Here is a 57,671-nt window from a genome sequence, read left to right as displayed (position 1 = left end):
TTGCATTCTTCATTGTCCGTTCACGAAAACGTGCGCAGGAAGAAGAAGAACTAAGTATCCTAGATGAACAAGAAGAACTAATGATTGAAGATATAAATGAAGAAATTGAAACGGAAGCTACAATGCGTCGTAAGCAGCTTGAAAAAATGGCCAAAGATAAGCCAGACGATTTTGCGAAGTTACTGCGTAGTTGGATTGCGGAAGACTAACTAGGAGGTTCGGCTGTGTCCAAGAAAGAAAAGGAATTAACAGGAAAACAAAAGGCCGCTCTCTTGTTAATTTCATTAGGGCCTGAGGTTTCAGCTTCTGTCTATAAACATTTAACAGAAGAAGAAATTGAACGTTTAACATTAGAGATTTCAAGCGTTAAAAAAGTAGAAGCAAATGTGAAAGAGGAAATTATTGAGGAATTTCACAATATTGCACTTGCACAAGATTATATTACACAGGGCGGTATTGGTTACGCGAAGACAGTATTGGAAAAAGCTCTTGGTGTAGAACAGGCGCAAACAATTATTAATCGCCTTACATCTTCTTTACAAGTACGTCCTTTTGACTTTGCGCGTAGAGCTGATCCAGCACAAATTTTTAACTTTATTCAAAATGAACATCCACAAACAATTGCCCTTATTCTCTCTTATTTAGAGGCAGGGCAAGCGGGTGTGATTTTATCTTCATTGCCACAGGAAGTACAGGCTGATATTGCTAAGCGTATTGCTGTAATGGATTCAACTTCCCCAGAAGTTATTAGTGAAATTGAATCCGTTTTAGAGCGTAAGTTATCATCGACTGTGACACAAGATTACACTGAAACGGGTGGCATTGATGCAGTTGTTGAAGTGTTAAATGGTGTAGACCGACAAACGGAAAAAACGATTCTCGATGCACTCGAAATTCAAGATCCAGAGCTTGCAGAAGAAATCAAAAAACGTATGTTTGTATTCGAAGATATTGTTACGCTCGACAATCGTTCGATACAACGTGTTATTCGCGATTGTGAAAATGAAGACTTACTGCTTTCAATGAAAGTTTCAAGTGAAGAAGTAAAAGACATTATTTTCCGCAATATGTCACAACGTATGGCTGAGACATTTAAGGAAGAAATGGAAATTATGGGTCCTGTTCGTCTGCGTGACGTAGAGGAAGCGCAATCTCGAATTGTAGCGGTCATTCGTCGCTTAGAGGATGCTGGTGAGATTATTATTGCACGTGGTGGAGGAGATGACGTCATTGTCTAGAATCATCCGTTCTGTACATACACAGTCCAATGGCGATCATGTCAAAAAGATTCAAATCCGTGAAATGTTTGAGTTGCATGAGATAGAAAATGGAGAAATTCAACCTCAAAAACAGATTACTATGGAAGAAGTGCTAGAAGAACGCGAGCGCTTGCTTGCGGAAGCTAGAGCTACTATACAGGCTGAACGCGAGGCTTTTGAACAAGAAAAGCAAATATTCTCCCAGGAAATTGAACATTTAAAGCAAGACTGGGAAGAAGAACGACCTAATCGAGTGCAAGAAGCTTATGATGAAGGATTTGGTCAAGGTTATGAGGATGGGACAAACAAAGCGAATGAAGCGATGGCGCAATCTCTCCAAACGGCCAATGAAATAATTATTCAAGCGGGGGAGAATGCTCGGAAATATATTGAAGATCAAGAATCGGTTATTTTAGAGCTAGGTTTAACCGCCGCAGAGCGAATTATTGATACATCTTTAGAGCGAGACAACGAATTATTTGTGTCAATCGTTCGTAGAGGACTTAAAGAAGCAAGAGAAATGAAAGAAATAAAAATCTATGTTTCACCTACTTACTATGCATTAATAACTGGTAATCGTGATGAACTAGCTGAAATGTTCCCAACTGACGTACCATTTATGATTTTTGTAAATGAAGATTTAGAAAATGAAACAGATTGTTATATTGAAACAAATCATGGTCGTATTGTTGTAAGTATTGATGAGCAATTAAACGAACTAAGATTGAAATTACATGAAATATTAGAAAGTAAGGAATGATCTAGATGAAAACGGCTCAATTAATCGAACAAATTCCTCAAATACCAACCTTTAAAAAGTTTGGTAGAGTTACTAGAGTTGTCGGCTTGATGATTGAGTCGCAAGGTCCAGATAGTTCCATTGGTGACGTTTGTAAAATTTATGTGGAAACTTCTAAAAACGGTCATCAAATTATCTTGGCAGAGGTTGTAGGCTTCAAAGATGAAATTGTCGTCTTAATGCCTTTTACCTCCCTAAGAGAAATATCAATTGGCTGTCTAGTTGAAGGTACAGGGGCACCACTTGAAGTAAAAGTTGGCCCCGAGCTAATTGGTAAAGTACTTGATTCTATGGGGAATCCGATTGATGGAACTTTATTGCCGAAAGGATTAATGTCAGTTCCGACAGAGCAGGATCCACCAAATCCGCTAACACGCCCACCTATTAATGAAAGACTCGAAGTAGGCGTTAAAGCAATTGATGGCATGCTTACAGTGGGTAATGGACAACGTGTTGGTATTTTCGCAGGATCTGGGGTCGGGAAAAGTACACTGCTCGGTATGATTGCGCGAAATACACAAGCGGATTTAAACGTAATCGCACTAATTGGAGAGCGTGGTCGAGAAGTTCGTGAGTTTATAGAGCGAGACTTAGGGCCAGAGGGTTTAAGTCGTTCTATAGTTGTTGCTGCCACTTCCGATCAGCCTGCACTGATGCGTATTAAAGGTGCCTTTACCGCAACGGCGATTGCCGAGTATTTTAGAAATCGTGGCTTAAATGTCATGTTGATGATGGACTCTGTGACTCGTGTTGCTATGGCACAGCGTGAGATTGGTCTAGCGACAGGTGAACCTCCAGCTCAAAAAGGGTACACACCATCTGTTTTTGCGATTTTACCTAAATTATTAGAGCGCACAGGCACTAATGAGAAAGGCTCTATTACTGCATTTTATACAGTATTAGTAGATGGTGATGATATGAATGAGCCGATTGCAGATACTGTGCGAGGGATTTTAGACGGTCATATAGTCCTTGATCGAAACCTTGCCAATAAAGGTCAATATCCTGCTATTAATGTATTAAAAAGCGTCAGCCGTTTGATGAATCATGTGGCAGAACCAGAGCACAAAAAGGCTGCGGAACGATTAAGAGAGCTTTATTATACATATGACAAGTCGGAGGATCTAATTAATATCGGTGCATATAAGAAAGGAACATCAAAAGAAATTGATGAAGCTATTTACTATGAACCGCTCATTACCGCTTATTTAAAGCAAGGTTATTTAGATAAAGTGACCCTTGTGGAAAGTATGAATGAGTTAATTTCATTATCGAACGGTGGTGGACATTAGAGTGGTAAGTTATATTTATCGTTTTGAAAAAGTGTTAACCATTCGAGAGCAGGAAAAAAATGAAACTGAAATTGCCTATAAAGAATCTGTACGTTCTTTTGAAGAAGTAGCGACAAAGTTATATGAGTTGTTAAAAAAGAAAGAAGATTTAATCGAGTTTCAACAGGAGCGTTTAGCTGTCGGTTCATCAATAGAGGAAGTTCATCATTATGCACGTTTTATTGATAGCCTCGAAAAAACAATTGCTGATGTACAGCAGAAAGTTGTTCAAGCTCGTGCGAAAATGAACTGGCACGAAGAAAAATTATTAGAAAAAAACTTGGAAGTACGTAAATTTGAAAAAATGCGAGAAAAAGATTTCAAAGTGTTCCAGCAAGAGCAGGATCGTATCGAAGGCATTTTTTTAGATGAGATTTCATCGCTTACGTATAACAAGAGAGAAATCAGGTGATTTCATGACGAAAAAAGACAATCGACTTAAGATGGAATTAGAAGAACAACCGCCTAAACGTAAATCAGGAGGCATTCGAAAGTTTTTTACATGGTTTGTAATACCAGTTATGTTTGTAGCGGCAATTCTACTTGTTGTTGCAACCCTAATGAATACGAATGTCTTTGATTTAGGGAAGAAGGCATTTGAAAATTTACCATTCGTACCTTCAGAAGAACAACAAGCAAAAGATGCCGTAGTCAATAATGATTCGAAGGTTGTAAATTTACAGGCTGAAATACAAGAAAAAGAAGCAGAAATTGTACAGCTACAAAAAAAGATTGATACATCAACTTCTGAAAAAGAAAAGTTAACGACAGAAAATGAACAGCTGAAATTTGAAGTTGAAAAATTAAATAGGGAGCAAAATGACGTAAAGCGTGACTTTACTGATATTTTAAAAACATTCGATAAGATGTCCCCTAAAGCAGCAGCGCCAGTTCTAATTAAAATGAGTGATACAGAAGCACTTCGTATTTTAACAAATTTAAAGCCAGATAAATTAGCGGCGGTTCTAGAAAAAATGGAACCACAAGATGCAGCTAAATATACAGAAATGATGGCTAAACAATAAGAACATCTGAAAGGAGGTGAAATGATGGATGTAGCAATGATGCAAATGATGTCTAAGACTATACCAACTAAAAACGCGGCTACAAAGTCTTCAACAACAGGCGATTCCAATATGAAAGCAAATGGACCGTCGAACAAAGAAAAGTTAGAAACGTTTGGATCAGTGTTTGGAAAGGTTATTTCTTCTTCAAATAACATACAGCAGCAAACACAGTCAACAGATACAAAAGATACCTCTGACTTAGCAGCAGTTTTAAATGCTGAGTCTATAGAAGAAGTACTAGATGTACTAGGTATCCCACATGACGATGGCTTGTTAATGCTTCAAATTGGTGAAGAAGGTAAAGCTGTTGCAATAGATGAAATGCTAAATCTTGATCACTTAATGGATGCATTGGGGATTGATACTGAGCAACTCCAACAATTAGTACAACAGTTGCTAGGGGAAGATCAAGAAGCAAGAGATATATGGGAGCTTTTAGCACTAGTAGACGCTCAGGCACCAATGCTCCAAACACAAATCGTAGCAGCTATACAAGGTGAAGGACAAGTGACACCGAAAGAAATAGCGCCATTGCTTCAAGTGTTAAAGTTAGCACAGCTAGTTGGACAAAAAACAGACTTAACAGCTTCACAAGAAAACGTACTAACTAACGTTAAGAGTCTCTTGACAACGATGCAAACACAAGTTGAGACACTTCAAATGGCACAGCAAGTAACGACGAAAACAACAGTAACACTTCCGTTACAAGGCTTTCAGAAAGTAGTTCAACAAGTTCAAGTTACAAAACAGACGGACACAAGTGCGAATGAAATGGTGACTACCAATACAGTCCAAACAAAAGCAGATACGTTCCAAGTGACACTGCCTGCTGCAAAACCGGCGCAGTCAGAGGCATTATTAAAAGAGATGCAAGCAATTATCAATAGAGCACAAATCTCGAATGCACAAGGTATTACACGCTTAACATTGAAATTGTATCCAGAAAATTTAGGAACAATTCGTATCGAGCTTGTGCAAAATGACGGTGTCCTTACAGCACGTTTGCTCGCTTCAACAGCACAAGGTCGTGAATTACTAGATAGTCAATCGCATCAATTAAAGCAAGCCTTCGTACAGCAAAATATCCAAGTGGATCGCCTTGATATTGCCCAATCATTACAAGATGCAGATCGTCAACAACGCGACCAAAGCTTCTTCAATAATTTCTTTAAGCAACAACAGCAAGATGAGGAGGAGCAAAAAAGCGACGATGATGATGAAGGTAAATCGTTTAGTGACTATTTAATAAGTGAGGAGGTGTAAGGATGGCAGATGCAACGACTAATACAAAACCAGTAAATACAAATGTAACAGATGACCTTTATTATTCCAATTATAAGAAGCCAACGAAGCAAACGGGTAATAGTGATCTTGGAAAGGATGCTTTCTTACAGTTATTAATTACTCAATTACAACACCAAGATCCAACAAATCCAATGGACGACCGAGAATTCATTTCTCAAATGGCACAATTCTCTTCTTTAGAACAAATGCAAAATATGACAAAAGCGATGGAATCATTACTTGTCTCACAGCAGCAAACACAGCTTATGAATTATACATCATTTGTTGGTAAGGAAGTAAAATGGCACGAGCTAACAGATAAGCTAGATGAAAAAGGGAAACCTGTTATTAATGAAGGAACAGGCACAATTAAATCGGTGAAGTTTGTGGATGGTGAAGCGGTGTTTGTACTAGCCGATGGTAAGGAATTAACTCCTAGTAATATTTCAGCTATTTTAGACGGTTCGAGTGATAATGTAGTAACAGAATCTGAATCTCCACTTGTACAAGCAAGCAAACTAATTGGTAAAAATGTTACGTATATGGATGGCGAGAAAGAACTACAAGGACGTATCGTTTCTGTGACAACTAAAGATGGCGTAACTCATTATGTCTTAGATAATGATAAAAAATTAACAGATAAAGATTTTACCGTAGTAAGCGAATAGAGGTGGAGAAAAATGATGGATAAGTTTTCAATACATCGTGTACCATTGCATCCATCTATTCGCCAGACACAACCTACGCCAATAAAATCACAGCAATCGTTTAAAGCTCATTTACAAGAGGCTACCAATCAACAAGAGTTAAAAGTGAGTAAGCATGCCCATGAACGTATTATGGAGCGTAAGATAGCGATTTCTGAACAAGAATGGCAGGTTGTATCGGACAAGGTATTTGAAGCACACTCAAAAGGTGTCAAACAACCATTAGTCTTGATGGATCAAGCAGCTCTAATTGTCAGCGCTAAAAACGCAACTGTCATTACAGCAATGGACCGCACGGAAGCGAAACAACAAATATTTACAAATATTGATGGCACAATAGTGCTATAAGGGCTGGACCTTTGAAAGGAAGCCTATGTGTGCTGATTGATAGAGGCACACAATATAAATGAAGGGAGAACGACATTATGTTACGTTCTATGTATTCAGGTATTTCAGGTCTTAAAAACTTCCAAACAAAACTAGACGTTATTGGTAATAATATTGCTAACGTTAATACAGTTGGTTTTAAAAAGGGGCGTGTTAATTTTAAAGACTTAATGTCTCAAACACAGGCAGGCGCATCAGGGTCTACTGCGACGCGTGGAGGCGTAAACCCACAACAAGTAGGTTTAGGTTCACAATTAGCTGCTATCGATACTATCCACGGTGGCGGATCCTTACAGAGTACAGGGCGTGGCCTAGATTTAGCTATTGAAGGCGATGGATTCTTTATGGTGGGTGACGCGAATGGCGCTCCAGATGAAACTACTGGATTTATTGGTGAAGATGGATTCAATAACACGTTATTTACACGTAATGGTATTTTCTATATGGACAACAATGGCTACTTAGTTAATGCCGATGGAAAATATTTAGTTGGTGTAACGGCTGGCGATGAGATTGTTATTGAGAAGGATGATACAGGTATCGCACTGGATGATGCACCAAATGCATCTGGAGATGAAGGTGAAAACTTATTTGATGATGCTGGGGAGTTAACACCTGCTGAGGGTGATTTAGGACCAATTCGTATCCCGACAACAGCTAAAGAGGTAAATATTGGGCCTGATGGTAAGGTAACTTATGTAGATTTAAATGGTGATCAACAGTGGGCTGGACAATTGGTGATGGCTAAATTCCCGAACGCTGGCGGTCTTGCTAAAGTAGGAGGCAATTACTATCAACAAACTACAAACTCGGGTGCAGCGTATGCACAAGTAGCAACTGTAGCAGGTATGGGTAAAGTTGTTCCGGGAGCGGTAGAAATGTCCAACGTAGACCTTTCAGAAGAATTTACGGAAATGATTGTGGCGCAACGTGGTTTCCAATCAAATACACGTATTATCACAACTTCTGATGAAATTCTTCAAGAGCTTGTGAATTTAAAACGCTAAGTAATTTGTAAGTAAAGAAATACCGGTTAAGATTACAAAGTGGTCAAAACTAAAAACATAATTTCATATGAGGGAGGGTCGGGCCGGCTCTCGTGCTAGACCCGGCCCTATTTCAATGATTGAACTAACACGTTTAAATGGCAAAGTATTTACATTGAATGCTTTATACATAGAAACGGTCGAATCTTTTCCAGATACGACCATTACATTAACGACTGGAACTAAAATCATTGTTTTACAGAGTGAAGATGAGGTGCGACAAAAGGTAACAGCCTTTTATAAAAATATACAAATACTATCAAACCCGCATCTACGAGGTGAAGAAGATGAAGAATAACAAAGTGTTAACGATGATTATCATCGTACTAGTAGCAATCATACTTATCGGGGGGATTGGGTTTGTGTTATATACCCAATTTAATAAGCCAGCAGGATCTCTTGAGCCAACCATTGATGAAATCGTAGAAGCTTCTGTAGAAATTCCGGAAATTACGACAAATCTAGCTGATAACAAAATTGTACGCATATCGTTAAAAATTCAAACAACAAATAAAGATGCTGGTACTGAGTTAACGAAGCGTGATTTCCAAGTGAAAAACATTGTTATTCAAGAGCTTTCTGAAATGGAGCAAAAGGATTTAGAAGGTAAGAAAGGTAAACAAATTTTCCAACAATCATTAAAAACACGATTAAATGAATTGATGCAAGAGGGAGAAGTTCAGGAAATTTATATTACCTCCTTCATCACACAATAATAAAGAAACTGCTTGAAATGGAGGTGGGCAAATGGCAGGAGATGTATTATCTCAATCAGAGATAGATGCGCTGCTTTCCGCAATATCAACGGGGGAAATGTCAGCTGATGATATAAAAAAAGAGGACGAGGTGCGTAAGGTTAAAGTGTATGACTTTAAACGTGCACTACGTTTCTCAAAAGATCAAATCCGAAGTTTGACCCGAATACATGAAAATTTTGCACGATTACTGACAACCTTCTTTTCTGCACAGCTGAGAAGCTATGTGCAGATTACTGTTGCATCAGTGGACCAAATACCATTTGAAGAGTTTGTACGTTCGATTCCGAATATGACACTCATTAATGTGTTTGAAGTGCCGCCATTAGATGGTAATATCTTAATGGAAATAAACCCAAACATTGCCTACTCTATGTTAGATCGTTTAATGGGCGGTAGTGGGGCGAGTCATAGTAATGTGGATAACTTAACAGAAATTGAAACTAAAATTATGACAAACCTTTTTGAACGCTCATTCGACAATTTACGCGAGGCATGGGAAAATGTTGCGGAAATTGATCCGATTTTAGTAGAGCTTGAGGTCAACCCTCAATTTTTACAAATGATTTCGCCAAATGAAACGGTTGTCGTTATTTCCTTAAATACGATAATCGGTGAGACAAGCGGTATGATCAATATTTGTATTCCGCATGTTGTATTGGAGCCTATTGTTCCAAATCTTTCTGTTCGCTACTGGATGCAGGCAAATACAAAAGAGATGTCTCCAGAGCAAACAAAAATGCTTGAAACAAGCGTGAAACAAGCACAACTACCGGTTTCTGTTGAACTAGGTATTACCGACATTACCATTGAGGATTTCCTCACAATGCAAATTGGGGATGTCATTCAATTAGAACAAAAAATTGAAGATCCACTACTATTAAAGGTAGGAACATTACCGAAATTTACGGTTCAACCAGGAAAACAAGGTAAAAAATTAGCAATCCAGATTATCGACCCTTTGAAAGGAGGAGACGAAGATGAGTGATGAAATGCTCTCCCAAGAAGAAATTGAAGCGTTATTAAGGGGCGAAACGTTGGAAGATAAAAACAGCGGCACTGAAGCTTCTACAAATGAGGATATGAATGATTTAAGAGTAGAGGATTACCTCGATTCGTTTGCCCAAGATGCGTTAGGTGAAGTAGGAAATATATCTTTTGGAAGCTCTGCCACAGCGCTTTCAGCGTTACTAGGGCAAAAGGTAGATATTACTACCCCAAGTATTTCAATGATTAACCGAAATAAATTAGAAGAGGAATTTCCTCATCCTTATGTAGCCGTACAGGTTGAATATACAATCGGATTAACAGGTATGAATTTACTCGTTATTAAGCAATCCGATGCAGCGATTATTGCTGATTTAATGTTAGGTGGAGATGGCTTAAATCCGAAACCAGATTTAAGTGAGATTCAGCTAAGTGCCGTGCAAGAAGCTATGAATCAAATGATGGGTTCTGCGGCTACTTCAATGTCGACAGTATTTAATAAAAAAGTGGATATTTCTCCACCTACTATCGACTTAATGAATATTTCTCAAAATGAAGGACGAGAAAATATTCCTGAAGATGATTTACTCGTAAAAGTATCGTTCAGATTGAGAATTGGTAATTTAATTGATTCGAATATCATGCAATTATTACCGCTGAAATTTAGTCAAAATATTGTTAAATCTCTATTAGGAGAAACAGAATCAATCGAAGAACCTGTGGCTGCAACACTAGCACCTGAAGCGCCAGTGGCACCGTCGCCTGTCCAACCACAGGCGCCTATGCAACCACAAGCACCTGTAACACCACCGCCTGCGCAGCCAGTATATCAACAGCAGCCAGTGCCGGTGCAGCAACCAATGTATCAAGAGCAACAGCCGATTCCGCAAGCAACAAGACCTGTTCAACCGGTCAATGTTCAACAAGCACGGTTTGCTAGTTTTGATCCGAATGTTATCTCGCAATCTGAAGCTAGAAATTTAAATATGCTACTTGATATTCCATTGCAAGTTACTGTAGAGTTAGGACGTACAAAGCGTTCTGTAAAAGAGATATTAGAACTATCTAGTGGTTCGATTATTGAACTAGATAAATTAGCTGGTGAACCAGTTGATATTTTAGTTAATAGCCGTTTAATAGCTAAAGGTGAAGTCGTTGTTATTGATGAAAACTTCGGTGTCCGTATTACAGATGTTTTAAGTCAAGCAGAGCGTTTGAATAATTTAAGATAGTTTCAATTGGAGGAGTTAACCATGTCTAAAAGAATTTTGATTGTAGACGATGCTGCATTCATGCGCATGATGATCAAGGATATTTTATCGAAAAATGGATTTGAAGTTGTTGGGGAGGCAGCTGATGGTTTACAGGCTGTTGAAAAGTACAACGAATTAAAGCCAGATTTAGTAACAATGGATATTACAATGCCAGAGATGGACGGTATTGCAGCTCTTAAAGCAATTAAGGGCTCACATCCAAATGCAACTGTTATTATGTGTTCAGCAATGGGACAACAAGCAATGGTAATCGATGCAATTCAAGCAGGTGCGAAAGACTTTATTGTGAAACCTTTCCAAGCTGATCGTGTAATTGAAGCGATTCAAAAAGCTCTAGGATGATTGAATGCAAATGTTAAAATCATTTCGTCTAACGATGATTTTCGCATTTCTTGTATCCTTCCTGTTTTTGTACCCTACAACGACTTCTGTATATGCAGAATCTGACACGAATTTTGTGAGCGACTGCATTAAAGGAGATTGTAAAGAAGCTAGTACTCCAGCTGCTAAGAAAGATTCAGATTTACCAGCGGCTGGAGGCTTATCTGCGTGGGAATACATAAAAATGGTTTTGGCGCTTATTTTTGTTGTAGCTTTATTTTATGGATTAATGAAGTTTTTAAATAAAAGAAATTTAAACTTTCAACGTAATCAATTAGTACAAAATTTAGGCGGTTTATCACTAGGTGCCCAAAAGTCGGTACAACTATTACAAGTAGGTAAAACACTCTATTTAGTTGGGATTGGTGAGGATGTCCAGCTATTACGTGAAATTACTGATCCCGATGAAGTTGCAACACTTTTAGCACTATATAATGAACGACAAGAACTTGCAGCAACATCACCGTATATTGCAGAAGTATTATCTAAGTTTAAGAGAAAAAATAATGAAAGTTCATCCGTACAGCAAAAACAAACCTCTTTTGGTGAGCTGTTCGAAAAAAAGATTTCCGAAATTAAACAGGAGCGCAATGAAGAACTGGAGAAATGGAAGCAAAAGGAGAATGATGAGAAATGAATGATGTAATCAGTATTTTTTCCAACAGCGATCCGACAAATGTCTCCAGCTCTGTGAAGCTTCTATTGCTGTTAACAGTTCTTTCACTGGCACCGAGTATTTTAATTTTGATGACATCGTTTACACGAATTGTTATTGTGTTATCGTTTACGCGTACTGCATTGGCGACACAGCAAATGCCGCCAAACCAGGTCATTGTAGGTCTTGCTTTATTTTTAACTTTCTTTATCATGGCCCCAACTTTTCAAGAGGTCAACAAAGAGGCATTACAGCCATTGTTTTCTGAGGAAATTGGCCTTGAAGAAGCGTATGATCGTGCCAGTGAGCCTTTTAAAGAGTTTATGAGTAAGCATACAAGGCAAAAGGATCTTGATTTATTTTTAAAGTATAATAAGGCAGAAAAGCCAGCATCTGTAGAAGAAATTCCTCTTACAATGCTAGTACCTGCTTTTGCATTAAGTGAGATTAAAACAGCGTTTCAAATCGGCTTTATGATTTTTATTCCATTCCTAGTAATCGACATGATTGTCGCAAGTACGCTAATGTCGATGGGGATGATGATGTTACCACCGGTAATGATTTCATTGCCGTTTAAGATTTTATTATTTGTACTCGTGGATGGTTGGTATCTTGTGATGAAATCATTACTACAAAGTTTTTAGGGGATGATACAGTATGACAGGTGAATTGGTTATTTCAATTGCAGAGCGTGCCATTATGATTATCCTTCTAACAAGCGGTCCGCTACTATTAGTTGCTTTAATCACTGGTTTAGCGGTAAGTATTTTTCAGGCAACAACATCGATTCAAGAGCAAACTTTAGCATTCGTTCCAAAAATCATCGCTGTATTAGTAGCCATCGTATTTTTCGGTCCTTGGATGTTATCACAAGTGACTAGCTATGCGAGAGACATTTTTGAGAATTTAACGCGTTATATAGGGTGAGTAGATGAATGAATTAATCCCGCATTTTACGGTTTTTTTATTAGTACTTGTGCGCGTATCGGCATTTTTTGTCACGGTGCCTTTTTTCTCGTACAGAACGATTCCGCCACAAGTTAAAATTACTCTCGCATTAGTTTTAGCTTGGATGATGTATTACACAATTGACGTCGAACCATTTGTATTTAATGGTGATTACATACTTTTAGTGATGAAAGAAGCACTCATTGGACTGTTACTCGGTTTAGTGGGCTATATCATCATGTCGGCAATTCAAATTGCCGGAAGCTTTATAGATTTTCAAATGGGTTTTGCCATTGCCAATATTATTGACCCGCAAACAGGTGCGCAAAGTCCATTGATCGGACAATTTTTTAATACGCTAGCATTACTTTTCTTACTAGCTATCAATGGACATCATATGATTCTCGATGGAATTTATTATAGTTATCAATTTTTACCGATGGATCAAGGATTTCCTAATTTCGCAAATGACGGTTATATAGAGTTTATCATCACAACATTTACGGCTGTTTTTGCGATTGCCTTTCAAATGGCGGCTCCTGTTGTAGCAACTTTATTTTTAGTCGACTTGGCGCTAGGGATCACAGCGAAAACTGTACCACAATTAAATATTTTTGTTGTCGGTTTTCCTATTAAAATAGGCGTTAGTTTTCTAGTGTTATTTACAATGATGGCTGTAATGATTCAAGTTATTCAAAAGCTTATTACCATTATGATTTATGCTATGAGTGATGTAATGGCTATTTTAGGTGGTGGGTAAAATGTTGCTACTTCTGGATTTAGATTTACAGTATTTTGCGGGAGAAAAAACGGAAAAGGCGACGCCTAAAAAACGACAAGATGCTCGAAAAAAAGGTCAGGTTGTCAAAAGTCAGGATATTTCCAGTGCAATTGTCATGCTCATGGTATTTATCTTTTTATTCTTCTTTGCAGGTTCACTGCGAGACGATCTTTTAGCTTTTTTCAGGCAAACTTTTATTCATAACATACGCGTAGAAACACTAACAATTGATAGCGTGATGAGTCTATTTACAGAAACATTAGTGCAAATGGCTTTTATTATTGTCCCAATAATGGGAATTGCATTTGTTGGAGCATTAGCAGGTAACTTCCTACAGTTTGGTTTCCTGTTTACATTAGAGCCGATGAAGTTTGATTTAAAAAAAATGGACCCGATCAAAGGGTTGAAAAAAATATTTTCTGTTAAAGCCATTATAGAGCTTCTCAAGTCAGTATTAAAGATTAGCTTCATAGGTGGCGTTACGACAATTATCGTTTGGACAAATTTGCCGGAAGTTTTGGCGTTATCCTTTAAAAGCCCATGGATGACTCTTATTACAGTGGGTAAGCTTGTTGGTATCATGGGGATTGCTGCTTCTCTCGTCTTACTATGTGTATCCCTTTTAGACTGGATGTATCAAAAACATGATTACGAAAAAAATCTTAAAATGTCTAAGCAAGACATTAAAGATGAATATAAAAATAGTGAGGGCGATCCGCTGATAAAATCGAAAATCAAACAACGCCAACGCGAAATGGCGATGCGTCGAATGATGTCAGAGGTTCCAAACGCCGATGTTGTCATAACAAACCCAACTCACTATGCGATTGCCATCAAATATGATGATGAAAGTATGGATGCCCCACGCATCGTTGCAAAGGGTACGGACTTTATCGCTCAAAAAATTAAACTGATTGCGAAAGAACATGATGTGGTTATGGTTGAAAATAGACCATTAGCACGAGCGATGTACGATCAAGTAGAAATTGGCGATCAAGTACCAGAAGAGTTTTTCAAAGCAATAGCAGAAGTACTTGCTTATGTTTATCGAATTAAGCGGAAAATTTAAAGCTTTTAGTAGGAGGGACACAAATGAAAGTTCGCGATATAGGAGTATTAGGTGCGGTTATTTTAATCGTTGCGATGCTCATCATCCCTCTTCCTCCGTGGATGTTAAGTTTCTTAATCGTCATTAATATTACATTAGGATTAATAGTATTGTTAACAGCAATGAGTATGAAGGAAGCGCTAGACTTTTCTATTTTTCCTTCAGTTATTTTATTGTTAACTTTGTTCCGACTCGGACTGAGTGTTTCTACAACACGTGCCATTTTAGCAAAAGGTGATGCTGGTTCTGTTGTAGAAACGTTTGGGGACTTTGTAGTCGGCGGGAATGTACTAGTTGGTTTAGTTGTATTCTTAATTCTTGTGTTAATTCAGTTTATCGTTATTACAAAAGGAGCGGAGCGTGTAGCAGAAGTAGCAGCACGTTTCACACTTGATGCGATGCCGGGTAAACAAATGAGTATTGATGCTGACTTAAATGCAGGAGTTATTTCTGAGCGGGAAGCACGTGAACGACGCGAGAAAGTAGCGGGTGAAGCGGACTTCTACGGAGCGATGGATGGTGCCACAAAATTCGTAAAAGGGGATGCCATTGCCTCAATGGTCATGGTTATTATCAACTTATTATTTGGTATCATCATCGGTGTTGTGCAGATGAAGCTTCCATTTGCAGAGGCAGCAAATCATTTTTCTAAGTTAACAGTGGGAGATGGTATTGTCTCACAAATTCCTGCGCTACTGATTTCTACAGCGACAGGGATTGTCGTAACACGTGCATCTTCTAAAGGTAGTCTTGGTGAAGATATTACGGGACAGTTATTTGCTCAAGCAAAACTGCTTTATGTAGCGGGTGGAACAATACTTTTACTTGGATTTTTCACACCTATACCTATCTGGATAACAATTCCAATTGGTGGTTCACTAATTGCTGGTGCTTATATGATGGATCATAAGAAACCAGAGGATGAAGAGGAATTACTTGAAATTGAGGAAGAAGTGGCAACAGACGGCATGAAGAGCCCTGAAAACGTTGTGAATTTATTAAATGTGGACCCAATCGAGTTTGAGTTTGGCTATGGTTTAATACCGTTAGTAGATGCTGCACAAGGCGGCGATTTATTAGATCGAGTTATTATGATACGTCGACAGTTAGCATTAGAATTAGGGATTGTCATTCCAGTTGTCCGTATTCGCGATAATATTCAATTACAACCAAATGAATATCGAATTAAAATAAAGGGTAATGAAATGGCACGTGGTGAACTTCTGCTTGATCATTATTTAGCAATGAGTCCAGGAGATGATGATTCTATCGAAGGAATTGACACGGTTGAACCGTCATTTGGCCTACCTGCAAAATGGATTACAGAGCAAGTGAAAGAGGATGCCGAAATGTTTGGCTACACAGTTGTTGACCCACCAAGCGTTGTGTCGACTCACTTAACGGAAATGATTCGTGCAAATGCTTATGAATTACTCGGTCGTCAAGAGACGAAGCAGTTAATCGATCATTTACGTGAAACGCATCCAATTTTAGTTGAAGAGTTAACACCTGCTCCATTATCGACTGGAGAAATTCAAAAAGTACTTGGTAAACTTCTACGAGAAAACGTTTCAGTGCGAAACTTACCAATTATTTTTGAGACTCTAGCAGACTATGCAAAGTTAACGAGTGATACTGATATATTAACTGAGTATGTACGTCAAGCGTTGGCACGTCAAATCACTTCTCAATACGTAGGGGACAGCTCATCATTAAAAGTTATTACTGTCTCCGGTAAAGTAGAGAAATTAATTGCTGATAGTATTCAACAAACGGATCATGGAAATTATTTAGCGATGGATCCACAAGATTCTCAAACGATTTTAGAGACCATTGCTGCAGAAGTGGAACGCGTTTCCTTTATGGAACAATCTGCTATTATTTTATGCTCTCCAGCAGTTCGTATGTATTTACGTCAACTTACGGAGCGCTATTTCCCGCAAATTCCAGTTCTATCTTACAACGAACTTGATGCTACGGTTGAAATTCAAAGTGTTGGGGTGGTGAATGTTGAATGAAAATGAAAAAATATTATGCATCCTCCATACCAGAAGCGATGAAGCTTGTGCGTGCTGAATTAGGTGAGGACGCTGTCATTTTGAACTCAAAAGTAGTCGTTACAAAAAAGTTTTTTGGAATCATTAAAAAGAAGAGCTTTGAGGTTGTTGCAGGTATCGATTCAATGGAGCCAAGTAATATGGCTCCAGCACCTGTAGCTTTACCTACATCAACAACTAAACATGAAAATGCAAGGTTACAAGAGATTACGAACGCTGTTCAAGCTAAAATACACCAAGTACAGCCGCAGAATGATGCGCCCTTACATGGGGAAGCTAGCATTTCTGAAGATTTGAGGAAGGAAATTGCAGATTTAAAATCTTTAATGCATTCGATGCATAAGAAGACTATCCAAGATCAATATCCAGATGAACTCTTATCCTTCATTGAATACTTAAGACAGCAAGAGCTAAGTGAGGAGCTCATCACAACGATTGGTGATGAGCTTTTTGCGCATGTCAAAGAAGCGTCAGACATCAATTTTTCGCAATGTAAGATGATTACGAAAAGTTTATTGCGCAAAGAATTAGAGGATCTACCAGTTGGAGGTATATCCTATGAAAAAAAATATATTAATGTGTTAGGACCAACAGGAGTCGGAAAGACTACGACAATTGCTAAAATGGCTGCTAGAGCAGTTTTAGAAAAAAAGAAAAAAGTAGGATTTATCACGACAGATACTTACCGTATTGCCGCAATTGAGCAATTAAAAACGTATGCTGGACTGTTACAGGCTCCTGTCGAAATTGCCTATAATGCAACAGATTTTGAACAAGCAATCCACCGATTGGCCCATTTAGATATAGTGTTTATAGATACAGCAGGCCGCAATTATAAAGAAGTAAAATATGTAGATGATTTGCAGCGTCTCATAAAATTTGATGATCAAGCAGAGTCCTTCTTAGTACTTGCAATGACAACAAAAGAAAAGGACATGGCAAACATTATCGAGCAATTTAAGCAATTACAAATTGAAAAATTCATTTTTACAAAGATTGATGAAACAAATTCTATTGGCACAATGATTAATTTAATGATTAAATATAATAAGGGACTTGCTTACTATACGAATGGTCAAGAAGTACCAGAAGATATTGAAGAAGCTGATCTAGAAGCAGTACTAAATTTATTTTTTCAAGGTGAAGAAAAATGAGAGACCAAGCTGAAACATTACGCTTGAAAATGTTGAAACAGCAGGGTGAATTAGGTAGAGCAATTGCGGTTGTAAGTGGCAAAGGTGGGGTTGGAAAAAGTAACTTCACGACGAATTTTGCCATTACATTGGCCAATAAAGGGAAAAAAGTTGTCATCGTTGATATGGATATTGGTATGGGCAATATCAATATTTTAATTGGAAAAAATGTTTCTTATAGTTTAAAAGATTACTTGGAAGGAAATGAGTTACTGGATGATGTAATATTTGAAGGTCCTTACAATTTAAGATATATTTCAGGTGGGTCTGGTATGTCGGGCGTCTTAGAATGGTCAGAGGCAATGTTTGAACGACTCGTTCACGCATTTGAGCAACTTCAACAAACCTTTGATTACATTTTGTTCGATATGGGAGCAGGAGCTACTAATTGGTCATTAGATTTATTAACTTCTATAGATGAAATTATTGTTTTATCTACGGCAGAGCCAACATCTATAACAGACGCTTATTCAATGATGAAATATATTCATATGCGAGATGCGGACAAGCAATTTTATGTACTCTGTAACCGAGCTTATAGTAAAGAAGAAGGACTGGAAACCAATGAGCGACTAAAGCTTACGATGAAACGGTTTTTGGACAAAGAGGTTACGATACTAGGCTCATTACCAGAAGATTCTGCTGTGCGTAAGGCTGTGCGTGAGCAGGTGCCTTTTTCACTTGCCTATCCAGACGCACTTATTACAAAGACACTGCAACTTATAGTAGCGCGTTTTATGGAACACCGTGTGGAAGAAGTTCATGCACATGATCAGTCAGTAGGTAAATTTTTAACAAAATTAAGAAATATTTTTTCGAAAGGACGTGATTAATTGGACTTTTTACATAAAAGCAAGCTATTAGTTGTTGATGATTCTGCTTTTATGAGAAAGCTAATTAGTGACTTTTTTGTTGGCAACTCGAAGGTTGAGGTAGTTGGAACAGCACGAAATGGGAAAGATGCGGTAAAAAAGATTCAGACATTGCAACCAACAGTCGTGACGATGGATATTGAGATGCCTGAAATGAATGGGCTTGATGCTTTAAAAGAAATTATGACTGTATGTCCAGTACCTGTTGTTATGCTCTCTAGTACAACTCAACGAGGAGCAGAAAATGCCTTATCGGCAATTGAATTTGGGGCAGTGGATTTTGTCGCAAAGCCGAGCGGAACAATTTCTCTTGATTTAAATAAAATCCAAACTGAACTTGTCCACAAGGTTGAACAAGCATCGTTGGTACCTATTTCGAAATTAAAGAAACCTTCTAGTACTAAAAGACAACAAGAACAGCCATTACAAGCAAGTATCATTAGAAGAAATTCACTTAGTGAAGACAGGGTGACTCCTTCTGACAATGTTTTTCCGACAAGGGCAGAACTATCAAAGCCACATGTAGAATGGAGTAAAGTAGGTCGGAAAATTGTACTGATAGGTACCTCCACAGGCGGGCCTAGAGCTTTACAAGAAGTAATTACAAAAATCCCAAAATCAATTCAAGCTCCCATTTTAATTGTCCAGCATATGCCGGCAGGATTTACAAAATCTCTTGCTAATCGTCTGGATCAATTGAGTGAGATTAGCGTAAAAGAAGCTGAGCAAGGTGATATTCTGCAAAATGGAGTAGCGTATATTGCCCCTGGTGGGTATCATTTAAAACTTAGAAAAATAGGTACCTCCTTTGGCATAGTCCTTGATAATAATGAACCACCTAGATCTGGACATCGACCTTCAGTAGATGTGATGTTTGAAGATGTTAGCCAATTTAAAGATTTTGATAAAGTAGCTGTTATTATGACGGGTATGGGCCATGATGGGTCTGACGGACTAAAAGCACTAAAAAGTACTGGAAATGTGATGGCAATCGCTGAGTCAGCAGAAACTTGCATTGTGTATGGTATGCCGAAAGCGGCAGTGGAAACGCAGCTTGTCAATGAAGTAGCAGATGTAGATGATATTGCACAAACAATAATGAAATATTTGCCTTAAAGGGGTGTCCTCTTATGGAAGTCAATCAATATTTAGAGATGTTTATTGAAGAAAGTAAAGACCATTTACAAGCATGTAGTGAACATTTATTAGAACTAGAAAAAAATCCAGATGATTTGGCGATTGTCGGAGAAATATTCCGCTCTGCGCATACATTAAAAGGTATGTCTGCGACAATGGGCTTTGAAGATTTAGCGGATTTAACTCATAAAATGGAAAATGTGTTGGATGCGATCCGAAACGAAAAAATCCATGTATCTCCTGAAATTTTAGATGTTGTTTTTGAGTCTGTAGACCATCTAGAAGAAATGGTGATGGACATTGCGAATGGCGGAGATGGAAAACGTGATGTATCTTCAACTGTTGCTCAATTAAAGCGTATTGAATTAGGTGAAGAAGCGATTCCTGAAGTGGTAGGAACTACTGAGACACCAACTACAGTTGTAGCAAGTACATTAGAGTATGACGGCTTTGAGCAAACAGTTATTTCACAATCTGCTGAGCAAGGTTTCAATGCATTTGAAATATCAGTGAAATTACGTGAGGACTGTCTTTTAAAAGCAGCACGAGTATTTATGGTGTTTGAGATTTTAGAAAAAGATGGGGAAGTTATTAAATCAAGTCCATCTGTAGAAAAGCTTGAAGACGAACAGTTCGATCAACAATTTTACGTAGCTTTTGTAACAAAAGAATCCGCTGAAGACATGCAGAAAAAGATTATGAAAGTTTCAGAAGTTGATGAAGTGATTGTCGCTGCTATTGATCCAAAACAACATAGTGAAAAAGAACAAGCGATTCAAGAAGTAGCAGCAACAGCAACGGTGGAAGTAGAGGCTAAACCTGCTACGGTTCCAGAAAAAAATAGTGCGGCACCTAAACCTGCAACAGCAGCAGCACCCGCTAAGGCTGATAAAAGCCATGCGCCTGTTGGTAATAAAACAATTCGTGTGAATATCGATCGACTTGATATATTAATGAATCTATTTGAAGAGCTAGTTATCGATCGAGGACGACTACAGTCTATTGCAACTGAGGTTAATCATGGAGAGTTAAATGAAACAGTAGAGCGCATGAGCCGTGTCATGGGTGACTTACAAACGATTATATTAACGATGCGTATGGTTCCGGTTGAAACAGTATTCAATCGCTTCCCGAAAATGATTCGTCAGTTATCACGTGATCTAAACAAGAAAATTAACCTCGAAATTATTGGTGCTGAAACAGAGCTAGATCGTACAGTAATCGATGAAATTGGGGATCCTCTTGTTCATTTAATTCGTAACTCTGTTGACCACGGTATCGAAAATCCTACGACTCGCCTTGCAAAAGGTAAACCAGAAGAAGGAACAGTTGTATTGCGTGCTTATCATAGTGGTAACTATGTCTTCATTGAAATTGAAGATGATGGAGCAGGAATTAACCGGGAAAAAGTACTGGCGAAAGCCATTTCTAAAGGTATCGTTACACAAGAACAATCATATTCGATGTCAGATAAGCAAATTAATGAGCTTATTTTGGCTTCAGGGTTCTCAACAGCAGATGTTATTTCTGACGTATCAGGTCGAGGTGTTGGATTAGATGTTGTTAAAACAACAATCGAATCATTGGGTGGAAATATTTCGATTGAATCTACACAAGATGTAGGCTCAGTATTCTCGATTCAATTACCACTGACATTATCAATTATTTCTGTCATGTTAGTAGAAATCGAAAAAGAAATTTATGCAATTCCACTTTCATCAATTATTGAAACTTCAATTATCCGTTCATCAGAAATTATGAATGCACATAATCAAAAAGTAATCGATTTCCGTGGCAAAGTAGTACCACTAGTATTTTTAGAAGAAATCTTTGAGGTACCGCGCAAAGAACCACAGGGTGACGAATTCCATTCAGTGGTCATCGTTCGAAAAGGTGAGAAGCTTGCTGGTTTAGTTGTGGATTCATTCATTGGCCAACAAGAAATTGTGCTGAAATCATTAGGGAATTACTTAACGAATATCTTTGCAATTTCAGGTGCAACAATTTTAGGTAACGGGAAAGTTGCCTTAATCGTGGATTGTAACGCACTTATTAAATAAGGTGAATGAATAAGAGAGGTGTAGACAATGACAAACGCAGTGGAACAAGAAAGTATTAAAGTAATTGTTTTTCAACTAGCAGATAAAGAATATGCGATTCCAGTGTCACATGTACAAGGGATTGAAAAACTAATGCATATTACACGTGTACCGAAAACGGAAAAATACGTAAAAGGTGTTATTAACCTACGCGGTGTCGTAACGCCAATTGTTGATTTACGTGAACGATTTGAATTACCGATCTCTGAGCATGAAGAAACAACACGCATCATTATTATTTCATTAGAAGATATGGAAGTAGGTTTCGTCGTTGACTCTGCAAATGATGTGTTAGACATCCCAGCTGACTCAATTGAACCACAGCCCGAAGTAGTAGGTTCACTGGAAGAAGAGTTTATTTCAGGAGTAGCCAAAATAGATAAACGATTATTAATTTTATTGCATTTAGAGAAAGTATTAAATCCACTAAAGTAGGGATCGATAATGACATATAATCAAAAGATTACATCACTACATTTAGACGTATTAAAGGAAATTGGTAATATAGGTGCTGCGCATGCTGCGACAGCACTTTCCAATTTGCTTGGTAAAAAAATTGATATGCGAGTACCAAAGGTTGAAATGGTATCCTTTAATGACATGATGGAGCTTGCAGGAGGATCTGAAAATGTCGTAGTAGGAATCTATTTACGCATTGAAGGTGATGCTGAAGGTAGTATGTTCTTTATCCTGCCAATTGAACAAGCAAATCGTTTTATCCGTCGTCTCATATTTGATGAATCATTCGACTTTAAAAAACGACCTGTTTCAGAGTTAGGGTTATCAGCTATGCAGGAAATGGGTAATATTTTATCCGGCTCTTATTTATCGGCATTATCTGACTTTACGAATTTAAAAATTTATCCAACTGTGCCAGGACTAAGTGTTGACATGTTTGGTGCTATTATTAGTATTGGTTTAATTGAATTATCACACGTTAGCGACAATGTTATCGTCATAAACACATCCATTTTTGAAGACGGTGTAGAAGATCAGGAAACAGTAAGAGGTCATTTCTTCTTATTACCAGATCCAGACTCATTTGATGCTATTTTTAAAGCATTAGGAGTTTTGTAGATGATGCTAAATAGTAGTGATGGCCAAGTTGTAAAAGTTGGAATTGCACAAATGGATGTAGTAAAGTTACCGAATACGATAAGAACATCAGGTCTTGGGTCTTGTGTAGGAGTTATTTTATATGATGAATCAAAAAAAATTGCTGGTTTAATACATGTGATGTTGCCAGATTCGAGTTTAGGTAGACAAGAGTCAATAAATGTGGCTAAATTTGCTGACACAGGCATTGCGGCAATGATTGACTTATTAAAGTTAGAAGGCGTTCAAAAATTCAAGCTAAAGGCAAAAATTGCGGGCGGTGCGCAAATGTTTCAATTCACTTCAGATAAGGACTCCATGCGCATCGGCCCACGTAATGTAGAAGCTGTAAAGCATGAGCTGAAGCGTCATGGAATTCGTTTAGTTGCCGAAGACACAGGCGGCAACAGTGGTAGAACAATTGAATTTAATCCTGCGACGTCGACATTACATATTCGAACGGTTAACCAAGGAGTGAGCGAAATATAATGTTCGGTTCTATTTTTTATAACCTATGGGGTGCGTTAATTGCCTTTTCTATCTATTTTTTTAGTACATTTCTAAAACCTTATACACCACTACGTATTATCGTAGGGTCATTTGTAGCGGGAATAATTATGTTTTTCGTCATGTATATTGTCAGATTTTTAATTGCTTACGTTTTATTCACACCTGAGGGCGATGAAGAACTCGTTGAAGGTGAGCATGAAGAAAATGAATCTGAGAATATAGAGGGAGAAAATCAAGAAACACCGACGGCTAATTCAACCGTAGAGTTTCAAGATGAGAACTCGGAAGAGATTGCTCAGGCTGTACGAACGATGATGAATCGTGAGGCGGATCAACAATTAAATAATGCTTAAAAAAGGAGTCGCAAGTAGCGGCTCTTTTTAGTTATCTTAATTCTTTTGCAAATTCTTATTTTATAGCTTAGGGTGTTTTACGGATTTTGACTATATCCGAACTAACATATACTGACACATAAATGTAAAGAATCTGTGATAGGGTACGAGAAACAAATGAAATTATAGTCGATTCTTGTTATAATATAGGAAAGAATTAGATGGGTTTTTATGTTAAGGTCTAATAACTAGTTACGCTTTGTTGCTTATGCCGAGGCATAATGGATTTTCTTTCAACAAATGTTTACGTAGCGAAAGTGAAACGATAGCTACAAGTGTGTTCGTAACGAAAGTGAAACGTCAGTTACAAATGTTTTTTGTATTGATATAAGACAGTGGCAAACAGGCGCATAAATAAATGCGTTTTTCTTAGAGAGGTGGATTACATGACACAACCAAATCTGAACGATGAACAAAAGCTGTGGAACCGCTGGATAAATGAACGTGATCCAGATGCAGGTGATTTGCTTATGAAAAAATATATTTCGCTAGTATCTTATCATGTACAACGCATTGGAGCGAGCTTACCAAAGAGTGTATCGCGAGACGATTTAATGAGCTTAGGTATGGTAGGTCTGTTTGATGCGTTGAATAAATTTGATATTAATAGAGACTTGAAATTTGATACATATGCTTCTTTTAGAGTAAGAGGTGCCATTATTGATGGTTTACGTAAAGAAGATTGGTTGCCACGGTCAGCACGTGAAAAGGCGAAAAAGTTAGATGTACAGATTGAGCAGTTAGAACAAAAATATATGCGTCATGTAACACCTGAGGAACTTGCGGAACATATGGCTTTACCTGTTGAGGAAGTTTACCAAACTGTACAGGAGCATTTCTTTTCAAATGTTCTTTCCATTAATGAGCAGCAAGATCAAGAGGAGGCTGATGGAAAGTCATTTGTTATTCGTGATGATACGACGAAGACACCTGAGCAAGCTGTCGTTAAGTCAGAACTGCTTGGGGATTTAGCGGAAAATATCCAAAAGCTCAATGATAAGGAGCAGCTAGTGCTTAGTTTATTTTATACGGAGGAATTAACATTAACAGAAATTGGAGAAATGCTTGAATTATCTACATCCCGCATTTCACAAATCCACTCTAAGGCGCTATTAAAGCTACGAAAATTATTAACTAATGAAATGATTAATGCATAATAATCCTTATATACATATCGTTGAAGGAGGGGTCTTATGAGTTTAAAAGGTGTCGAACTACAAATAGCTATTCCAAAAACATTTGAAGCAGGTAAAATGGCTGATCAGGCACAACAACAAACTTTGGCTCAGCAAGCACACGCAAATGAAGCGTTGAAAAAAGAAGTAGAACGCAAGCAAAAGGTTGTGAATACTTCAGAGGGTATGGATGGGATTAGTGAAGATGAAGAAGCAGGTGGAGAGTATATAAAAGGTACTCGAAAAAAGAAAAATAAGGATAACGAGAAGCGAGAAACGCAAGCGCAGCACCCGTTTAAAGGAAATTTCGTGGATTTTAGTGGATAGGAGTTTACTATGACAATCATACTAATTGCGGTTCTATTTATTTTACAGCTACTTTCATTTTATTTCCTTATCATATTAAATACCAAGCTAGCAAAATTTAAGGACTTAGAAAAAAAACAGGAGCGCTTAATGCGTGAAATGGATGACACTATCAGTGTTTATTTAGCTGAGATGAAAGATGAAAATGATCGCCTCATTCAAGAGCTTCAAAGAGTTTCAAAGTCTGAAACTCCAACGAATGCTGTGGAACAGGAAGAACAGATTGTGAGACAACAGGAACAGCCATCTTCTCTTATAAAGGAAGAAAGCACAGTAGATAGTTCTGTTAGTTTAGATCAGGAACCGCGCATTTATGTGCCCAAAAATATCGTAGCGAATGCTTATTCACGTCAGCAGCAAAGTGGAGCTAAAGCTGAAGCTAAGGTGGTACATTCGGCCCAACAACCAAGTGAGGCAACCGAAAAGGAAGAATCTAAGCCATTAACATTGGAACAACAAGCTATTGAATTAGCGAAAAAAGGTAAAACATCAGAAGAAATTGCAAAACAGCTTCAAAAAGGAAAAACAGAAATCGAGCTTTTATTGAAATTTCATAACTAAAACAGTTGCTAATAGGATAAAGCTATGATATAGTTGCAAATGGTGTTATTAATACACACGCATTTTGATGTAGTAAGTGGTGCTCTAAGCTTAGGGTAGCTTGTTGCAAGTGATAAATGCGGAGGATAAAAACCAAACATACTAGGAGGAAATACACATGTCAGTAATTTCTATGAAACAATTACTTGAAGCTGGTGTACATTTCGGTCACCAAACTCGTCGTTGGAACCCAAAAATGAAGAAATATATCTTCGTTGAGCGTAACGGGATCTACATCATCGACTTACAAAAAACTGTTAAAAAATTAGAGGAAGCTTATGACTTCATGCGTCAAGTTGGTCAAGACGGTGGTAAAGTTCTTTTCGTTGGTACGAAAAAACAAGCACAAGAAGCGATCAAAGATGAAGCTGAACGTTCAGGCAACTACTACATCAACCAACGTTGGTTAGGTGGTACTCTTACAAACTTCGGTACTATTCAAAAACGTGTTGCACGTATGAAAGCAATTGAGAAAATGGAAGAAGATGGAACTTTTGAAGTTCTACCTAAAAAAGAAGTAATCCAACTTAAAAAAGAACACGAACGTCTAATCAAATTCTTAGGCGGTATCCGTGATATGCAAGCTCTTCCAGACGTAATGTTCGTTGTTGACCCACGCAAAGAACGTATTGCTGTTGCAGAAGCTATTAAATTAAACATCCCTCTAGTAGGTATTGTTGATACAAACTGTGATCCAGATGAAATCGACTACGTAATCCCTGCTAATGATGATGCTATTCGCGCTGTTAAACTTTTAACTGCTAAAATGGCTGACGCTTTAATCGAGTCAAAACAAGGTGAAGAAGAAGCTCCAGCTGTAGAAGCTGCTGCTGAGTAATTCACGTTTAGAAAAAGGTGATAAGTGGCTCAAAACCCTTATCACCTTTTTTAGAACCTATCACTAAAATTTGTATAACCAATTTGAGGAGGAAACACTAAATGGCAAACATTACTGCACAATTAGTAAAAGAATTACGCGAAAAAACTGGCGCTGGAATGATGGATTGTAAAAAAGCGTTAGTACAAACTGATGGCGATTTAGATGCTGCGATCGATTTCCTACGTGAAAAAGGTCTTTCTTCAGCTGCTAAAAAAGCTGACCGTATCGCTGCAGAAGGTACAACTTACATTTTAGAAAATGGTAACGAAGCAATCATCCTAGAAGTAAATGCAGAAACTGACTTCGTTTCTAAAAACGATAAATTCCAAGTATTAGTTGCTTCATTAGCTGAACAATTACTTGCTGCTAAACCTGCAACAGTTGAAGCTGCATTAGAGCTTGCAAATGCTGAAGGTGTAAAAGTTGTTGACCAAATTTCATCTGCAATTGCAACAATTGGTGAAAAGATCACTCTTCGTCGTTTCGAAGTAAAAACAAAAACTGATGCAGATGCATTCGGTTCTTACCTACACATGGGCGGCCGTATTGGTGTATTAGTAACTTTAGAAGGCTCTACAGATGCTGCTGCTGCAAAAGATGTTGCTATGCACATCGCAGCAATCAACCCAACTTATGTTTCTCGCGATGAAGTTTCTGCAGAAGAAGTTGAACGTGAGCGTAAGGTATTAACTGAACAAGCTCTTAACGAGGGTAAACCAGAAAACATCGTAGCAAAAATGGTTGAAGGTCGTCTTGGTAAATACTTCGAAGATGTTTGCTTACTTGACCAAACATTCGTTAAAAACTCAGATCAAAAAGTACGTGATTTCGTTGCTTCAACTGGCGGTTCAGTAAACGGCTTCGTACGTTATGCTGTTGGTGAAGGTATCGAAAAACGTGAAGACAACTTCGCTGAAGAAGTAATGAGCCAAGTTAAAGGTAACTAATTTAGCTTGCATTTGATCCTAATCAAATAATATCTAGATTTTCTAGACAAAAAATGGGGAACACAACATAGCGTGTTCCCTATTTTTCCGAAATTAGCGAAAAAAAGATATAATTGGCTCATCGCCAAAAGTTGCGGATAACATTTGTTAAATCGTATGCTATGTATATAAGTTGGAACGGAAATCAACCAACTTTATGGTAATGAGCCACATAATTTTCTATTTTGCCTTATTCATAACTAGAAATTATTGTTATTTATACTATAATGGAAAAGGGAATAGAGATGTTTTAAATAAAGTCTGACGGAGGTTTACAATGAGTGTGCCACAATATAAACGAGTAGTTATTAAATTAAGTGGTGAAGCGTTAGCTGGAGAAGCGGGCTTCGGTTTATCACCAAAAATAATCAAGGCTGTTGCAGAAGAAGTAAAAGAAGTAGTAGATCTTGATGTAGAAGTTGCTGTTGTTGTAGGTGGCGGTAATATATGGCGTGGAAAAATCGGTAGCGAAATGGGAATGGATCGTGCAGCAGCTGACTATATGGGTATGCTAGCAACGGTTATGAACTCTTTAGCGTTACAAGATGCATTGGAGAAATTAGGAATTGAAACACGTGTACAATCTTCAATTGTAATGACACAAGTAGCAGAGCCATATATTCGCCGTAAAGCAGTTCGTCATCTAGAGAAAAAACGTGTAGTAATTTTTGCAGCAGGTACAGGTAACCCATTCTTCTCTACGGATACTACAGCTGCATTACGAGCTGCTGAAATCGACGCAGATGCGATTTTAATGGCGAAAAATAATGTAGACGGTGTTTATTCTGCAGATCCGAAAGTGGATGCAACTGCCGTTAAATATGATACACTCACATACTTAGACGTTATTCAACAGGGCTTACAAGTAATGGATTCAACAGCTTCTACTCTATGTATGGATAACGATATTCCGTTAATTGTCTTCTCAATTACAGAACCAGGTAATATTAAACGTGCCGTACAAGGCGAGAAAATTGGAACAGTTGTTAGGAGGAACGCATAATGGCTAAACAAGTATTAGAACAAGCTAAAGAAAAAATGAATAAAACAATTGCCGCTTTTTCACGTGAACTAGCTTCAATCCGTGCAGGGCGTGCAAATGCTTCACTATTAGATCGCATTACGGTTGATTATTATGGTGCACCAACACCGATTAATCAGCTTGGAGGTGTATCGGTACCAGAAGCGCGCTTATTAGTTATTACACCTTACGATAAAACAATCTTAGGTGAAATCGAAAAAGCAATCATGAAATCAGATATTGGTATTACACCAACAAATGATGGATCTGTTATTCGTTTAATGATCCCGGCTTTAACAGAAGAGCGTCGTAAAGATCTTGTGAAGCAAGTGAAAAAAGAAGCAGAGGATGCAAAAATCGCTGTACGTAATGTTCGTCGCGATGCTAATGATGATCTGAAAAAACTTGAAAAAGCTGGCGAAATCACAGAAGATGGTCTACGTGGCTACGGTGAAGATATTCAAAAATTAACAGATGAATTCATTGTTAAAGTAGATCAAGTAACGAAAGAAAAAGAAAAAGAAATTTTAGACGTGTAAGCATAATTTGCTTTGCACATCTATGATGGAACTTTTTGATGAGATGAAGGCGTCCTATACATATCAGGACGTCTTTTCTCTTTACTTTTAAATGATTATGTAAAAGGTTCAGTAAAGTCTTATACATTAACTTTTAATTGTTTTAGAGAAATACCTTTCATCTATTTTTTCTTTCTTTTAAGATTAAGAAGAACTGTTTTTTTACGTGAAGAGAAAAACATTATTGAGGAATGAACGAAATAAGGGAAATAGCTCTTAATAATCATACTTGAGTGGGCGTGATAAAAGTTTTCTAGCCTATCTTTATAAAGGAATCATCAACCTAAAGTTGGGGATGACATTTTGTTAAAACGTATGTCATGAGGATAAGTTGATTGGAGTAAAGACTGGACGCCCCTAGGAAGCTCTGCTCTGCGCGAAAGCGAAGCGTCAGCGGTAAAGCGCCCGGTCGGAACGGAAATCAACCCCACGTTTCGGAGATCATCCTAAAATGTGTGTAGTTCTAAAATAAGATAGTTCATACATAGTCAATTTAGAGGGGAAAAAAAGACAAAAAGCGCTTTTGTTTGTTATGATAGGTTAGTATACGTCCGATTAGTTGTAGTGGGGGAGTTAGCATGTTTAAAAAGCTATTAGGTAAACAAATAAATATGGATTCACAATCATTGGAGGAACGTGTTGCCCTTGCTAAAAACGAGCCGATTCCTGCCCATGTAGCGATTATTATGGACGGAAATGGACGTTGGGCTAAGAAACGTGCTATGCCACGTGTTGCTGGGCACCACGAAGGTATGAAGACAGTCCGAAAGGTAACTAGATTTGCATCCGATTTAGGAATTAAAGTTTTAACGGTATATGCGTTCTCTACAGAAAATTGGAAGCGACCAAAACCTGAGGTCGATTTTCTAATGCGTTTACCTGTAGAATTTTTAGGTTCCTTTTTACCTGAAATGATGGAGCGTAATGTACGTGTTGAAATGATTGGGGATCCATCTTTATTACCTGCACATACGCAAAAAGCGTTGTATGAGGCGATGGAGGAAACGAAACATAATACAGGATTAATATTAAATTTTGCTCTGAATTATGGAAGTCGTTCCGAAATGGTTAGCGCCATGAGAACAATGCTTCAAAAGGTGCAGGATGGTCAATTAACGATGCAAGAAATAACAGAAGAATGTTTGACATCTCATTTAATGACGGCTCATCTGCCAGAGCCAGATTTATTAATTCGAACAAGCGGTGAAGTACGCTTAAGCAACTTTATGTTATGGCAGCTCGCCTATACAGAATTTTGGTTTACAAATACATTGTGGCCAGATTTTAGCGAGGAAAACTTACTGGAAGCGGTGGAAAACTATCAGAAACGTAATCGCCGTTACGGTGGGTTGAAGGGAGAAGGAACAACTTGAAACAACGAATTATCACAGCAATAATTGCAGCAGCGCTATTTATTCCATTTGTTATTTATGGAGAAGTGCCATTTACAATTCTTGTGCTTGCAATGGCTGTTGTTGGCTTTTATGAAATATTAAAAATGAAAGGTATTTCAATTTTTTCAGTGCCTGGTTTTTTAGGGCTACTAACATTAATACTACTTGTTATACCAAAGGACTGGTCAAGTAAAGTAGTAGAAGCAATTGGCTATTCCTCTGATTTAATGGTTGTGTATGGTCTAATGATGCTATTGCTCATTTACGTAGTCCTTGTGAAAAATAAAATTACATTCGATGAAGTTGCATTTATTTTATTAGGTGCGTTTTATGTCGGATTAGGTTTCCATTACTTAATTGAAACACGAAGCTATGGTCTAGAGTTTGTCGTATATTGTTTACTAGTAGTTTGGACAACTGACTCAGGTGCATATTTTGTTGGAAGAAAATTAGGTAAAAATAAGCTTTGGCCAGAAATTTCACCGAAGAAAACTGTGGAAGGTTTTGTAGGTGGCATAGTCATTGCTGTAATCTTTGCTGTCGCGATGCAAGCAATTTATCCATTTGCAAATGGTTATGTCTCACTTATTTTCATCACAATCATTGCGTCAATTATTGGGCAAATGGGCGATTTAGTGGAATCTGCTATAAAGCGACATTTTGACGTAAAGGATTCAGGAAATATTTTACCTGGGCATGGCGGTATTTTAGACCGCTTTGATAGTCTGCTATTCGTCGTGCCTTTACTACATTTTTTACATGTTTTTTGGTAACTAAAAACAATAGGTGCTCATCGGACGCCTGTAAAAAGCGCCCAGTCGAAACCGATATCAACTCTACGATCTGACGATGAGCCATAATAATAGCATTTTACTCTAAACAAAGAGGTAATAATCGTGCTATATCATTTGTTGAGATAGAAAAAGGGGACAATTTGTCGTGAAAAAAATTAGTTTACTTGGTGCAACTGGTTCAATCGGTTGGCAAACCTATGATATTTTAAAAGAACAACGCGATGCCTTTCATTTAGTAGCGTTTTCTTCAGGAAAAAATATCGAAAAAACGCGTGAAATGATTGAAACTTTAAAGCCAGAGCTTGTATCTGTTCAACTAGAAGAAGATGCAGTTATGCTCGCTAAAGAATATCCACAAGTACAGTTTACGTTTGGTGCAAAAGGGCTTGTAGAGGTTGCTACACATCCTGATTCAGCGGTGCTTGTAAACGCGGTTCTTGGAAGCGTTGGACTAGAATCGACATTAGCTGCAATTCGCATGGGCAAAACAATTGCCATTGCCAATAAAGAAACGCTTGTAACTGCTGGACATTTAGTAATGGCAGAGGCCAAGAAATATAATGCAACAATTTTACCAGTAGATAGTGAGCATTCTGCGATTTTCCAATCAATGAATGGTGAGAATCCGAAAAATATTGAACGATTAATTATTACAGCTTCTGGAGGTAGCTTCCGTGACAAAACACGCGAGGAATTGAAGCATGTTACGGTTGCAGATGCATTAAATCACCCGAATTGGTCAATGGGTGCAAAAATTACGATTGATTCAGCTACAATGATGAATAAAGGACTAGAAGTTATTGAAGCACATGTCTTATTTGATATGCCCTATGATAAAATAGATGTACTTTTGCATAGAGAAAGTATTATTCACTCCCTAGTTGAGTATCATGATACTAGTGTCATTGCACAGCTAGGTACGCCGGACATGCGTGTACCTATCCAATATGCATTAAGCTATCCAGATCGTATGCCACTGCATAACGGACAACGACTTAATTTAGCACAAATTGGTCAACTTCATTTTAAAGAAATGGATTTTGAACGTTATCCAGCATTACGTCTAGCATATGAGGCTGGGCGCACAGGTGGTACAATTTTAACAGCGATGAACGCAGCGAATGAAGCGGCAGTTGCAGCATTTTTACAAGGGAAAATAACATTCCTTGAAATTGATGAAACGATTGAGCGTGTAATGCAAGCACATAACAATATAGTAGTACCAGATTTGCAAACGATTTTGCATGTAGACAGTGAAACAAGAAAAACAGTGGTAAACATGGTAAAATAAAGAGAGAAGATATCGTTAACTATTCGCTTTTAAAGGTGGGGTATTATGCAAACAGCTATTGCATTTATTTTAATATTTGGCCTACTTGTATTCTTTCATGAATTTGGTCACTTCTTGTTTGCGAAACGAGCAGGAATTATGGTTCGAGAATTTGCAATCGGTATGGGACCAAAAATTTATGGGAAAACACACGGTGAAACAATCTATACAATACGTTTATTGCCAATTGGTGGATACGTTCGTATGGCTGGTGAGGACATGGATGGTACCGAACTACAGCCGGGTTACCGAGTAGGACTTATTGTAGATGAAGATAATGTTGTAAAGAAAATAATCTTTAATCAAAATAATAAGCAACTACCAGATTTATTATTTTTAGAAGTTGAGCGTGCCGATTTAGAAAAGGAATTGTTTGTAGAAGGCTATGATGAAGAAGAAAAATTAGTTCGTTATAATGTTGCAAGAGATTGTATGCTCGTAGAAAACGGTAAAGAAACGTTAATCGCACCATACGATCGTCAATTTAACGCTAAAACAGTCGGTCAACGTGCTATGACAATATTTGCTGGTCCGTTATTTAACTTTATATTAGCTTTTGTTATTTATTTGCTAATTGGATTAATTAATGGTGTACCTACGTATGAGCCAATCATAACAGAAGTTGTGGAAAATGATCCAGCTGCACAGGCAGGCATGCTTGCAGGTGATAAAGTAGTTGACATTGGCGGACAAGCAGTTGAAAAATGGCAAGATTTAGCTGCCATTGTACAAGATCATCCAGGCGAAAATATTAATGTTACGGTTGAACGAGATGGTCAGCGAGTTAACCTAAATATGAAGGTTAAAGAAGTAGAACAAAATGGCGAAAAATACGGTCAAATAGGGGTTAAGTATGAGAGCCCACGTGAATTTAATCCGTTAAAGGCTGTTGTTTATGGCGCTCAAGAAACGTATACTATGACTGCTCGAATATTTGAATTGCTTGGTATGTTAATTACCGGTAAATTCACGATAGATGCGTTATCAGGTCCAGTAGGCATTTATAAAGCGACAGAGCAAGTAGCTCAATATGGATTCATCAATTTAATGAATTGGGCTGCAATGTTAAGTATTAACCTTGGTATTATGAATTTATTACCGCTTCCAGCACTTGACGGTGGTCGTCTATTGTTTTTCGGCTTCGAAGCAGTAAGAGGTAAACCAATCGATCGTCAAAAAGAGGGTCTTGTGCATTTTGTAGGTATCGTCCTATTGATGATCTTAATGGTTGTTGTTACATGGAACGATATACAAAGATTTTTCTTTTAACTAAATGAAGTTAAGCTTTTCAAGTAAAACATTATTTAGAAGAAGCCCTGGCAATTACGCCGAGGTGGAGATTGATTGGAAAAACATAGCTTTGAGCGCAATTTTTTTGAAACATTGCGTTCAAAGCTAAATTTGTTTATGCTAATTAGAGTATAAAACTTATTTATTAAAAAAAGGTGGAACACTGAATGAAGCAAAGTAAAACATTTATCCCAACGCTACGTGAAGTACCTGCTGATGCAGAGGTAAAATCACATAAGCAATTACTGCGTGCAGGGTTTATTCGTCAAAATACAAGTGGGGTATACTCGTATTTACCGCTTGCAAAACGTGTGTTAACAAAAATAGAAAATATTGTTCGTGAAGAGATGGAAGCAATCAATTCAATTGAACTTTTAATGCCTTCATTACAATCCGCAGAACTATGGCAGGAGTCAGGCCGCTGGGAAAAATATGGTCCAGAATTAATGCGTTTAAAGGATCGTCATAATCGTGATTTCGCATTAGGGCCAACACATGAAGAAGTGATTACAACATTAGTACGTGATGAAATTAAATCATATAAAAAATTACCGTTAACACTTTATCAAATTCAAACTAAATTCCGTGATGAAAAGCGTCCTCGCTTTGGTTTACTACGAGGCAGAGAGTTTATTATGAAAGATGCGTATTCTTTCCATGCATCGCGTGAAAGTTTAGATGAAACATATGATGATATGTATCGTGCCTATTCAAATATTTTCTCTCGTCTTGGTTTAAACTATCGTGCAGTTATTGCAGATGCAGGCTCAATTGGTGGGAAAGGTACACATGAATTTATGGTGCTTTCTGAAATTGGGGAAGATACAATTGCATACTCTGATACATCTGACTATGCTGCGAACATTGAAATGGCAGAAGTTCTTGTAGACTATCAACCATCAGATGCAGCATTAAAAGACCTTGAAAAAGTGGCAACACCAGATCAAAAAACGATCGAAGAAGTATCAGCTTTCTTAAATGTTGACTCTTCAAATGTCATCAAGTCATTAGTATTTGACGTAGATGGTGAATTAGTTGTTGTTCTTGCTCGTGGAGATCACGAAATTAATGATATTAAACTGAAAAATGCACTTGATGCTGGTTCTGTTGAACTTGCTAGTGAAGAGGCAATCCGCGAATTATTAGGCTGTGGAGTTGGTTCAATCGGTCCTGTTAAATTACCAGTAGACGTAAAAGTAGTAGCTGACAATGCTATTAAATCGATTCGTAACGGTGTAGCCGGTGCAAATGAGGATGGGTTCCATTTTGTAAATGTAAATCCAGAGCGTGATTTTGCGGTGAATGAATACTTAGATATTCGTTTTATTCAAGAGGGTGACCCATCTCCAGATGGACAAGGTATTATCAAATTTGCAGAAGGTATCGAGGTTGGTCATATTTTCAAATTAGGAACAACTTACTCTGAAAAAATGAATGGTACATTCTTAGACGAGCAAGGTAAGGCACAGCCATTTATTATGGGATGCTATGGTATTGGAGTATCACGTATTTTAGCTGCTGTTGCAGAGCATTTCCAAGATGAAAATGGTTTTGTTTGGCCAACACAATTAGCTCCTTATGATATTCATGTTGTACCTGTTAATACAAAAGATGAATCACAAGTTGCCTTAGCTGATGAGCTATACGGTTTATTGAAATCATACCGTTATGATGTGCTATTAGATGATCGTGCAGAGCGTGCAGGGGTTAAATTCGCAGATGCTGATTTAATTGGCTTACCTGTCCGTGTAACTGTAGGTAAAAAAGCAACTGAAGGTATTGTTGAGGTTAAATTCCGTCAAACAGGTGAAACGTTCGAATGGAAAAAAGAAGAGGTCATTGATCGCTTGAATGAATTTTTCCGCAAACATTAACTCCTTTCAGCGAAGTTACCCACCTCTATGTTGGTGAGATGAATGCGGGTTTAAGCTACTTTTCAGTGGATATCAAAACGCTCGCTGAAATAGAGGAACTTAGTCTAAGAGCGCCACGTCCTGTGGCAACGACTGAGTGACCAACATCGTGGTTGGCCCAAAGCCTCCGGCGGTTGTCACGGAGTCGGAAATGAGTTCTTAAGGGATGTTAGCCTAAAATCATCGCATCCGTGCGATAACGGCTAACTGACCTGCATCGGTAAAAACGCCACGTCCTGTGGCATTACCGAAATGACCGACATCGTGTCGGCTCTCACGCAGGCCTAAGCACAAAGCCGATTCCGGACGCAATTATGCCGAGGCAACATTGATTTTTAAGAAGGACCTCTGTCCCAAAGGTATTAAATAGATAAAAAATTCGCGCCACTTCTCGGGGACAGCGAGCCAAGCATGAATTCATAGATGTTTAGGATTTGTGAGGCTTGATGGTCGCCCGTGGAAAGGGTGCGAATTTTTTTCAGTCTAGGCTTAAGCGCTACATCCTCGAGGTCGCTTCGATCCCTCTGGCAAAAGTAGGTAGATCGCTTACTTTTGCTTCGGGCTCTCCAGCGCTTGTCGGATGTAAACGAACGCTTTAGCGCATTTGTTCCTTCAAATCGTAGACGTTGGTGAGGAAATAAAACATGGGGCATGTAAGACTGCCTCTTTTTGAAAGTAGGTGTCAATAGATTGGAACAGCAACAAGAAGCAAGATCAAGGTTTCAAATGCTCTTGCAACAACTAGAACTAACAGATGATGTGTATATGTCCTTTTTTGAGGAAGGTGAATTATCACGACTAACTGTACACAAAAAGAACAGGCTATGGAATTTTTCCATTAAATTACGAGATATACTTCCTTTCTCACTATACCAACTTTTTCGTACTCGTTTGGCTGAGAAATTTTCAGCTATCGCTGAAATCCACACAACTTTTGATACGGAAGAGAAAAATGTGACGGAGGAGCTAGTCCAACAATATTGGTTAACAGTAGTAGGGCAAATCGATGAGATGGCGCCAACTTTGAAAAATTGCCTAGTATCGCAAGTGCCTATGTGGAATGGGCAAAAAATTACATTATCCTGCATGCAGGAAATGGAATTTATGATGCTGAAAACAAAGTATGCAGAAAAGCTTTCTGCAAGCTATAGTCAGTTCGGCTTTCCGCATATTGTGTTAGATTTCGTGCTCCAAGATCAAACAGAAGAAATGATTGCGGCACAGGAAGCTTTCATGGAACAGAGGCGTTTAGAAGAAGCCGCTTTAGCTCAGCAAGCGATAGAAGATTACCAAAAACGTGAGAAGGAGAAGAAAGAAAATCCTGCTATTGCGAATCTTGGTGATCGACCATTTCAGCTTGGTATGTTAATTAAAGATGATGAAACAATGGAAATTAAACGCATTGTTGAGGAAGAACGTCGTGTGATCATTGAAGGCTTTGTATTTGATGCAGAAGTTAAAGAGCTGAAAAGCGGTCGTTCTTTATTGCAAATTAAAATTACTGACTATACGGATTCCATCGTTGTAAAAATGTTCTCACGTGATAATGATGATGCGGAACTTATGCAACATTTGAAAAAGGGTATGTGGGTAAAAGTTCGAGGCTCCGTACAAACTGACACATTCATTCGTGATTTAATCGTTATGGCAAACGATATTAATGAAATTAAAAAAGAAACACGACAGGATAAGGCGCCAGAGGGAGAAAAACGGGTTGAATTGCATTTGCATACACCAATGAGCACAATGGACGCTGTAACACCAGTTGATAGACTTGTTTCGCAGGCTGCGAAGTGGGGTCATCCAGCCGTGGCTATTACCGACCATGCTGTTGTACAATCCTTCCCAGAGGCTTATGCAGCAGGGAAGAAACATGGTATAAAAGTTATTTATGGTTTGGAAGCGAATTTAGTAGATGATGGTGTACCGATTGCTTATGCAGCTGAGCATCGATTATTAGATGATGATACTTATGTCGTGTTTGACGTAGAGACGACAGGTCTATCTACTGCTTACGATACGATCATTGAGCTTGCCGCGGTGAAAATTAAAGATGGGCAGGTAATCGACAAATACGAAAGCTTTGCCAATCCCCATCACCCACTTTCAGCGACGACCATTGAACTGACAGGTATTACAGATGATATGGTACGTAACGCGCCAGAAGTGGAACAAGTCATTAAGGAGTTCCATGCATTTATCGGAGATGGCATAGTAGTAGCCCATAATGCATCATTTGATATTGGCTTCTTATATACAGGCTATAAAAAATATGGACTAGAGGGAACAATTCATCCAGTTATTGATACGTTGGAGTTAGCCCGATTACTTTATCCAACGATGAAAAACCATCGTTTAAATACACTTTGTAAAAAATTCAACATTGATTTAACTCAGCATCACCGAGCTATTTATGATACAGAAGCAACTGGCTTCTTACTTTTACAGCTGTTAAAAGATGCGGATGAATTAGGTATTAAATATCACGACGACTTTAATAAGCATATCGGGGGCGGAGATGCTTATAAAAAAGGACGACCAATGCATTGCACGATATTAGCAGTAGACAATGCTGGACTAAAAAATTTATTTAAATTAGTCACTCACGCCCATACAAAAACTTTCTATCGAGTACCTCGAGTAACACGAGCGGTTCTAGAACAATATAGAGAAGGATTATTAATCGGATCAGGTTGTAATAATGGTGAATTATTTGAGACGATGATGAATAAATCCCCAGAGGAAGCAGAGCAAATTGCGAGATTCTATGATTATATTGAAGTTCAACCAAAGGCTGTGTATGCACCGTTAATTGAGCGCAATGTCGTACGTGATGAATGGACACTTGAAGATATTATTCGCAAGCTCGTAAAGCTAGGGAAGAAAATCGATAAACCTGTTGTAGCAACTGGTAATGTTCATTACTTAGATCCGACAGATGGAATGTTTAGACAAATATTAATTGGCTCTCAAGGTGGTGCCAACATATTAAATAGATCGAAACTGCCTGAGGTTCATTTCAGAACGACGGATGAAATGCTTAAAGAATTTGATTTTTTAGGGCCGGATCTAGCGAAAGAAGTAGTTGTTACCAACTCTCAAAAAGTCGCAAATATGATTGGTGATGTTAAGCCCATTAAAGATGATTTATACACACCAAAAATTGAAGGCTCAGATGATGAGGTCACAAATTTAACTTATGAAATGGCTCATAGTATATACGGAGAAGAGCTACCAGAAATCGTGAAGGCCCGAATTGAAAAAGAATTAAAGTCGATTTTAGGCCATGGTTTCGGAGTAATTTACTTAATTTCTGCGAAGCTTGTGAAAAAATCATTAGCTGATGGCTATTTAGTAGGTTCCCGTGGTTCAGTTGGATCTTCATTAGTGGCAACCTTTATGGAGATTACTGAAGTGAATCCACTTCCTCCTCATTATATTTGCCCAGATTGTAAGCATTCAGAGTTTTTTAATGATGGTTCAGTAAGCTCGGGCTATGACTTACCAAATAAAGATTGTCCGGAATGTGGATCACCGTATAAAAAGGATGGACAAGATATCCCATTCGAAACGTTCCTTGGCTTTAAAGGGGACAAGGTACCTGATATAGATTTGAATTTCTCTGGTGAATATCAACCACAAGCCCATAATTATACGAAGGTATTATTCGGTGAAGATTATGTATATCGTGCAGGAACAATCGGTACAGTCGCAGAGAAAACAGCGTATGGCTACGTAAAGGGCTATGCCAATGATAACAACCTACATTTCCGCGGTGCCGAGGTAGATCGTTTAGTACAAGGCTGTACAGGCGTAAAACGTACAACAGGACAGCACCCTGGAGGAATTATCGTAGTACCAGATTATATGGATATTTTTGATTTCTCACCAGTACAATTCCCTGCGGATGCACAGGATGCAGAATGGCGTACAACGCACTTTGATTTCCATTCCATTCACGATAATATTTTAAAGCTTGATATATTGGGGCACGATGATCCGACTGTGATTAGGATGTTGCAGGATTTATCGGGGATAGATCCAAAAACCATTCCAACAGATGATCCAGTCGTTATGAAAATCTTTAGTTCGCCAGAAACTTTAGGCGTAACAGAAAAACAAATTGGCTGTAAGACAGGAACACTCGGCATTCCTGAGTTCGGTACCCGTTTTGTACGCCAAATGCTTGAAGATACAAAGCCATCAACATTCTCGGAGCTCGTGCAAATTTCAGGACTATCACACGGAACAGACGTATGGCTTGGTAACGCGCAAGAGTTAATTCAAAATGGTACATGTGTGTTGAAAGAAGTAATTGGCTGTCGTGACGATATTATGGTGTATTTAATTTATCAAGATCTAGAACCGTCACTGGCGTTTAAAATTATGGAATCCGTGCGTAAAGGGAAAGGATTATCTGACGAATTTGAAGCGGAAATGCTAGCGAATAAAGTACCAGGCTGGTATATCGAATCATGTAAAAAGATAAAATACATGTTCCCGAAAGCCCATGCTGCCGCGTACGTGTTAATGGCAGTGCGTATTGCATGGTTTAAGGTACATTTCCCAATCCTTTATTACGCAGCGTATTTCACAGTTCGTGCAGATGATTTTGATTTAATTGCCATGGTACAAGGTCCGCAAATGATTCGTACAAAAATTGATGAAATCAATCTGAAGGGCTTAGATGCTTCAACAAAAGAGAAAAACCTATTAACTGTAATGGAATTAGCACTTGAAATGTGTGAACGTGGTATAAACTTCCAGAAAGTGGACTTATATCGTTCGCAGGCTAGTGAATTTATCATTGATGGGAACTCTTTAATTCCACCATTCGATGCGATTCCTGGACTTGGTACAAACGTGGCTAAACAAATTGTGGCAGCACGTGAAGACGGAGAGTTTTTATCGAAGGAAGATTTACAGCAACGAGGTCGAGTATCCAAAACATTAATAGAATATATGGATCAATTGGGTTGTTTAGAAGGAATGCCTGATGCCAATCAGTTATCACTTTTCTAAAATTACGAAAGTTAGCTTGAAGGCATCTTCTTCAATATCACGAATAACTTCTCTGCCTTTTGTTCAAATTAAGTCTAATAAAAGTTGGGGATGACATTTGTTAAAATGTCTACCAAGTATATAAGTTGATTGAAGGCAAGGCTGGGCAACTATAGAAAAGCGCCTAGCTAGAACCGAAATCAATCCCACGTTGTAGTGAGGGCTTAATTTAAGCGCAATTTTGATTTCTGGACACATTGTTTATCTGTGCGAAAGCGAAGCGACAGCAACAATTATGTCAAGGCATAATGGATTAGATGTCTATAAAAAGGAAATTTGCATTGTGCTGTAAACTATGCTATCCTTATGGTAATAATTTGTTGATATTTTTCCAGCAAAAGAGTGGGACCTTCCCGCTCTTTTCTGTTGTTATACCGTAGCAAAACAAATTTTTGACTAACAGCAGGTAAGACCGTTAAATTTCACCAAAGCTACTGGTGGAATTTCTGTTTTATTACGCCAGAATTTGATAGATACAGGAGGAAACAATGAGCAAAGTACCATCTTTAATTGAAGAGCTCGCTAAACCGATTGTTGAAGAGTTGAATCTTGAGCTTGTAGATGTCGAGTTCGTAAAAGAAGGACGTAACTGGTTTTTACGTGTTTATGTGGATACACCTGAGGGTGGGATTGACATTGAACAATGTGCTCAAGTTAGTGAACGACTAAGTTTGCTATTGGATGAAAATGATCCAATTACACAAAACTATTATTTAGAAGTTTCTTCACCTGGAGCAGAACGTCCATTGAAAAAAGACACTGATTTTGAAAAAGCGATTGGCAAATTTATTTATGTTAAAACTTATGAGCCCATTAAGGACATGAAGGAATTCCAAGGCTACTTAACGTCATACGATGAACATACATTAGTGATGGAAGTACGCATTAAAACGCGTAAAATTACAGTAACAATTGAACAAGAAAAAATCGCATTGGCACGACTTGCCATCGATTTTTAAGCATAATGCATATTTAGGAGTGAAAATAAAATGAGTAGTGATTTGTTAGATGCGCTAAATGCGCTAGAAGAACAAAAAGGAATTTCAAGAGATGTGTTAATTGAAGCAATAGAAGCGGCATTAGTTACAGCTTACAAACGCAACTTCAATCAAGCACAAAATGTTCGTGTGGACTTAAATTTAGATAAGGGCTCTATTCGTGTCTTTTCACGTAAAGATGTTGTTGAAGAAGTAGAAGATGATCGTTTACAAATCTCTGAAGAAGATGCTAAGGCAATCAACCCTGCATATCAATTAGAAGATATCGTAGAGCAGGAAGTGACACCTCGAAACTTCGGTCGAATTGCTGCACAGACAGCGAAACAAGTTGTTACACAACGAGTGCGCGAAGCAGAACGTGGCTTAATTTACGAGCAATATGTGGACCGTGAAGATGATATCGTAACGGGTGTAGTTGAACGTCTAGATGCTCGTAATATTTACGTAGGTCTAGGAAAAGTAGAGGCTGCATTACCACAAAACGAACAAATTCAAGGTGAAACATATCATCCACACGACCGCATCAAGGTCTATATTACAAAGGTTGAACGTACAACACGCGGACCACAAGTAATTGTTTCACGTACACATCCTGGTTTATTACGCCGCTTATTTGAAATGGAAGTACCTGAAATCTACGAAGGTATCGTAGAAATTAAATCAATTGCTCGTGAAGCAGGTGACCGTTCTAAGATCTCTGTTTATGCACATAACGAAGAAGTAGATCCAGTAGGTTCATGTGTAGGGGCAAAAGGCGCTCGTGTGCAAACAATTGTAAATGAATTGAACGGCGAAAAAATCGATATCGTTGAATGGTCAGAAGATCCAGTTGTATTTGTAGCAAATGCTCTTAGCCCATCAAAGGTTTTAGATGTTCAAGTAGATGAAGAAGAAAAATCTACAACAGTTGTTGTTCCAGACTATCAATTATCACTAGCAATTGGTAAACGTGGTCAAAATGCTCGTTTAGCTGCGAAGTTAACTGGCTGGAAAATTGATATTAAGAGTGAAACAGATGCTCGTGAGTTAGGTATTTATCCATCTGCTACAAGCACTTTCATACCTGCTGAGGATGAAGAAAGTGATTTTGCTGATGTAACAGTTGACTTATATCAAGACGACGAAGAATAAGTAAGAAAGCCCGTGTGACTAGTTAACTACCATTATTCAGTAGGCGTTGGGCTGCGCCGACTGAATAATGGCAGAGCCTACAATTGAAAATAGTACGGTATTTAATTAAAATGCAAGTATATAACCAATGTAGTGCACGGCTAGTCCACCTCTTACGACAAGCTTCAGAGAGGAAAGGTGATTCTTATGGCTATTAATAAAAAAGTACCTCTTCGAAAATGTGTAGCTACTGGTGAAATGCTACCAAAGAAAGAAATGATTCGTGTCGTTCGTTCGAAAGAGGGCGAGGTAAGTGTAGATGTTTCCGGGAAAAAACCTGGACGTGGTGCCTATGTCTCTAAATCAGAGAAAGCGATTGAAATCGCCCGTAAGAAAAATGTTTTAGGGCATCAACTTGATGTAAAAATCCCTGAAGAAATCTACGAAGAACTTATTTTGTTGATTCGTAGGGAGTCTATATTATGATCAATCAAGCAGTGCATAATTTGCTTGGAATAGCGGCAAGAGCCCGTAAAGTGATTTCAGGAGAAGAGTTAGTAGTAAAGGAAGTCCGCAATGGTAATGCTAAGCTAGTACTGCTTGCAAACGATGCTTCTAAAAACTCTAGCAAAAAAATTCAAGATAAATGCACGTACTACAACGTTGAGTATCATGTAATTGGTGATCGTTATGATCTAGGACATGCTACAGGTAAGGAGGCCCGAGTGGCTTTAGCTATTACCGATAAAGGTTTTGCAAGTAAATTGTCTAGTCTACTCAACGAAAAATAATCGGGGGTGAGCAGATGACCAAAATCAGAGTTCATGAATATGCGAAACAAGTGAATAAAACGAGTAAAGAGGTTATTGAAGCACTAAATAAATTAAATGTGAGCGTAACAAATCATATGTCAATGTTAGAAAATGACATAGTGACAAAGTTAAACCAATCATTTAAAAATAATAAAGATGTGAAGCAACCTACTCAAAATGTTTCGCAAAAACAGCAGCAACCGGTAAAAAAGCAAGAAGGGCAAAAGCAACAATCTGCTACTTCTAAGCCTAAAGCAAATAATCAGCAACAAACGCGTCAAAACTCAAATTCGTCTAACGAAAAATCTAAGAATATAAAAGGTAATCAAAATAGAAATATGACACAAAATAATAATAATAACAATAATAATAATAATAATCGCAGAGGTGGCGGTGGTTACAACCAACGTCCAAAACCAGGAATCCATGGCGGAAAACGTCGCCATCCAAAAACACATCAACCGAGTCAGCCAGTGAAGCAGAAGGAATTACCAGAAAAAATTACTTTTGTTGAATCACTTTCTGTAGCTGAATTAGCAAAAAAATTACACCGTGAACCATCAGAAGTTATTAAAAAATTATTTATGCTTGGTGTGATGGCAACAATTAACCAAGAATTAGATAAGGATGCAATTGAATTAATTTGTGCAGACTATGGTGTAGAAGTTGAAGAAGAAATTCGTGTAGATATTACGGATTTAGAAACACACTTCGAACAAACAGAAGAAGTTAACGAGGCGGAGTTATCAGAACGTCCTCCTGTAGTAACAATTATGGGTCACGTTGACCATGGTAAAACTACATTGTTAGACTCTATTCGCAATACTAAAGTTACCGCTGGCGAAGCTGGAGGTATCACGCAACATATCGGTGCTTATCAAGTAACTGAAGGCGACAAAAAAATTACTTTCCTTGATACACCAGGACACGCTGCGTTTACAACTATGCGTGCGCGCGGTGCGAAAATAACTGACTTAACGATTTTAGTGGTAGCTGCGGATGATGGTGTTATGCCACAAACAGTAGAAGCAATTAACCACGCAAAAGCAGCAGAAGTACCAATTATTGTTGCAGTCAACAAAATGGATAAACCTTCAGCTAATCCAGACCGTGTGATGCAAGAGTTAACAGAGCATGGCCTAGTTCCTGAAGCTTGGGGCGGCGAAACTATTTTCGTACCGATTTCAGCATTAAAAGGCGAAGGCATTGACACATTACTTGAAATGATTTTACTTGTAGCTGAAGTTGGGGAACTAAAAGCGAACCCTAAACGCTTAGCTCTTGGTACAGTAATTGAAGCACAGTTAGATAAAGGTCGAGGCTCTGTTGCAACACTTTTAGTACAAGATGGAACATTAAAAGTGGGAGACCCAATTGTTGTTGGCCATACTTATGGTCGTGTACGTGCTATGGTGAATGACAAAGGCCGTCGTGGAAAAGAAGCTGGGCCATCAACGCCAGTAGAAATCACAGGTTTAAATGATGTACCACAAGCTGGCGACCGTTTCGTAGTCTTTGAAGACGAAAAAACAGCACGTCAAGTTGGTGAAACTCGTGCAATGTCAGCGATTCAAGCACAACGTTCAGAAAAACAACGCGTAACGCTTGATAACTTATTTGAACAAATGAGTCAAGGCGAAATGAAGGAGCTTAACTTAATTGTTAAGGCTGACGTTCAAGGTACTGTAGAAGCTATGGCTGCATCATTAATGAAAATTGATGTTGAAGGCGTAAACGTGAAAATTATTCACACTGGCGCTGGAGCGATTACAGAATCTGATATTTCTCTTGCTGCGGCTTCAAATGCAATTGTTATCGGCTTCAACGTTCGTCCAGATGTTAATGCAAAACGTGCAGCAGAAGAAGAGGGCGTAGATATTCGTCTACACCGCATTATCTATAAAGTAATCGAAGAAATTGAACAAGCAATGAAAGGTATGCTTGATCCAGAATTTGAAGAAAAAATTATTGGTCAAGCAGAAGTTCGACAAACAATTAAAGTATCAAAAGTTGGTACAATTGCTGGTTCATATGTAACAGAAGGTAAAGTAACTCGTGATTCAGGCGTACGTGTAATTCGCGATAATGTAGTAATTTTTGAAGGTGAATTAGATACACTTAAACGTTTCAAAGATGAAGTGAAAGAAGTTGCCCGAGGTTACGAATGTGGTATTACAATTACAAACTTCAACGATATTAAAGAAGGCGACATTATCGAAGCCTATATTATGGAAGAAGTTAAACGAGCTTAATGATCGTTTACGCAGAGGTTGAATTCATTATTCAAACTGCTCATTCGTTGAAGGAAAAACGTGCTGTCTTACAGCGTATGATTACGCGCACGAAACAAAAATTTAATGTATCGATTGCGGAAATTGATCATCAAAATGTATGGCAACGCACGAAAATAGCGCTTGTTGCTGTTTCTTCTTCAAAAGAAGCAGCCGAGCGTGAAATTAATCACGCGCTTCACTACTTACAGTCAAATCCATCTTGGGAACAGCTAAATGTGTGGCGGGACTATTTATAAGTTACATTAGAAGTTGTGTTGTATGATTTACCACTTTGCATGAAAAACTATGTGTAAGTGAGGACACAACTTTCTGTACATCGAAATTGAGGTGACAAACTATGTCTCTACGCTCAAACCGCGTTGCCGAGCAAATGAAAAAAGAGCTTGGTGATATTATTGGACGTAAAATAAAAGATCCGCGTGTTGGTTTTGTTACTGTTACTGGTGTTGAAGTAACAGGTGATTTACAGCAAGCGACAATTTATATTACAACTCTAGGCAATGAACGTGAAAAAGAGGATACACTAAAAGCTTTATTAAAGGCTTCTGGTTTTATTCGCTCAGAAATCGGTTCACGAATCCGCTTACGTCGTACACCAGAACTAATTTTTGAATTCGATTCATCGATTGAATATGGGAACCGTATTGATACATTGCTACGTGGTTTACACGAAGAATAAGATAACTAAAAAAGTCTGCCATATGCATGTTCATGCAGGCAGGCTTTTTAAATTTATCGGAAATGCAATAAAACATTTGTGACTCTATTTTTTTACAGGCGTGTTGATTAGGGGAAAATAGATTTATTAATGGAGCGATAAAAAGATTTTTTTGTTGCTGTTTTGTTAATATATGCCCATTTTTAACTGATTGTAGCGTAGGGCTACTCGACTCCCGCGGGAAAGCAAATGTTTTATCTGTGCGAAAGCGACAAAGCGAGTAGCCCGTAGCGGAAATCAGAGCTTTCTATTTATTAGAATGGATAAAGATGATTAAAAAAACACACCTGTTATTTTTATTGGATATTAGGAGGGAATTTATGAACGGTATTTTACCGCTTTGGAAGGAACGCGGCATGACAAGTCATGATTGCGTCTTTAAATTACGAAAAATTTTACGCACAAAAAAAGTAGGACATACAGGTACACTTGACCCTGGTGTTGAGGGGGTTCTCCCAATTTGTATTGGTCAAGCAACACGCATCGCAGAGTATTTAACGGATGCTGGAAAAACCTATGAAGCGGTTATTTCAATTGGCCGTACAACGACAACTGAAGATGCAGAAGGAGAAACGGTTGAACAAGATCATACGAATAAAAAGTTCACACGTACTCAATTGCAAGAAGTTTTAGCCTCGCTTACAGGTGTCATTCAACAAACGCCTCCAATGTTTTCAGCTGTTAAAGTAAATGGTAAACGTCTCTATGAATATGCTCGAAAAGGTGAAATCGTCGAAAGACCGACACGTCAAGTTACTATTTATGCATTAGAGCTACTAGATGATGTTGAACTACATGAAGGACAAGAAATTACATTCCCTGTACGGATAGCGTGTAGTAAAGGGACGTATATTCGAACATTAGCTGTGCAAATCGGAGCGGCGCTTGGCTATCCTGCGCATATGAAAGAGCTTGTACGCACAGCCTCAGGTACGTTTACACAAGAAAATTGCTTTACATTGGCACAGGTAGCTGAGCTGATGGAAGCTGAACAAATCGATACTTGCATTTTACCAGTTGAGTATGCATTGACAGACTATCCATTTATTGAAATAACTTCTGCTAATGAAAAAGAAATTTTCAATGGACAAGTGCTTCCCGCAGATGCATTATTAAAGATACATGATAAAATTGTTTTTGGAATCAGTGGGAAAGCAGTTGCGGTCTATCAAGCCCATCCTACAAAGGAAGGGTTTATGAAGCCACATAAGATGTTTCCGACGATAGAGTAGGAGGATTTTTGGTATGGAGGTCATTCATTTAAAATACCCACACCAGCTACAGCAACGAGAAAGCATGCAACCGTATTCATTGGCACTTGGCTTTTTTGATGGTGTACATAGAGGGCATCAGGCAGTTATTCAGACAGCGAAGGAAGAAGGAGACAAGCGTCAAATTCCAACGGCTGTTATGACATTCGATCCACATCCTTCTTTAGTGCTAGGCGGTCGTAACGAAAAAGTATTTTATATAACGTTATTACAGCAAAAATTGCAGCTATTTGAAGAACAGGGCGTGGATACAGCATTTGTTGTACATTTCACTTCTGATTTTGCAAAGCTTTCACCTGATGCATTTATTGATACATTTATTCGTGGGTTGAACATTCAACATGTTACAGCTGGCTTTGACTATTCTTTTGGTGCATTCGGTAAAGGTAAAATGGAAGATATGCGTGCATTGAGTAATGGAGAATACGGCGTAACGGTTGTTGAAAAGAAAACCGACGATATCGAAAAAATTAGCTCTACACGTATCCGAAAGCTTTTACAAGAGGGGGATATGGAAGCAGCAAGATTGCTTCTAGGAAGACCATTTGAAATTACGGGTATCGTTGTACATGGTGATAAGCGAGGACGCACAATCGGTTTCCCAACTGCTAATGTCCAAGCGTTAGAGGGAACTTATATCCCAGCAAGCGGAGTATATGCGGTTCGATTACTTGTGCAAAATAAATGGTATGATGGTGTATGTAATGTAGGCTATAAACCAACATTTAAAGATCCAAATGACAAGCAATTATCCATCGAAGTCCATATATTAAACTTCGAAAAAAATATTTACGGTGAAGAAGTGCATGTCGCTTGGTATAAACGTATAAGAAGTGAACGAAAATTCGATGGGATTGAAGCTTTGAAAGCCCAAATCGAAAAGGATAAACAAGAAGCAATTGACTATTTTGGGGTCATTTCCGAAAGTTAGGAATGGCATTTGGAAACGTATACTCTGTATAGTAAGTTGATTTTCATTACGACTGGGCGCACCCAGGAAAACGCCCAGACGGAACGGATATCAACTCCACGTTATGGAGATGAGACTAAATCTGCTTTAGCATTTGAATAGGCTTACGTTAACACTTGCTTGACCTTTTGATTTATGGTAACATTCATAAGTGCATAATATGCTTAACCTTAGCTCGGTATATCGATGACTCCAACGTTTACTGTGCTAATGGGGATTAACAATTATTTAGGAGGTCCATACAAATGGCTATTTCAAAACAACGTAAAAACGAACTTATTGCTGAGTACCGTACTCACGAAAGTGACACTGGTTCTCCAGAAGTACAAGTTGCAGTATTAACAGAGGAAATTAACTCTCTAAATACTCACTTACGTACACACAAAAAAGATTTCCACTCTGAGCGTGGTCTTCTTAAAATGGTAGGTCGTCGTCGTCACCTATTAAAATATCTTCGTGAAACTGACGTACAACGTTACCGTGAACTAATCACTCGTTTAGGCTTACGTCGCTAATTGTCGAAAAGCGGGATTAATCCCGCTTTTTCTTTATGTTTATAAACATTAAGAAGGCAGTTAACTTTGCTATTGCGAAAAAAAGCATATATATGACACGAATTTCAAGCAAAAAACTTTGTTTCAATCAAATACAGAAATAAATCCTAAATAAATTGGCAATAACTGAATTTAAATGTATGATTATTTGATGAAATATTTAGCATAGAACAAGCATTTTTGGTACACTTACTATTAGTACATACAGACGAAGTAAGTGTTTTTATAATAGAGAGGGGTTCATTGAATGAACGAAAAGAAAGTCTATTCCTATGAATGGGCTGGCCGTCCGCTAGTAATCGAAGTTGGACAGTTAGCTAAACAAGCAAATGGGGCCGTTTTAGTACGCTATGGTGATACATCTGTACTTTCAACAGCAACAATGTCAAAATCACCGAAACCACTTGATTTCTTCCCATTAACAGTAAACTACGAAGAACGTTTATACGCAGCAGGTAAAATTCCTGGTGGCTTTATTAAACGTGAAGGACGTCCATCTGAAAAAGCAATTTTAGCAAGCCGTTTAATCGACCGTCCGATTCGTCCGATGTTCCCAGATGGTTTCCGTAACGAAGTACAAGTTATTTCAATGGTTATGTCTAACGATCCAAATTGCACGTCTGAAATGGCTGCAATGGTTGGTTCATCTTTAGCGTTAGCTATCTCGGATATTCCATTCGACGGACCGATTGCAGGTGTACAAGTTGGATATATTGACGGTAAATTTATCGTGAACCCAACAGTAGAACAATCTAATCAATCAACAATCCATTTATCTGTAGCAGGTAACAAGGACGCTATCAACATGGTTGAAGCAGGTGCACTAGAAGTACCGGAAGAAGTAATGCTAGAAGCTATTATGTTCGGTCATGAGGAAATCAAAAAAATTATTGCTTTCCAAGAGCAAATTATTGCAGAAGTAGGGAAAGAAAAATTACCGATAACATTATTTGAAATTGATGAAGCGATTCAAGCAGATATAAAAACAGCTTGTGAGACTGACATGCATGATGCAATTCAAACTGCAGAAAAACATGCACGTGATGAGGCTATTCAAGAGGTAAAAGCCCGTGTTATTGCTTCTTATGAAGAGCAAGAAGCGGATGACGTAACAATGAAGCAAGTTTATACAATTCTAGATAAAATGGTTAAAGACGAAGTACGTCGTCAGATTACAGAAGATAAAGTTCGTCCAGATGGTCGTAAGTTAGACGAAATCCGTCCACTTTCTTCTGAAACAGGCATATTACAACGTACTCACGGTTCAGGATTATTTACGCGTGGACAAACACAAGCCCTTTCTATTTGTACATTAGGTGCACTTGGTGATGTACAAATTATCGACGGTTTAGGTGTGGAAGAATCAAAACGCTTTATGCATCACTATAACTTCCCACAATTCTCTGTAGGGGAAACGGGCCCAATTCGTGGACCAGGTCGTCGTGAAATCGGTCATGGTGCATTAGGCGAACGTGCTCTTGATGCAGTTATTCCAGATGAAACTGTATTCCCATATACAATCCGTTGTGTATCGGAAGTACTTGAATCAAACGGTTCTACATCTCAAGCTTCTATCTGTGCTTCAACGTTAGCAATGATGGATGCTGGTGTTCCATTAAAGGCACCTGTAGCTGGTATTGCAATGGGTCTTATTAAAAAAGGAGAACACTACTCTATTTTAACTGATATTCAAGGTATGGAAGACCACCTTGGGGATATGGACTTTAAAGTTGCAGGTACAGCTAAAGGTGTAACAGCACTTCAAATGGACATTAAAATTGATGGTTTATCACGCAATATTTTAGAAGAAGCATTAACACAAGCTAAAATTGGCCGTATGCACATTTTAGAATCAATGCTTGCTACTCTTGCAGAACCACGTGAAAAATTATCTACGTTTGCTCCGAAAATTGTAATCGTGAAAATTAATCCTGATAAAATTCGCGATGTTATCGGACCTGGTGGTAAACAAATTAACAAAATTATTGAAGAAACTGGCGTAAAAATTGATACAGAGCAAGATGGTACAATTTACATCTCTTCTGCAGATGAAGAAATGAACGCTCGTGCAAAACAAATTATCGAAGACATCGTACGTGAAGCAAAAGTTGGCGAGTATTACTTATCAACAGTGAAACGTATTGAAAAATTCGGTGCGTTCTGTGAAATATTCCCTGGTAAAGACGGCTTACTTCACATCTCTGAAATTCAAGAGGAACGTACAAAACAAGTTGAAGATGTATTAAAACTAGGCGATCAATTACTTGTAAAAGTTATTGAAATTGACAAGCAAGGTCGTGTGAATTTATCTCGTAAAGTAGTTATCCAAGAGGAAAAAGAACGCGCTGAGCAAGATAAATAATAAATTGTAGAAAAGGCTGCGTATTATGCGCAGCCTTTTTTAAATCAACTATAAGGAAACTGGCTCTATTCGAGATATCCATATAAATTTCGGTATGCTTCACATTGCCTTTAATGTTGAACCAGAGATGAATTGGGGGAGATTTTTTGGTACAAGTACATACATGTCAGAATGGTGTGCGTATTGTGTCTGAGCCAATCGATCATGTAAGATCCGTTGCGCTAGGCATTTTTGTTAATGCAGGATCTCGTTATGAGCTACCTGAGGAAAATGGTATTACACATTTTATCGAGCATATGCTTTTTAAAGGGACAAAAACTCGAACAGCTCGCCAAATTGCCGAAGAATTTGACCGAATTGGTGGCGAGTTAAATGCCTTTACATCTAAGGAAAACACTTGTTATTATGCAAAGGTTTTAGACCATCATGCTGAGCTTGCCGTTACAATATTAGCGGATATGTTCTTTAATTCTACGTTTGCAGAGGAAGAATTAGAGAAGGAAAGACAAGTTGTATTAGAGGAAATACTAATGAGTGAAGACGCACCTGATGATGATGTTCATGAAAAGCTATGGGAAGTCATGTATCCAAACGATTCACTCGGTCGTCCAATACTAGGAACTGCCGCTACTTTAAAAACATTTACAGCAGATATGATCCGTAACTATATGGCTAAACATTATGGTCCAGAATCAGTTGTTATTTCAATAGCAGGAAATATTTCTGCAAAGCTCATACAAACAATTGAAGAGTTATTTGGCCACTATCAACCATCTCCACTTGTAGTTGAGCCTGTGTTAACGAATCCTCATTTTTATCCAGGAGAGATTTCTAAAACTCGCGATACGGAGCAAGCACATTTAGCCATTTCATATCCAGCAATTGGTGTAAAGGATCCGGATATGTATAGCTTTATTGCACTTAATAATATTATTGGTGGTAATATGAGCTCTCGCTTGTTCCAAGAAGTACGCGAAGAACGTGGTTTGGCATATTCGATATTTTCTTATCAATCTTGTTATGCTGATGTTGGCGCATTTACGATTTATGGTAGTACAAGTCGTCAGCAATTATCACAGCTTCAACATACAATTGATGCGACATTACTTGATATCGTAGCTGGTGGTGTGACAGAGGAAGAACTTATGAATGCGAAGGAACAGCTGAAGGGTAGTTTTGTTCTCGGTCTAGAGGGGACAGGTGCTCGTATGAATCGCAACGGTACAAGTGAGTTAGTGCATCGTAAACATCGTTCGGTTGATGAAGTATTAGCGTCCATCGATGCCGTATCAATGGAATCGGTCGATCGCTTAATAGCAAAAATTTTAAAAGCTGAGCCAGCCATTTCAATTATTGGTCCAGAAGCTTAAATTTAAAAGGAGCACAAAACTATTACTATAGTTTTGTGTTCCTTTTTTCATTATCACTGACATCGTTTTTCGATAATAGGAGGATCTCGATAGCTTTCGAGGTTCTTCTTTTTTTAGTTGAAAATGCTCATTATCAATTAGAAGTTGATATTCTCAATAAAGTTTGATAGTATAGTTGATATTGAAAATCATTATCAATTAGTTGGAGGTAAGTATTAGTATGAAAAATTGGTTAGGTGTAGGGCTTCTAGCATTATCACTTACATTAGTTGGATGCTCACAACAAGAAAAAGAGGAAAATAAGGAGATACAAAAAGACGAGACATTACAGCAACGAGAAATATCAGAATCAACTAAAGTACAAGAGGGGAAATTTGAGGATGGTGTAAATGAGGAGGAATTTCAAAAAGCATTAGCTAGCTTTCCAGCAAAAGTTCCCGAAAAAATCGTTACTACTTCGGTTCCTTTAACAGAGATGCTACATCTCCTTGATATAGAACCAGTAGGTGTTCCAACATCGACAAATCCGATTCCAGCAGATTTCGATGCTATTACACGAATTGGCTCACCTATGGCACCAGATCTAGAAGTTATATCGAGTTTACAAACTGACTTAATAATTGGAGCTTCTTCTCTACAAAGTTCACTAGAACAAGCACTTCAGGGAATGAATTTAACAACAGCCTATCTACCGACAGATTCATATGATGACTTAAAATTGAGCTTCAAGGTACTTGGTACATATTTTGGAAAAGAAGAAGAAATGAATAAATTACTTCAAAACATTGTCGCAAAGGAAAAGGAACTTGAAACAAAAGCACAAGGAAAGGAACTTCCATCTGTCATGCTTGTGATCGGAACATCTGACTCCTTTATGGTTATGAATGAAAAATCATATCTAGGTAGTCTAGTTGAGCGTTTAGGTGCTGATAATATTGCAAAATCAGTATTAAAAGCAGAATCAACTTATTCTGCAATGAATCTAGAAGACATTGTCGTTGCTGATCCAGATATCATTTTCGTATTAGCATCAGGTGACCATGGAGCAAATGAAGATAAGTTCAAAGAAGAGATTGAAAAAAACAGTGCATGGAAACAACTCTCAGCTTATAAAAATGACAAAATCCATATGCTTGATTATAGTACGTTTGGTGTAACTTCCATTTCTAATGTTGAGACAGCACTTACAACAATCGCTGATTATTTTTACAAATAACAATGAGGTATTCCTATGATTAGTACAACAAGAAGTCGAATAATTATTATCATGACCTTTGTGTTAACAATGGTAGCAGCTATTGTTGCGATAGGGCTAGGTAGTGTAAAAATTGCAATCCCAGATATTCTAACAACAATTGTCAATGGACGTGATAATGCTGGCGTATATACTACAATTATTTGGGATATACGTTTACCACGTGTTTTATTAGCACTAATAGTTGGAGCTAATATTGCAATCTCAGGTGCATTATTGCAGGCCGTAATGGGAAATCCACTAGCTGATCCAGGGCTGACGGGTGTTACAAGTGGAGCAGCGGCATTTGTTTTAATCATTTTATTAGCAAATCCAGAATTCACTCACTTTATCCCAGCCGCAGCTTTTATTGGGGGCTTAATTGCCGCAACTATAATTTATGCACTGGCCTGGCGACGAACAGGCATTACACCAATTACTATTATTTTGTCAGGAGTTGCAGTAAATGCACTGTGCGGTGGTGTTATTGGATTTTTATCGATTCTTTATAGTGATCGATTACCATCAGCAGTGCAATGGATGAATGGTAGTTTAGCGGCCAAGGGAAACGCTTCACTGCAAATGATTTATTTGTACGCAATAATAGGTTGGGTCATATCTATTTTTGCGATACGCAAGGCAAATATTATACGTTTAGGAGATCAAGTAGCAGTAAATTTAGGGGAAAATGTAACTCGTATTCGTATTATGTTATCTATTTTGGCTGTATTTTTAGCGGCAATCTCGGTAGCAGCAGTAGGAATGATTGGCTTTATTGGTTTAATCGTACCGCATATGGCTCGAATGCTTGTAGGCTCAGACTATAAATATTTACTACCAATGAGTATGGCGATGGGGGCTATTGTGTTACTTATTGCTGATACTGGTGGACGAACTTTGTTTGCGCCACTCGATATTCCAGCGGGCATCCTTATGTCTGTCATTGGTGGACCTTACTTCTTATATTTAATGAGAAAGAAGGCGTTTTAATGTTAAAAATTGAACAGCTATATGTCCGCTATGAACAAAAGGAAGTTGTCCATAATTTTTCTTTTGAAGTTGGAAAAGGTGAGGTCCTATCCATTATTGGACCCAATGGCTCCGGAAAATCTACTATTTTAAAAGCTATTGCACGTATGCAGCCTTATAATGAAGGAACCATTATCTTTGATGGAGAAAATATCCGTCGACTCTCTTCCAAAGACATAGCAAGAAAAATGTGCATGTTGAGTCAAAAAAATCAGGCTCCAACTGATATATCTGTTAAAAACCTAGTGGCATACGGACGATATCCACATAAAAAATGGTTTGAGCGTTTAAATGCAGAGGATGAGGCTATTATTGATTGGGCTCTTGAGAAAACACATCTCACACATTACAGAGAAAAGCCTATTGCAGCTTTATCGGGTGGTGAATCACAGCGAGCTTGGATAGCAATGGCTTTGGCGCAGCGGCCACAAATTTTATTGTTGGATGAGCCAACGACATACTTAGATATCGCACATCAGCATGAAGTTCTAGAATTAGTGAGAGAGCTTAATCACGAAATGGGGATGACGATTGTGATGGTGCTTCATGATTTAAATCAAGCATCTAGCTATAGTGATAAAATCGTAGTTGTAAAGGATGGTCAACGCGCCCAAGTTGGCACGCCTGAAGAGGTAATGACCGAACAGATGATTCAGCAAATATACCGAATGGATGCAGAAATTCAATATGTATCATGGGATAGTGCTCCACGGATTCAATTAAAAAGTACTGTCAAGGCATAGGAGGAAGTAAGATGCAAAAAGAAATGGATATTGAGCAAGTAAAGCAAGGCTATGAAACATTTATTGAAGGAAAGAAAAGTTGTGTGTTAAGTCTTGTGGATCGAGAAGGGAAACCTTTTAGTAGCACTACCCCATTTGTGCGTTTGAATGGTAAATTTTACGTCTATATTAGTCGTATCGCAGAGCATTTCCAACTCATGGAGCAGGCTCAACTTGTAGATGTACTTTGCGTGGCAGATGAGGCAGTGACACCAAATCCATTTGCAGCAGAACGAGCACGTTGGCAATGTAAACCAAAGACATTAGGCAATGAAGGACATGAGGATGTATTTGCAGCATTTAATAAATTGTTTAATGCTAAAATGATGGAGCTGTTACGTACACTTGATTTCTCACTATTTGAGCTCACACCATTGGAAGGCCGCTATGTAGTAGGCTTCGGTAAGGCATTTATAATTGATATAGCGAACGATACGTTAGTCCATGTAGTAATTGATAAAAAATAGGTCGCCCCTTTACGGCAACCTATTTTTTTTATTCTTTAAAAAACTTCTCTTGCTAATCATGAAAATGACGCCCCCTTTTTGCCTCGTCTAGATGATGGATATAAAACTGAACAAAGATGAATCGAAGCCTTTTCATCGTATACTTTATTTTTATGAACTAGTGCCTCTGGTATTTTGCGTACTTCCTC

At 38.2% G+C, this 57,671-nt stretch carries 59 protein-coding genes (2 of these 59 cut by a window edge); 58 read left to right on the top strand and 1 reads right to left on the bottom strand.

Features of this window, described 5'->3' with window-relative positions; translation table 11 throughout:
• The 58 genes from fliF to ACFTQ7_RS00260 form a co-directional block, all read left to right on the top strand.
• Positions 1-209 carry the 3' end of a flagellar basal-body MS-ring/collar protein FliF gene (fliF, locus tag ACFTQ7_RS00545; RefSeq protein ID WP_386826807.1) on the top strand. 1,381 nt of this gene lie to the left of the window's left edge, so only the last 209 of its 1,590 coding nucleotides appear in the window; its start codon lies beyond the left edge, outside the window; its stop codon occupies positions 207-209.
• Between the two features lie 15 nt (positions 210-224).
• Complete coding sequence (fliG, locus tag ACFTQ7_RS00540) at positions 225-1,238, top strand: flagellar motor switch protein FliG (protein ID WP_349660855.1); 1,014 nt, start codon at positions 225-227, stop codon at positions 1,236-1,238.
• Positions 1,231-2,019, top strand: a complete 789-nt coding sequence (gene fliH, locus ACFTQ7_RS00535; RefSeq protein ID WP_386826806.1) for a flagellar assembly protein FliH — start codon at positions 1,231-1,233, stop codon at positions 2,017-2,019. The genes fliG and fliH overlap by 8 nt, the downstream gene beginning before the upstream one ends.
• Positions 2,020-2,024: 5 nt before the next feature.
• Positions 2,025-3,350: a flagellar protein export ATPase FliI gene (gene fliI / locus ACFTQ7_RS00530; RefSeq protein WP_386826805.1), complete on the top strand. Its 1,326-nt coding sequence runs from the start codon at positions 2,025-2,027 to the stop codon at positions 3,348-3,350.
• A 1-nt stretch (position 3,351) separates the two neighbouring features.
• A complete protein-coding gene (fliJ, locus tag ACFTQ7_RS00525; RefSeq protein ID WP_349660858.1) occupies positions 3,352-3,801 on the top strand; it encodes a flagellar export protein FliJ in 450 nt (149 codons plus the stop codon).
• A 4-nt stretch (positions 3,802-3,805) separates the two neighbouring features.
• Positions 3,806-4,414, top strand: coding sequence for a MotE family protein (locus ACFTQ7_RS00520; RefSeq protein WP_386826804.1), 609 nt, complete (start codon positions 3,806-3,808; stop codon positions 4,412-4,414).
• Between the two features lie 24 nt (positions 4,415-4,438).
• Positions 4,439-5,719 carry a flagellar hook-length control protein FliK gene (locus ACFTQ7_RS00515; protein WP_386826803.1) on the top strand — a complete coding sequence of 427 codons (1,281 nt, stop codon included), beginning with the start codon at positions 4,439-4,441 and terminating at the stop codon, positions 5,717-5,719.
• A gap of 2 nt (positions 5,720-5,721) precedes the next feature.
• Positions 5,722-6,408, top strand: a complete 687-nt coding sequence (gene flgD / locus ACFTQ7_RS00510; RefSeq protein WP_386826802.1) for a flagellar hook assembly protein FlgD — start codon at positions 5,722-5,724, stop codon at positions 6,406-6,408.
• Positions 6,409-6,423: 15 nt separating this feature from the next.
• The gene (locus ACFTQ7_RS00505; RefSeq protein WP_386827015.1) at positions 6,424-6,795 is read left to right on the top strand and encodes a TIGR02530 family flagellar biosynthesis protein; all 372 of its coding nucleotides are present in this window, start codon (positions 6,424-6,426) and stop codon (positions 6,793-6,795) included.
• A 77-nt stretch (positions 6,796-6,872) separates the two neighbouring features.
• The gene (locus ACFTQ7_RS00500; protein ID WP_386826801.1) at positions 6,873-7,841 is read left to right on the top strand and encodes a flagellar hook-basal body complex protein; all 969 of its coding nucleotides are present in this window, start codon (positions 6,873-6,875) and stop codon (positions 7,839-7,841) included.
• Between the two features lie 115 nt (positions 7,842-7,956).
• Positions 7,957-8,178: a flagellar FlbD family protein gene (locus ACFTQ7_RS00495; protein WP_197141904.1), complete on the top strand. Its 222-nt coding sequence runs from the start codon at positions 7,957-7,959 to the stop codon at positions 8,176-8,178.
• Positions 8,168-8,596 carry a flagellar basal body-associated protein FliL gene (fliL, locus tag ACFTQ7_RS00490; RefSeq protein ID WP_079560466.1) on the top strand — a complete coding sequence of 143 codons (429 nt, stop codon included), beginning with the start codon at positions 8,168-8,170 and terminating at the stop codon, positions 8,594-8,596. Before ACFTQ7_RS00495 ends, fliL begins: the two co-directional genes overlap by 11 nt.
• Positions 8,597-8,627: 31 nt before the next feature.
• Entirely contained in the window at positions 8,628-9,623 is a 996-nt protein-coding gene (fliM, locus tag ACFTQ7_RS00485; protein ID WP_079560467.1) for a flagellar motor switch protein FliM, read from the top strand.
• Positions 9,616-10,854 carry a flagellar motor switch phosphatase FliY gene (fliY, locus tag ACFTQ7_RS00480; protein ID WP_386826800.1) on the top strand — a complete coding sequence of 413 codons (1,239 nt, stop codon included), beginning with the start codon at positions 9,616-9,618 and terminating at the stop codon, positions 10,852-10,854. Before fliM ends, fliY begins: the two co-directional genes overlap by 8 nt.
• A gap of 21 nt (positions 10,855-10,875) precedes the next feature.
• Complete coding sequence (locus tag ACFTQ7_RS00475; protein WP_079560469.1) at positions 10,876-11,238, top strand: response regulator; 363 nt, start codon at positions 10,876-10,878, stop codon at positions 11,236-11,238.
• 10 nt (positions 11,239-11,248) lie between these two features.
• A complete protein-coding gene (locus tag ACFTQ7_RS00470; protein ID WP_386826799.1) occupies positions 11,249-11,914 on the top strand; it encodes a flagellar biosynthetic protein FliO in 666 nt (221 codons plus the stop codon).
• Positions 11,911-12,576 carry a flagellar type III secretion system pore protein FliP gene (fliP, locus tag ACFTQ7_RS00465; RefSeq protein ID WP_349660865.1) on the top strand — a complete coding sequence of 222 codons (666 nt, stop codon included), beginning with the start codon at positions 11,911-11,913 and terminating at the stop codon, positions 12,574-12,576. Before ACFTQ7_RS00470 ends, fliP begins: the two co-directional genes overlap by 4 nt.
• 13 nt (positions 12,577-12,589) lie before the next feature.
• Positions 12,590-12,859, top strand: a complete 270-nt coding sequence (gene fliQ / locus ACFTQ7_RS00460) for a flagellar biosynthesis protein FliQ (protein ID WP_283871174.1) — start codon at positions 12,590-12,592, stop codon at positions 12,857-12,859.
• Between the two features lie 4 nt (positions 12,860-12,863).
• Positions 12,864-13,640 (top strand): flagellar biosynthetic protein FliR, encoded by a 777-nt coding sequence (gene fliR, locus ACFTQ7_RS00455; RefSeq protein WP_386826798.1) that lies wholly within the window; start codon positions 12,864-12,866, stop codon positions 13,638-13,640.
• 1 nt (position 13,641) lies between these two features.
• On the top strand, positions 13,642-14,730 hold the full coding sequence (flhB, locus tag ACFTQ7_RS00450; protein ID WP_386826797.1) for a flagellar biosynthesis protein FlhB: 1,089 nt from the start codon (positions 13,642-13,644) through the stop codon (positions 14,728-14,730).
• Positions 14,731-14,753: 23 nt separating this feature from the next.
• The gene (gene flhA / locus ACFTQ7_RS00445) at positions 14,754-16,787 is read left to right on the top strand and encodes a flagellar biosynthesis protein FlhA (RefSeq protein WP_349660867.1); all 2,034 of its coding nucleotides are present in this window, start codon (positions 14,754-14,756) and stop codon (positions 16,785-16,787) included.
• Positions 16,784-17,980 (top strand): flagellar biosynthesis GTPase FlhF, encoded by a 1,197-nt coding sequence (gene flhF / locus ACFTQ7_RS00440; protein WP_349660868.1) that lies wholly within the window; start codon positions 16,784-16,786, stop codon positions 17,978-17,980. Before flhA ends, flhF begins: the two co-directional genes overlap by 4 nt.
• Entirely contained in the window at positions 17,977-18,852 is an 876-nt protein-coding gene (locus ACFTQ7_RS00435; RefSeq protein ID WP_386826796.1) for a MinD/ParA family protein, read from the top strand. The genes flhF and ACFTQ7_RS00435 overlap by 4 nt, the downstream gene beginning before the upstream one ends.
• Positions 18,853-20,007 carry a protein-glutamate methylesterase/protein-glutamine glutaminase gene (locus ACFTQ7_RS00430; RefSeq protein ID WP_386826795.1) on the top strand — a complete coding sequence of 385 codons (1,155 nt, stop codon included), beginning with the start codon at positions 18,853-18,855 and terminating at the stop codon, positions 20,005-20,007.
• Positions 20,008-20,021: 14 nt separating this feature from the next.
• Entirely contained in the window at positions 20,022-22,088 is a 2,067-nt protein-coding gene (locus tag ACFTQ7_RS00425) for a chemotaxis protein CheW (protein ID WP_386826794.1), read from the top strand.
• 27 nt (positions 22,089-22,115) lie between these two features.
• Positions 22,116-22,562, top strand: coding sequence for a chemotaxis protein CheW (locus ACFTQ7_RS00420; RefSeq protein WP_079560480.1), 447 nt, complete (start codon positions 22,116-22,118; stop codon positions 22,560-22,562).
• Between the two features lie 9 nt (positions 22,563-22,571).
• Positions 22,572-23,204, top strand: coding sequence for a chemotaxis protein CheC (locus tag ACFTQ7_RS00415; RefSeq protein WP_349660872.1), 633 nt, complete (start codon positions 22,572-22,574; stop codon positions 23,202-23,204).
• 3 nt (positions 23,205-23,207) lie between these two features.
• Positions 23,208-23,711, top strand: coding sequence for a chemotaxis protein CheD (locus tag ACFTQ7_RS00410; RefSeq protein ID WP_349660913.1), 504 nt, complete (start codon positions 23,208-23,210; stop codon positions 23,709-23,711).
• Positions 23,711-24,085, top strand: a complete 375-nt coding sequence (locus ACFTQ7_RS00405; RefSeq protein WP_386826793.1) for a hypothetical protein — start codon at positions 23,711-23,713, stop codon at positions 24,083-24,085. The genes ACFTQ7_RS00410 and ACFTQ7_RS00405 overlap by 1 nt, the downstream gene beginning before the upstream one ends.
• Before the next feature lie 425 nt (positions 24,086-24,510).
• Positions 24,511-25,281, top strand: coding sequence for a FliA/WhiG family RNA polymerase sigma factor (locus ACFTQ7_RS00400; protein WP_386826792.1), 771 nt, complete (start codon positions 24,511-24,513; stop codon positions 25,279-25,281).
• Between the two features lie 36 nt (positions 25,282-25,317).
• Positions 25,318-25,626, top strand: coding sequence for an RNA polymerase subunit sigma (locus tag ACFTQ7_RS00395; RefSeq protein WP_349660875.1), 309 nt, complete (start codon positions 25,318-25,320; stop codon positions 25,624-25,626).
• A 9-nt stretch (positions 25,627-25,635) separates the two neighbouring features.
• Positions 25,636-26,226: a hypothetical protein gene (locus ACFTQ7_RS00390; protein ID WP_386826791.1), complete on the top strand. Its 591-nt coding sequence runs from the start codon at positions 25,636-25,638 to the stop codon at positions 26,224-26,226.
• A gap of 157 nt (positions 26,227-26,383) precedes the next feature.
• Positions 26,384-27,103 (top strand): 30S ribosomal protein S2, encoded by a 720-nt coding sequence (gene rpsB, locus ACFTQ7_RS00385; protein ID WP_349660877.1) that lies wholly within the window; start codon positions 26,384-26,386, stop codon positions 27,101-27,103.
• A gap of 101 nt (positions 27,104-27,204) precedes the next feature.
• Positions 27,205-28,092, top strand: coding sequence for a translation elongation factor Ts (tsf, locus tag ACFTQ7_RS00380; RefSeq protein ID WP_386826790.1), 888 nt, complete (start codon positions 27,205-27,207; stop codon positions 28,090-28,092).
• Positions 28,093-28,408: 316 nt separating this feature from the next.
• Positions 28,409-29,134 (top strand): UMP kinase, encoded by a 726-nt coding sequence (pyrH, locus tag ACFTQ7_RS00375; protein WP_249073104.1) that lies wholly within the window; start codon positions 28,409-28,411, stop codon positions 29,132-29,134.
• Positions 29,134-29,691, top strand: a complete 558-nt coding sequence (gene frr, locus ACFTQ7_RS00370) for a ribosome recycling factor (protein ID WP_053594236.1) — start codon at positions 29,134-29,136, stop codon at positions 29,689-29,691. The genes pyrH and frr overlap by 1 nt, the downstream gene beginning before the upstream one ends.
• Positions 29,692-30,308: 617 nt before the next feature.
• Positions 30,309-31,103 (top strand): undecaprenyl pyrophosphate synthase, encoded by a 795-nt coding sequence (locus tag ACFTQ7_RS00365; protein ID WP_079560490.1) that lies wholly within the window; start codon positions 30,309-30,311, stop codon positions 31,101-31,103.
• Complete coding sequence (locus tag ACFTQ7_RS00360) at positions 31,100-31,897, top strand: phosphatidate cytidylyltransferase (protein WP_386826789.1); 798 nt, start codon at positions 31,100-31,102, stop codon at positions 31,895-31,897. The genes ACFTQ7_RS00365 and ACFTQ7_RS00360 overlap by 4 nt, the downstream gene beginning before the upstream one ends.
• Positions 31,898-32,063: 166 nt before the next feature.
• Positions 32,064-33,209: a 1-deoxy-D-xylulose-5-phosphate reductoisomerase gene (dxr, locus tag ACFTQ7_RS00355; protein WP_386826788.1), complete on the top strand. Its 1,146-nt coding sequence runs from the start codon at positions 32,064-32,066 to the stop codon at positions 33,207-33,209.
• 45 nt (positions 33,210-33,254) lie between these two features.
• Positions 33,255-34,517 (top strand): RIP metalloprotease RseP, encoded by a 1,263-nt coding sequence (gene rseP, locus ACFTQ7_RS00350; RefSeq protein ID WP_386826787.1) that lies wholly within the window; start codon positions 33,255-33,257, stop codon positions 34,515-34,517.
• A 188-nt stretch (positions 34,518-34,705) separates the two neighbouring features.
• Positions 34,706-36,412, top strand: a complete 1,707-nt coding sequence (locus ACFTQ7_RS00345; RefSeq protein ID WP_386826786.1) for a proline--tRNA ligase — start codon at positions 34,706-34,708, stop codon at positions 36,410-36,412.
• Between the two features lie 729 nt (positions 36,413-37,141).
• Positions 37,142-41,473, top strand: coding sequence for a PolC-type DNA polymerase III (locus tag ACFTQ7_RS00340; protein WP_386826785.1), 4,332 nt, complete (start codon positions 37,142-37,144; stop codon positions 41,471-41,473).
• 527 nt (positions 41,474-42,000) lie between these two features.
• Positions 42,001-42,471, top strand: coding sequence for a ribosome maturation factor RimP (gene rimP / locus ACFTQ7_RS00335; RefSeq protein WP_079560495.1), 471 nt, complete (start codon positions 42,001-42,003; stop codon positions 42,469-42,471).
• 30 nt (positions 42,472-42,501) lie between these two features.
• On the top strand, positions 42,502-43,641 hold the full coding sequence (gene nusA, locus ACFTQ7_RS00330) for a transcription termination factor NusA (RefSeq protein ID WP_349660884.1): 1,140 nt from the start codon (positions 42,502-42,504) through the stop codon (positions 43,639-43,641).
• A gap of 186 nt (positions 43,642-43,827) precedes the next feature.
• The gene (gene rnpM / locus ACFTQ7_RS00325) at positions 43,828-44,106 is read left to right on the top strand and encodes an RNase P modulator RnpM (protein ID WP_349660885.1); all 279 of its coding nucleotides are present in this window, start codon (positions 43,828-43,830) and stop codon (positions 44,104-44,106) included.
• Positions 44,103-44,411, top strand: a complete 309-nt coding sequence (locus ACFTQ7_RS00320; protein ID WP_053483263.1) for a YlxQ family RNA-binding protein — start codon at positions 44,103-44,105, stop codon at positions 44,409-44,411. Before rnpM ends, ACFTQ7_RS00320 begins: the two co-directional genes overlap by 4 nt.
• Positions 44,412-44,425: 14 nt before the next feature.
• Complete coding sequence (infB, locus tag ACFTQ7_RS00315; RefSeq protein ID WP_386826784.1) at positions 44,426-46,684, top strand: translation initiation factor IF-2; 2,259 nt, start codon at positions 44,426-44,428, stop codon at positions 46,682-46,684.
• Complete coding sequence (locus ACFTQ7_RS00310) at positions 46,684-46,962, top strand: DUF503 domain-containing protein (protein ID WP_079560499.1); 279 nt, start codon at positions 46,684-46,686, stop codon at positions 46,960-46,962. Before infB ends, ACFTQ7_RS00310 begins: the two co-directional genes overlap by 1 nt.
• Before the next feature lie 101 nt (positions 46,963-47,063).
• On the top strand, positions 47,064-47,405 hold the full coding sequence (rbfA, locus tag ACFTQ7_RS00305) for a 30S ribosome-binding factor RbfA (RefSeq protein WP_079560500.1): 342 nt from the start codon (positions 47,064-47,066) through the stop codon (positions 47,403-47,405).
• 359 nt (positions 47,406-47,764) lie between these two features.
• Complete coding sequence (truB, locus tag ACFTQ7_RS00300; protein WP_386826783.1) at positions 47,765-48,676, top strand: tRNA pseudouridine(55) synthase TruB; 912 nt, start codon at positions 47,765-47,767, stop codon at positions 48,674-48,676.
• Positions 48,677-48,689: 13 nt separating this feature from the next.
• On the top strand, positions 48,690-49,646 hold the full coding sequence (gene ribF / locus ACFTQ7_RS00295; RefSeq protein ID WP_386826782.1) for a riboflavin biosynthesis protein RibF: 957 nt from the start codon (positions 48,690-48,692) through the stop codon (positions 49,644-49,646).
• A gap of 284 nt (positions 49,647-49,930) precedes the next feature.
• Positions 49,931-50,200 carry a 30S ribosomal protein S15 gene (rpsO, locus tag ACFTQ7_RS00290; protein ID WP_349660889.1) on the top strand — a complete coding sequence of 90 codons (270 nt, stop codon included), beginning with the start codon at positions 49,931-49,933 and terminating at the stop codon, positions 50,198-50,200.
• A 286-nt stretch (positions 50,201-50,486) separates the two neighbouring features.
• A complete protein-coding gene (pnp, locus tag ACFTQ7_RS00285) occupies positions 50,487-52,601 on the top strand; it encodes a polyribonucleotide nucleotidyltransferase (protein ID WP_386826781.1) in 2,115 nt (704 codons plus the stop codon).
• A gap of 146 nt (positions 52,602-52,747) precedes the next feature.
• The gene (locus ACFTQ7_RS00280) at positions 52,748-53,971 is read left to right on the top strand and encodes a M16 family metallopeptidase (RefSeq protein ID WP_386826780.1); all 1,224 of its coding nucleotides are present in this window, start codon (positions 52,748-52,750) and stop codon (positions 53,969-53,971) included.
• Between the two features lie 220 nt (positions 53,972-54,191).
• On the top strand, positions 54,192-55,187 hold the full coding sequence (locus ACFTQ7_RS00275; RefSeq protein WP_386826779.1) for an ABC transporter substrate-binding protein: 996 nt from the start codon (positions 54,192-54,194) through the stop codon (positions 55,185-55,187).
• Between the two features lie 15 nt (positions 55,188-55,202).
• Entirely contained in the window at positions 55,203-56,195 is a 993-nt protein-coding gene (locus tag ACFTQ7_RS00270) for a FecCD family ABC transporter permease (RefSeq protein ID WP_386826778.1), read from the top strand.
• Complete coding sequence (locus tag ACFTQ7_RS00265; protein WP_349660894.1) at positions 56,195-56,977, top strand: ABC transporter ATP-binding protein; 783 nt, start codon at positions 56,195-56,197, stop codon at positions 56,975-56,977. The genes ACFTQ7_RS00270 and ACFTQ7_RS00265 overlap by 1 nt, the downstream gene beginning before the upstream one ends.
• Positions 56,978-56,988: 11 nt before the next feature.
• Positions 56,989-57,483: a pyridoxamine 5'-phosphate oxidase family protein gene (locus tag ACFTQ7_RS00260; RefSeq protein WP_386826777.1), complete on the top strand. Its 495-nt coding sequence runs from the start codon at positions 56,989-56,991 to the stop codon at positions 57,481-57,483.
• Between the two features lie 56 nt (positions 57,484-57,539).
• On the opposite strand, the gene ACFTQ7_RS00255 is transcribed toward ACFTQ7_RS00260, so the two are convergent.
• Positions 57,540-57,671, bottom strand: the 3' portion of a protein-coding gene (locus tag ACFTQ7_RS00255; protein ID WP_386826776.1) for a hypothetical protein. 24 nt of this gene lie beyond the right edge of the window; 132 of the gene's 156 nt are visible here — the last part of the coding sequence; the start codon falls outside the window, past its right edge — the gene reads right to left on this strand; it ends in the stop codon at positions 57,540-57,542.

The organism is Lysinibacillus sp. NPDC056959 (assembly GCF_042674095.1).
GTDB classification, from domain to species: domain Bacteria; phylum Bacillota; class Bacilli; order Bacillales_A; family Planococcaceae; genus Lysinibacillus; species Lysinibacillus zambalensis.
This window is presented reverse-complemented; position numbering and strand designations above follow the sequence as displayed.

Coding starts and splice junctions, on each gene's coding strand:
- fliY (WP_386826800.1), top strand. CDS start 9,616: ATGAGTGATGAAATGCTCTCCCAAGAAGAAATTGAAGCGTTATTAAGG.
- ACFTQ7_RS00365 (WP_079560490.1), top strand. CDS start 30,309: ATGTTTAAAAAGCTATTAGGTAAACAAATAAATATGGATTCACAATCA.
- nusA (WP_349660884.1), top strand. CDS start 42,502: ATGAGTAGTGATTTGTTAGATGCGCTAAATGCGCTAGAAGAACAAAAA.
- frr (WP_053594236.1), top strand. CDS start 29,134: ATGGCTAAACAAGTATTAGAACAAGCTAAAGAAAAAATGAATAAAACA.
- tsf (WP_386826790.1), top strand. CDS start 27,205: ATGGCAAACATTACTGCACAATTAGTAAAAGAATTACGCGAAAAAACT.
- truB (WP_386826783.1), top strand. CDS start 47,765: ATGAACGGTATTTTACCGCTTTGGAAGGAACGCGGCATGACAAGTCAT.
- ACFTQ7_RS00410 (WP_349660913.1), top strand. CDS start 23,208: ATGCTAAATAGTAGTGATGGCCAAGTTGTAAAAGTTGGAATTGCACAA.
- ACFTQ7_RS00260 (WP_386826777.1), top strand. CDS start 56,989: ATGCAAAAAGAAATGGATATTGAGCAAGTAAAGCAAGGCTATGAAACA.
- ACFTQ7_RS00265 (WP_349660894.1), top strand. CDS start 56,195: ATGTTAAAAATTGAACAGCTATATGTCCGCTATGAACAAAAGGAAGTT.
- ACFTQ7_RS00310 (WP_079560499.1), top strand. CDS start 46,684: ATGATCGTTTACGCAGAGGTTGAATTCATTATTCAAACTGCTCATTCG.
- ACFTQ7_RS00500 (WP_386826801.1), top strand. CDS start 6,873: ATGTTACGTTCTATGTATTCAGGTATTTCAGGTCTTAAAAACTTCCAA.
- ACFTQ7_RS00425 (WP_386826794.1), top strand. CDS start 20,022: ATGGAAGTCAATCAATATTTAGAGATGTTTATTGAAGAAAGTAAAGAC.
- ACFTQ7_RS00405 (WP_386826793.1), top strand. CDS start 23,711: ATGTTCGGTTCTATTTTTTATAACCTATGGGGTGCGTTAATTGCCTTT.
- ACFTQ7_RS00420 (WP_079560480.1), top strand. CDS start 22,116: ATGACAAACGCAGTGGAACAAGAAAGTATTAAAGTAATTGTTTTTCAA.
- ACFTQ7_RS00435 (WP_386826796.1), top strand. CDS start 17,977: ATGAGAGACCAAGCTGAAACATTACGCTTGAAAATGTTGAAACAGCAG.
- fliQ (WP_283871174.1), top strand. CDS start 12,590: ATGACAGGTGAATTGGTTATTTCAATTGCAGAGCGTGCCATTATGATT.
- ACFTQ7_RS00515 (WP_386826803.1), top strand. CDS start 4,439: ATGGATGTAGCAATGATGCAAATGATGTCTAAGACTATACCAACTAAA.
- rpsO (WP_349660889.1), top strand. CDS start 49,931: ATGGCTATTTCAAAACAACGTAAAAACGAACTTATTGCTGAGTACCGT.
- ACFTQ7_RS00475 (WP_079560469.1), top strand. CDS start 10,876: ATGTCTAAAAGAATTTTGATTGTAGACGATGCTGCATTCATGCGCATG.
- ribF (WP_386826782.1), top strand. CDS start 48,690: ATGGAGGTCATTCATTTAAAATACCCACACCAGCTACAGCAACGAGAA.
- ACFTQ7_RS00400 (WP_386826792.1), top strand. CDS start 24,511: ATGACACAACCAAATCTGAACGATGAACAAAAGCTGTGGAACCGCTGG.
- rbfA (WP_079560500.1), top strand. CDS start 47,064: ATGTCTCTACGCTCAAACCGCGTTGCCGAGCAAATGAAAAAAGAGCTT.
- flhA (WP_349660867.1), top strand. CDS start 14,754: ATGAAAGTTCGCGATATAGGAGTATTAGGTGCGGTTATTTTAATCGTT.
- flhB (WP_386826797.1), top strand. CDS start 13,642: ATGTTGCTACTTCTGGATTTAGATTTACAGTATTTTGCGGGAGAAAAA.
- rnpM (WP_349660885.1), top strand. CDS start 43,828: ATGGCTATTAATAAAAAAGTACCTCTTCGAAAATGTGTAGCTACTGGT.
- flhF (WP_349660868.1), top strand. CDS start 16,784: ATGAAAATGAAAAAATATTATGCATCCTCCATACCAGAAGCGATGAAG.
- fliL (WP_079560466.1), top strand. CDS start 8,168: ATGAAGAATAACAAAGTGTTAACGATGATTATCATCGTACTAGTAGCA.
- rimP (WP_079560495.1), top strand. CDS start 42,001: ATGAGCAAAGTACCATCTTTAATTGAAGAGCTCGCTAAACCGATTGTT.
- ACFTQ7_RS00415 (WP_349660872.1), top strand. CDS start 22,572: ATGACATATAATCAAAAGATTACATCACTACATTTAGACGTATTAAAG.
- pyrH (WP_249073104.1), top strand. CDS start 28,409: ATGAGTGTGCCACAATATAAACGAGTAGTTATTAAATTAAGTGGTGAA.
- fliP (WP_349660865.1), top strand. CDS start 11,911: ATGAATGATGTAATCAGTATTTTTTCCAACAGCGATCCGACAAATGTC.
- infB (WP_386826784.1), top strand. CDS start 44,426: ATGACCAAAATCAGAGTTCATGAATATGCGAAACAAGTGAATAAAACG.
- fliI (WP_386826805.1), top strand. CDS start 2,025: ATGAAAACGGCTCAATTAATCGAACAAATTCCTCAAATACCAACCTTT.
- rpsB (WP_349660877.1), top strand. CDS start 26,384: ATGTCAGTAATTTCTATGAAACAATTACTTGAAGCTGGTGTACATTTC.
- ACFTQ7_RS00470 (WP_386826799.1), top strand. CDS start 11,249: ATGTTAAAATCATTTCGTCTAACGATGATTTTCGCATTTCTTGTATCC.
- ACFTQ7_RS00505 (WP_386827015.1), top strand. CDS start 6,424: ATGGATAAGTTTTCAATACATCGTGTACCATTGCATCCATCTATTCGC.
- ACFTQ7_RS00520 (WP_386826804.1), top strand. CDS start 3,806: ATGACGAAAAAAGACAATCGACTTAAGATGGAATTAGAAGAACAACCG.
- ACFTQ7_RS00395 (WP_349660875.1), top strand. CDS start 25,318: ATGAGTTTAAAAGGTGTCGAACTACAAATAGCTATTCCAAAAACATTT.
- ACFTQ7_RS00345 (WP_386826786.1), top strand. CDS start 34,706: ATGAAGCAAAGTAAAACATTTATCCCAACGCTACGTGAAGTACCTGCT.
- ACFTQ7_RS00320 (WP_053483263.1), top strand. CDS start 44,103: ATGATCAATCAAGCAGTGCATAATTTGCTTGGAATAGCGGCAAGAGCC.
- fliR (WP_386826798.1), top strand. CDS start 12,864: ATGAATGAATTAATCCCGCATTTTACGGTTTTTTTATTAGTACTTGTG.
- ACFTQ7_RS00275 (WP_386826779.1), top strand. CDS start 54,192: ATGAAAAATTGGTTAGGTGTAGGGCTTCTAGCATTATCACTTACATTA.
- ACFTQ7_RS00390 (WP_386826791.1), top strand. CDS start 25,636: ATGACAATCATACTAATTGCGGTTCTATTTATTTTACAGCTACTTTCA.
- flgD (WP_386826802.1), top strand. CDS start 5,722: ATGGCAGATGCAACGACTAATACAAAACCAGTAAATACAAATGTAACA.
- fliM (WP_079560467.1), top strand. CDS start 8,628: ATGGCAGGAGATGTATTATCTCAATCAGAGATAGATGCGCTGCTTTCC.
- pnp (WP_386826781.1), top strand. CDS start 50,487: ATGAACGAAAAGAAAGTCTATTCCTATGAATGGGCTGGCCGTCCGCTA.
- rseP (WP_386826787.1), top strand. CDS start 33,255: ATGCAAACAGCTATTGCATTTATTTTAATATTTGGCCTACTTGTATTC.
- ACFTQ7_RS00270 (WP_386826778.1), top strand. CDS start 55,203: ATGATTAGTACAACAAGAAGTCGAATAATTATTATCATGACCTTTGTG.
- ACFTQ7_RS00495 (WP_197141904.1), top strand. CDS start 7,957: ATGATTGAACTAACACGTTTAAATGGCAAAGTATTTACATTGAATGCT.